The 57,671-nt window shown below is 63.7% G+C and carries 45 protein-coding genes and 1 other RNA gene (1 of these 46 running past the window's edge); 17 read left to right on the forward strand and 29 right to left on the reverse strand.

What is annotated here, in order from left to right; all coding sequences use genetic code 11:
* From KA354_14005 to kdpF, 7 genes are all read right to left on the reverse strand, one after another.
* Positions 1 to 1,804, reverse strand: a 1,804-nt coding sequence (locus tag KA354_14005) for a hypothetical protein (protein ID MBP7935757.1), incomplete at its 3' end; no start/stop codon positions are given.
* Between the two features lie 390 nt (positions 1,805 to 2,194).
* On the reverse strand, positions 2,195 to 2,884 hold the full coding sequence (locus KA354_14010) for a response regulator (protein ID MBP7935758.1): 690 nt from the start codon (positions 2,882 to 2,884) through the stop codon (positions 2,195 to 2,197).
* A 25-nt stretch (positions 2,885 to 2,909) separates the two neighbouring features.
* On the reverse strand, positions 2,910 to 5,543 hold the full coding sequence (locus KA354_14015; protein MBP7935759.1) for a sensor histidine kinase KdpD: 2,634 nt from the start codon (positions 5,541 to 5,543) through the stop codon (positions 2,910 to 2,912).
* A gap of 84 nt (positions 5,544 to 5,627) precedes the next feature.
* Positions 5,628 to 6,209, reverse strand: coding sequence for a potassium-transporting ATPase subunit KdpC (gene kdpC, locus KA354_14020; protein ID MBP7935760.1), 582 nt, complete (start codon positions 6,207 to 6,209; stop codon positions 5,628 to 5,630).
* 22 nt (positions 6,210 to 6,231) lie between these two features.
* Positions 6,232 to 8,340 (reverse strand): potassium-transporting ATPase subunit KdpB, encoded by a 2,109-nt coding sequence (kdpB, locus tag KA354_14025; GenBank protein MBP7935761.1) that lies wholly within the window; start codon positions 8,338 to 8,340, stop codon positions 6,232 to 6,234.
* Between the two features lie 32 nt (positions 8,341 to 8,372).
* Complete coding sequence (gene kdpA / locus KA354_14030; GenBank protein ID MBP7935762.1) at positions 8,373 to 10,100, reverse strand: potassium-transporting ATPase subunit KdpA; 1,728 nt, start codon at positions 10,098 to 10,100, stop codon at positions 8,373 to 8,375.
* Positions 10,101 to 10,117: 17 nt separating this feature from the next.
* Positions 10,118 to 10,207, reverse strand: a complete 90-nt coding sequence (gene kdpF / locus KA354_14035; GenBank protein MBP7935763.1) for a K(+)-transporting ATPase subunit F — start codon at positions 10,205 to 10,207, stop codon at positions 10,118 to 10,120.
* 469 nt (positions 10,208 to 10,676) lie between these two features.
* On the opposite strand from kdpF, the gene KA354_14040 reads away from it, so the two are divergent.
* Entirely contained in the window at positions 10,677 to 11,456 is a 780-nt protein-coding gene (locus tag KA354_14040; GenBank protein MBP7935764.1) for a class I SAM-dependent methyltransferase, read from the forward strand.
* A 264-nt stretch (positions 11,457 to 11,720) separates the two neighbouring features.
* Here the strand turns inward: KA354_14040 and KA354_14045 are convergent, their stop codons facing one another.
* From KA354_14045 to KA354_14110, 14 genes are all read right to left on the reverse strand, one after another.
* A complete protein-coding gene (locus KA354_14045) occupies positions 11,721 to 12,857 on the reverse strand; it encodes an SO_0444 family Cu/Zn efflux transporter (GenBank protein MBP7935765.1) in 1,137 nt (378 codons plus the stop codon).
* Between the two features lie 135 nt (positions 12,858 to 12,992).
* Entirely contained in the window at positions 12,993 to 16,514 is a 3,522-nt protein-coding gene (locus tag KA354_14050; protein MBP7935766.1) for an FtsX-like permease family protein, read from the reverse strand.
* Positions 16,515 to 16,549: 35 nt separating this feature from the next.
* On the reverse strand, positions 16,550 to 17,257 hold the full coding sequence (locus KA354_14055) for an ABC transporter ATP-binding protein (GenBank protein ID MBP7935767.1): 708 nt from the start codon (positions 17,255 to 17,257) through the stop codon (positions 16,550 to 16,552).
* Complete coding sequence (locus tag KA354_14060; GenBank protein MBP7935768.1) at positions 17,226 to 18,515, reverse strand: glycosyltransferase family 4 protein; 1,290 nt, start codon at positions 18,513 to 18,515, stop codon at positions 17,226 to 17,228. The genes KA354_14055 and KA354_14060 overlap by 32 nt, the downstream gene beginning before the upstream one ends.
* An 11-nt stretch (positions 18,516 to 18,526) precedes the next feature.
* Complete coding sequence (locus KA354_14065; GenBank protein ID MBP7935769.1) at positions 18,527 to 19,000, reverse strand: YbjN domain-containing protein; 474 nt, start codon at positions 18,998 to 19,000, stop codon at positions 18,527 to 18,529.
* An 822-nt stretch (positions 19,001 to 19,822) separates the two neighbouring features.
* Positions 19,823 to 21,505, reverse strand: a complete 1,683-nt coding sequence (locus KA354_14070) for a tetratricopeptide repeat protein (protein ID MBP7935770.1) — start codon at positions 21,503 to 21,505, stop codon at positions 19,823 to 19,825.
* Positions 21,506 to 21,515: 10 nt separating this feature from the next.
* On the reverse strand, positions 21,516 to 22,763 hold the full coding sequence (locus tag KA354_14075) for a tetratricopeptide repeat protein (protein MBP7935771.1): 1,248 nt from the start codon (positions 22,761 to 22,763) through the stop codon (positions 21,516 to 21,518).
* 162 nt (positions 22,764 to 22,925) lie between these two features.
* A complete protein-coding gene (locus KA354_14080; GenBank protein MBP7935772.1) occupies positions 22,926 to 23,861 on the reverse strand; it encodes a hypothetical protein in 936 nt (311 codons plus the stop codon).
* The gene (locus KA354_14085) at positions 23,840 to 24,721 is read right to left on the reverse strand and encodes a hypothetical protein (GenBank protein ID MBP7935773.1); all 882 of its coding nucleotides are present in this window, start codon (positions 24,719 to 24,721) and stop codon (positions 23,840 to 23,842) included. The genes KA354_14080 and KA354_14085 overlap by 22 nt, the downstream gene beginning before the upstream one ends.
* Positions 24,718 to 25,749: an SUMF1/EgtB/PvdO family nonheme iron enzyme gene (locus KA354_14090; GenBank protein ID MBP7935774.1), complete on the reverse strand. Its 1,032-nt coding sequence runs from the start codon at positions 25,747 to 25,749 to the stop codon at positions 24,718 to 24,720. The genes KA354_14085 and KA354_14090 overlap by 4 nt, the downstream gene beginning before the upstream one ends.
* 39 nt (positions 25,750 to 25,788) lie before the next feature.
* On the reverse strand, positions 25,789 to 26,736 hold the full coding sequence (locus KA354_14095; GenBank protein ID MBP7935775.1) for a hypothetical protein: 948 nt from the start codon (positions 26,734 to 26,736) through the stop codon (positions 25,789 to 25,791).
* A gap of 5 nt (positions 26,737 to 26,741) precedes the next feature.
* Positions 26,742 to 27,395: a hypothetical protein gene (locus KA354_14100; protein MBP7935776.1), complete on the reverse strand. Its 654-nt coding sequence runs from the start codon at positions 27,393 to 27,395 to the stop codon at positions 26,742 to 26,744.
* Between the two features lie 244 nt (positions 27,396 to 27,639).
* Complete coding sequence (locus KA354_14105) at positions 27,640 to 28,815, reverse strand: mandelate racemase/muconate lactonizing enzyme family protein (protein MBP7935777.1); 1,176 nt, start codon at positions 28,813 to 28,815, stop codon at positions 27,640 to 27,642.
* Positions 28,816 to 28,839: 24 nt separating this feature from the next.
* Positions 28,840 to 30,357: an asparagine--tRNA ligase gene (locus KA354_14110; protein ID MBP7935778.1), complete on the reverse strand. Its 1,518-nt coding sequence runs from the start codon at positions 30,355 to 30,357 to the stop codon at positions 28,840 to 28,842.
* 281 nt (positions 30,358 to 30,638) lie between these two features.
* Between KA354_14110 and KA354_14115 the strand changes: the two genes are divergently transcribed.
* The 3 genes from KA354_14115 (at position 30,639) to KA354_14125 (ending at position 33,248) form a co-directional block, all read left to right on the forward strand.
* A complete protein-coding gene (locus tag KA354_14115; protein ID MBP7935779.1) occupies positions 30,639 to 31,517 on the forward strand; it encodes a sulfide/dihydroorotate dehydrogenase-like FAD/NAD-binding protein in 879 nt (292 codons plus the stop codon).
* Positions 31,518 to 31,608: 91 nt separating this feature from the next.
* On the forward strand, positions 31,609 to 33,024 hold the full coding sequence (gltA, locus tag KA354_14120) for an NADPH-dependent glutamate synthase (protein ID MBP7935780.1): 1,416 nt from the start codon (positions 31,609 to 31,611) through the stop codon (positions 33,022 to 33,024).
* Positions 33,021 to 33,248 (forward strand): hypothetical protein, encoded by a 228-nt coding sequence (locus KA354_14125; GenBank protein ID MBP7935781.1) that lies wholly within the window; start codon positions 33,021 to 33,023, stop codon positions 33,246 to 33,248. Before gltA ends, KA354_14125 begins: the two co-directional genes overlap by 4 nt.
* Before the next feature lie 79 nt (positions 33,249 to 33,327).
* Here KA354_14125 and KA354_14130 read toward each other — a convergent pair whose 3' ends face one another.
* The 5 genes from KA354_14130 to KA354_14150 form a co-directional block, all read right to left on the reverse strand.
* Positions 33,328 to 33,810: a hypothetical protein gene (locus KA354_14130; GenBank protein ID MBP7935782.1), complete on the reverse strand. Its 483-nt coding sequence runs from the start codon at positions 33,808 to 33,810 to the stop codon at positions 33,328 to 33,330.
* 178 nt (positions 33,811 to 33,988) lie between these two features.
* On the reverse strand, positions 33,989 to 34,195 hold the full coding sequence (locus KA354_14135; protein MBP7935783.1) for a hypothetical protein: 207 nt from the start codon (positions 34,193 to 34,195) through the stop codon (positions 33,989 to 33,991).
* A 56-nt stretch (positions 34,196 to 34,251) separates the two neighbouring features.
* Positions 34,252 to 35,595 carry a carbohydrate porin gene (locus KA354_14140; GenBank protein MBP7935784.1) on the reverse strand — a complete coding sequence of 448 codons (1,344 nt, stop codon included), beginning with the start codon at positions 35,593 to 35,595 and terminating at the stop codon, positions 34,252 to 34,254.
* A gap of 256 nt (positions 35,596 to 35,851) precedes the next feature.
* Positions 35,852 to 36,333, reverse strand: an RNA gene (rnpB, locus tag KA354_14145) — RNase P RNA component class A.
* Positions 36,334 to 36,441: 108 nt separating this feature from the next.
* Positions 36,442 to 38,010 (reverse strand): GGDEF domain-containing protein, encoded by a 1,569-nt coding sequence (locus KA354_14150; protein ID MBP7935785.1) that lies wholly within the window; start codon positions 38,008 to 38,010, stop codon positions 36,442 to 36,444.
* A 326-nt stretch (positions 38,011 to 38,336) separates the two neighbouring features.
* Between KA354_14150 and KA354_14155 the strand changes: the two genes are divergently transcribed.
* From KA354_14155 to KA354_14165, 3 genes are all read left to right on the forward strand, one after another.
* On the forward strand, positions 38,337 to 38,684 hold the full coding sequence (locus KA354_14155; protein ID MBP7935786.1) for a response regulator: 348 nt from the start codon (positions 38,337 to 38,339) through the stop codon (positions 38,682 to 38,684).
* A gap of 279 nt (positions 38,685 to 38,963) precedes the next feature.
* Entirely contained in the window at positions 38,964 to 41,492 is a 2,529-nt protein-coding gene (locus KA354_14160) for an insulinase family protein (protein MBP7935787.1), read from the forward strand.
* The gene (locus KA354_14165; GenBank protein MBP7935788.1) at positions 41,489 to 42,091 is read left to right on the forward strand and encodes a cyclodeaminase/cyclohydrolase family protein; all 603 of its coding nucleotides are present in this window, start codon (positions 41,489 to 41,491) and stop codon (positions 42,089 to 42,091) included. The genes KA354_14160 and KA354_14165 overlap by 4 nt, the downstream gene beginning before the upstream one ends.
* Positions 42,092 to 42,098: 7 nt before the next feature.
* Here the strand turns inward: KA354_14165 and KA354_14170 are convergent, their stop codons facing one another.
* Together KA354_14170 and scpB are read right to left on the reverse strand one after the other, a co-directional pair.
* A complete protein-coding gene (locus KA354_14170) occupies positions 42,099 to 42,290 on the reverse strand; it encodes a hypothetical protein (protein MBP7935789.1) in 192 nt (63 codons plus the stop codon).
* A 173-nt stretch (positions 42,291 to 42,463) separates the two neighbouring features.
* Positions 42,464 to 43,414, reverse strand: coding sequence for an SMC-Scp complex subunit ScpB (gene scpB / locus KA354_14175; GenBank protein MBP7935790.1), 951 nt, complete (start codon positions 43,412 to 43,414; stop codon positions 42,464 to 42,466).
* An 84-nt stretch (positions 43,415 to 43,498) separates the two neighbouring features.
* On the opposite strand from scpB, the gene KA354_14180 reads away from it, so the two are divergent.
* Both KA354_14180 and proB read left to right on the forward strand, forming a co-directional pair.
* Positions 43,499 to 44,821, forward strand: coding sequence for a 3-deoxy-D-manno-octulosonic acid transferase (locus tag KA354_14180; GenBank protein MBP7935791.1), 1,323 nt, complete (start codon positions 43,499 to 43,501; stop codon positions 44,819 to 44,821).
* Complete coding sequence (gene proB, locus KA354_14185) at positions 44,799 to 45,938, forward strand: glutamate 5-kinase (GenBank protein MBP7935792.1); 1,140 nt, start codon at positions 44,799 to 44,801, stop codon at positions 45,936 to 45,938. Before KA354_14180 ends, proB begins: the two co-directional genes overlap by 23 nt.
* 121 nt (positions 45,939 to 46,059) lie before the next feature.
* Here the strand turns inward: proB and KA354_14190 are convergent, their stop codons facing one another.
* Positions 46,060 to 46,416 carry a hypothetical protein gene (locus KA354_14190; GenBank protein MBP7935793.1) on the reverse strand — a complete coding sequence of 119 codons (357 nt, stop codon included), beginning with the start codon at positions 46,414 to 46,416 and terminating at the stop codon, positions 46,060 to 46,062.
* A 756-nt stretch (positions 46,417 to 47,172) separates the two neighbouring features.
* Here KA354_14190 and KA354_14195 point away from each other — a divergent pair.
* The 8 genes from KA354_14195 to KA354_14230 all read left to right on the forward strand — a co-directional run.
* The gene (locus KA354_14195; GenBank protein MBP7935794.1) at positions 47,173 to 48,459 is read left to right on the forward strand and encodes a PQQ-like beta-propeller repeat protein; all 1,287 of its coding nucleotides are present in this window, start codon (positions 47,173 to 47,175) and stop codon (positions 48,457 to 48,459) included.
* A 31-nt stretch (positions 48,460 to 48,490) separates the two neighbouring features.
* Positions 48,491 to 49,912 (forward strand): hypothetical protein, encoded by a 1,422-nt coding sequence (locus KA354_14200; GenBank protein MBP7935795.1) that lies wholly within the window; start codon positions 48,491 to 48,493, stop codon positions 49,910 to 49,912.
* Between the two features lie 356 nt (positions 49,913 to 50,268).
* Positions 50,269 to 51,354: a PQQ-like beta-propeller repeat protein gene (locus tag KA354_14205; protein ID MBP7935796.1), complete on the forward strand. Its 1,086-nt coding sequence runs from the start codon at positions 50,269 to 50,271 to the stop codon at positions 51,352 to 51,354.
* A 69-nt stretch (positions 51,355 to 51,423) separates the two neighbouring features.
* On the forward strand, positions 51,424 to 52,299 hold the full coding sequence (locus KA354_14210) for an NHL repeat-containing protein (GenBank protein ID MBP7935797.1): 876 nt from the start codon (positions 51,424 to 51,426) through the stop codon (positions 52,297 to 52,299).
* Positions 52,296 to 52,883, forward strand: coding sequence for a 4Fe-4S binding protein (locus KA354_14215; GenBank protein ID MBP7935798.1), 588 nt, complete (start codon positions 52,296 to 52,298; stop codon positions 52,881 to 52,883). The genes KA354_14210 and KA354_14215 overlap by 4 nt, the downstream gene beginning before the upstream one ends.
* A 102-nt stretch (positions 52,884 to 52,985) precedes the next feature.
* Entirely contained in the window at positions 52,986 to 53,996 is a 1,011-nt protein-coding gene (locus KA354_14220; protein MBP7935799.1) for a 4Fe-4S binding protein, read from the forward strand.
* A 269-nt stretch (positions 53,997 to 54,265) separates the two neighbouring features.
* The gene (locus tag KA354_14225) at positions 54,266 to 56,872 is read left to right on the forward strand and encodes an NAD(P)H-dependent oxidoreductase subunit E (protein MBP7935800.1); all 2,607 of its coding nucleotides are present in this window, start codon (positions 54,266 to 54,268) and stop codon (positions 56,870 to 56,872) included.
* A protein-coding gene (locus tag KA354_14230) for a (2Fe-2S)-binding protein (protein MBP7935801.1) crosses the window boundary here: on the forward strand, positions 56,873 to 57,671 show its 5' portion. The gene runs 809 nt beyond the window's last position; only the first 799 of its 1,608 coding nucleotides appear in the window; its start codon is at positions 56,873 to 56,875; its stop codon lies off the right edge, out of view.

Raw genomic sequence — 57,671 nt, forward strand, 5'->3', positions numbered from 1 at the left:
CAAACTCCCGCATGGTCGCGTCGCGCCAGCCGTCGGCCCAGCGGACGAACCAGTCGCGGGCCTCGGGGTTGCCGCGCCAAGCCTCCCAGAGGAAATGCTTCATCGTACGCCCGTTATAGCCGCTGTCGCCGCCGCCCAGCGGCGTCCGATCAACCCGGCCCTCGCCATACCATGACGACTGGAAGCGGGGATAACCGCGGGCGTCGATGCCCATGAACTTCTCTTTGATCGTCTTGGATGTCCGGAGATTGCGTTCGACCCACAGCGGGTCGCCGTACCGAACGAATAGAAGACCCGGCAGCACGTCGGCCGACGGTTCGGATGAGTGTTCGACATCGCCCATCCCCGCGTAGCCGTCGTAGATCAACTCGTGATCCCAAATGCCACGGGCTAGATTCTGGATGCCCGTCCGAGCCGTTTCGGCCGCGCTCGAGATCGCGGATACCTGCATCCATGTGCGCATCATCTCGCAATCGTCGCCGTAACCGCCGCCGAAACCGCCCTCACGATCCTGCCGCTCGGTGATGAAATGACGCATGAACTCCACTTGCCGAGCGTAGGCCTCGCGCAGATAAGCCGCCCATGCCGGGTGTTTGGTGGTATCGGCGTTGTACTGCTCGCCCCAGGGGATCCTGTCACCCGTATACTGTCGCAAGATGACGTGGTCAGGCCACATCTGCTTGAGCTCTTCCATCCAGGACTTCGCCTCGGCCATGACGTTCCGATTTCCAGCTTCAGCACCGTCCCAGTAGCGATACCGGGCCTGATAGAGTCGCGATTTGTAGTAGAACGGGTTGTTCTTCGCGCCCAGCTTGCGGAGCCGGACGGCCGCCACCATCGCCGCGCCGCTGCGCTGCATGTGGAACGACGCAAACCACTTGGCAAGCAAGGCGTATTGGGCCAGCACCTCATCGCCGGGCTGTCTGGCCGAAGCCGCCTCAAAGGCCGTCGCCAGAACCTTGAATTCCGGATGCCTGTATTTCTCCATGTAAGCCAGATCACCCCGCACATAGGCTTGGCCAAGCAGCCCGACCAGCGTATCGCCCATGGCCCGGAACTGCATGAGGGCCTCATCCAACCGGCCTGTGTTGAATGTGGTCACGGCAGCGTCCACGGCCGGCGAGCCGGAACCGCGGCGGACGACGAGTTGGCGGCCTTCGCGGTACAACGGCCCGTCGGAGATTCCGACCAGTGTCTTGGGGGCGTCCGGGTGTGGCGTAGTACGCTCGTAAACCTCGACGTTGTCCACTTCCAGGCCTGTCCAGCCCAGCACGCCAGCCACGTCGAACCCTGGCCCTCCAAGCGGATCGTCGACCCGCACATCGAATAACTTGGTGCCGTTGACCGCGTAGGAAATCCGCCTGCCCTCCTTCTGAGCGATGCAGTGGTACTCTCTTCCTTGCTCAATCAGGAATGGCGGATGGTGATCTTCAAAGCGAACGCCCGGCCCGACCAGATGATTGGCCGCGTTGTTCTGGGCGCCGAAGCCGAGGAGATACCCGGTCCCCACCTCGCCGCCGCAGAAGGTCACCGACATGTCGCACGGCGGGATGCCCTCGATCGCCCAACCATCGAACTCCAGGCGGATGTCGGGCTTGAAGCTATGGTTGATCTGGGCGTTGACGACGCCGATCAGCCGCAGCCTGCCGCTGATGATGGACATGCCCGGGTTCGGCTTCCAGTCGGGCCCGACTTCCGTCCGGTCGAAATGATCCTGAAAGACCAGCTTCCATTGCGTCTCCTCGGCCGCGGAGAAGATCGACAACAGCAAGTGCAGACAACCGACAAGAGCGAACCGTCTCATCTTTCTGCCTCGTGCTTGGAGGCGTCCAACATGAAAGAACTCCACCGCGCCGATGCGTCCTGCCCCCGTCTACCTTCGTGGGAACACCCGGAGCGGCCGCGCAGCCGCTCGCCGAGGGCCGGGACGACCACCTGTTCGCAGTAGGAGGTCTCACGTCGAATTCCCGCGTGCCCGGCGTCGGCTGATGCTATGCTATCCGAATCGCGCGTTCAACCGGATTCCGGATCGAAATGGAGAACGATATCGAGAGTGGTCATGACACGGCGTTCCTGGCCATTTGGAGGGGCCTTCGGCGACGACGCCCAGCTCGAAAAAATGGCGTTCCTGAGAAGAGACGGGCACAGCTTCAGAAGGGGTGACTTCCGCCTGATTTGCCGTGTCGCAACCGTGTCAAGCGTTATCCGCGGTCTGCAGGCGATATCCAACACCAGGCTCCGTGATGATCAAGCACGGTTGGGCAGGGTCGGGCTCAATCTTCTGGCGGAGCTGGCCAACGTAGACGCGGACGTAATGGGTCTGGTCGACATCGGCCGGCCCCCAGACTTCGCGGAGCAGGTGCTGATGCGTCACGACCTTGCCGGCGTTGAGCACCAGCACGCGAAGCAGTTCGTACTCGTTTGGGGTCAGCTTGATTTCGCGACCATCGACGCGGACCTGCCGCCTCGCCAGATCCACACACAGCCCGCCGTTGCGGAACACGGGCTCGTCCACCTCATCGGCCAGGCGGTTTCGCAGAGCCGCGCGGATTCTGGCCAATAATTCGCCCATGCCGAACGGTTTGGTCACGTAGTCGTCGGCACCGGCGTCAAGGGCCGCGATCTTGTCGGATTCACGGCCACGCACCGACAAAACGATAATCGGCACCTGCGACCATTCGCGAACGCGACGAATCACCTCCATGCCGTCGATGTCGGGAAGGCCCAGGTCCAGGATCATCACCTCCGGCCGATCGTCCGTAGCTTTGAGCAGCGCTTCGTTCCCGTTCGCCGCCTCGGTGATGGTGTAGCCGTGCGCAATAAGGCTGGTCCGCAGAAACCGTCGTATCTGCGGTTCGTCATCCACTACCAGAACTCGTGCCACCACTTCCGCCATGACGCCTCTGACATTACTGCGGTGTTGCGGGCGGGTCTTCGCTCGGCAGCGAGATCGTGATCACAAGCCCCTGACAATCAGCACGCCCGCTGGCCATGATCGCACCGCCGTGAGCCTCCACAATACCTCGGCAGATCGACAAGCCCAGGCCCGTGCCGGCCACCTGCCGATCCATCGCTCTTACACGGTAGAACTTGTCGAAGATCTGTTCAAGCTGTTCGGCTGGGACTCCGGGGCCTTCGTCCATCACCTCGATCACGTGATGTCGGTCCTGTTGTTTCGCGCGGACATCAATCGTCGTGCCCGGCGGCGAGTACTTGGCGGCGTTATCCAGGAGATTCACCAATACCTGCTCGATCAGGACGAAGTCTACCCGCACCAGCGGCATGGCCGCGGCCACCTCTACCAGCACGCAGTGCTTCGCCAACTGGCGACGAAGCCGGGCGACGGCGGAGCCGATGATGTCGCCGAGCTCAACCCAGTCGCGATTCAGTTGGAGCTTGCCCGATTCCAGCCGGGTGATGTCGAGGAGATTGCCGACAAAACGGTTGAGCCGCTCCGCTTCTTCCTGGATGGTCGCCAGGAGGTCGGCACGTGTTGGCTCGTCGTAGTCGCGACCGTACTCGCTCAGGCTGCTGGCCGATCCGACGATGGATGCCAGTGGTGTGCGCAGGTCATGTGAGATGGAAGATAGCAGTGCGGCCCGGAGTTTCTCGGTCTCGCTGACGACCCGGGCCTGTGCCATCTCCTGCCGTAGCCGCGCCCGCTCGATACCGACGGCAGCCTGGTCCGCCAGCGATTCCATCAGCCGGCGGCGCCGCGGAGAGAACTCGCCGGACTCGGACGCGAACTGAACGCCCATCACACCGACGGCTGTCTGGCCTGTCGTCAGCGGCAGAAACGTCCACGCAACGCCGGGCAGAGTGTCCGAACCGCGCCCGGTGGGCTGGTTGTGCTGCCAGGACCAGGTTGCCGCCGCTCGCTCATGCTCGGTGAGAGTCGTGGTTTCGGGATCGCTCGCCGCGGGCGAGAGCTTCAACGAGGACGGCAGCAGCACAACGACGCGAGCTTGTAGAATCCCTGCAACCTGACGAACCACGGTGCGGGCAACGGCATCCGTGTCCGGGGCCGCGGCGATGGCACGGCTGAGTTCAAACAGAGCGTTGGCACGGTCTTCACGACGGCGGGCGGCTTCGGCCTGTTTATGCATTCGCGCGGCAATCTGGCTCGTGATGATGGCCACGATGAAATACACGATGAAGGCCAGCGCTTCCTGGGAACTGGCGATGGAGAACGTGTACAGCGGCCGGATGAAGAAGAAGTTGTAGATCAGGGCGCTGAGCCCACAGGCAAAGATCGACGGCCACAACCCAAGCCGCACGGCCACTGCGAGCACGCCGATCAGGAACACCATCGACAGATTGGGCAACGACAGGTGCTGCTGGAGAAACTTGGCCACAAACGCGCTCAGCACCACAATCACCGCAGCCCAGCCGAAATTCCGCACTCGGAACAAGGATTCCCGTGACGGCGTGTGCGAGGGTGTTTCAGGATGCTCGTCCTCGGCATGGATCACGTAGACGTCGATTGGGCCGCTGAGCCGAATCAAGTCGTTGACGAGAGCGCCGCGCCAGACCTCCTGCCACCACGAACGGCCGGACTTGCCAATGATGATCTCGGTGACGTTGCGCGAACGGGCGTAGCGGATCAGGTCTTCCGCCGGCCGGTTGCCGGGAAGATTGACTGCCTGCCCGCCTAATTGCTCCGCCATTCGCAGCGTCCTGGCGACCCGATCGCGATCGGCCTCTGAAGCACGTTGGTAAGCGGGGGTCTCCACGAAGACCGCCAGCCACTCGGCATTGCGACGGTCGGCTCTCCGTTTGGCGGCTCGTACCAGCCTGGCCGACGTTGGGCTGGCGCAGACGCAGACCATGATGCGGTCCTTGGCCGCCCATGGCCCCTCGATCGCCTGCGCCTTCATCCAATCCTGCATCTGCACGTCGACGCGGTCGGCCGTACGCCGCAAGGCCAGCTCGCGAAGCGCGTTCAGATTGCCGGGGCGGAAGTAGTTGTCGATCGCACGCGCGGCCTGCTCGGGAATGTAGACCTTGCCGTCCTTGAGGCGTTGAATGAGTTCCTCCGGCGGCAGGTCGATCAGCTGGATCTCGTCCGCCTCGTCGAGAATGCGATCCGGCAGCGTCTCTCGCACCTGCACGCCGGTGATGCGGACGACGGTGTCATTGAGACTCTCAAGGTGTTGGACGTTGACCGTGGTGTACACATCAATGCCGGCGGTGAGCAGTTCCTGAACATCCATGTATCGCTTGGGATGCCGGCTGCCGGGTGCGTTGGTGTGGGCCAGTTCATCGACCAGGACAAGCTGCGGCCGACGGGACAGAATCCCGTCGATGTCCATCTCGGTCAGTTGCGTACCGCGGTACTCGACGCTCGTGCGCGGAACGACCTCCAGCCCTTCGAGTAGGGCTTGGGTTTCGGCTCGACCGTGGGTCTCGACAATGCCGACCGCCACGTCGATACTCTCCCGCCGGCGTGCTCGCGCCGCCTGCAGCATCGCATAGGTCTTGCCGACTCCCGGAGCCGCGCCCAGGAACACCTTCAATCGGCCGCGCTGCGACCGCTGGGTCATCGCCAGCAAGGCATCGGCCGACGGGCGTCGTTCCTGATCTGTGTGAGAGTCGCCCACGTACGCACCTGGCTTTCCATAGCCATTTTACCTCGATTGGCCTGACGGTTGGAGCCTGTCAAGGGCCATGTTCAGTTCGAGTACGTTGATGCGAGGCTCGCCCAACAGGCCAAGCTGTCGGGGTTCCGTGTATTGCCGCACCAGAGCCTCCAATTGGTCTGTCGGCGTGGAACGGGCCCGGGCAACACGGGGAATCTGAAAAGCTGCCGCCGCCGGAGAGATGTGCGGGTCCAGCCCACTTCCTGAGGTGGTCACAAGCTCGACCGGCACCGATTGACCGGGGTTTTCGGCCCGCAGCCCCTCAGCGTATGCCCGCACCCGATCCACCAGAGCCTTGTTGGTCGGCCCTAGATTCGATCCGCCCGACACCATCGCGTCATAACCACTGCCGGCTGCCGATGGACGTGGGTGGAAGTACCGCGGAGAACTGAAAGCCTGGCCGATCAGCTCCGAACCGATGATGCGATCGCCGTCCTTGAGCAGGCTTCCGGTGGCCTGGTGGCGAAACACGGTCTGAGCGATGGCTGTGACCACGAGCGGATACAGGATGCCAGTGATGATGGTCATGATGACGAGCATCACCACTGCCGGTCTGATCTGATTGAACATGACGGCGCTCCAGCCAAACTGGCTATGCCAGGTGCATTGCGGTAATCACGAGGTCGATGATCTTGATGCCGACGAACGGCGCGATCACGCCTCCAAGTCCATAGATCAGCAGGTTGCGACGCAGCATGGCCGCCGCACTGAGCGGTCGATACGCCACGCCGCGGAGGGCTAGCGGGATCAGTGCTATGATGATCAGCGCGTTGAAGATCACCGCCGAGAGAAGCGCGCTTTGCGGCGCGGCCAGATGCATCAGATTCAGCCGGTTCAGCTCCGGGTACGTCGCAGCGAACATGGCCGGGATGATCGCGAAGTACTTGGCTACGTCGTTGGCGATGCTGAACGTGGTCAGCGACCCGCGCGTGATGAGCAACTGCTTGCCGATGGCAACGATCTCGATCAGCTTGGTCGGATTGCTGTCGAGGTCGACCATGTTGCCGGCCTCCTTGGCAGCCGACGTGCCGGTGTTCATCGCTACGGCCACGTCGGCTTGGGCTAACGCGGGGGCGTCGTTCGTTCCGTCGCCGCACATCGCGACCATCTTGCCCTTGGCCTGCTCCGCGCGGATCAAGGCCAGCTTGGCTTCAGGCGTGGCTTGGGCCAGGAAATCGTCCACGCCGGCCTCGGCCGCGATGGCGGCGGCGGTCAGCGGGTTATCGCCGGTGATCATCACGGTACGGATGCCCATGCGGCGCATTTCGGCAAAGCGTTCCTTCGTGCCGCCTTTGATGACGTCCTTCAGAAAGATGACACCCATCACTTGTGCGTTCGATGCCACCACCAGAGGTGTGCCACCCGCACGAGCAACATCATCGACGATCTGGCGCACCTCGGCGGGAAACACCCCGCCTCCGGCCTTCACCCACTCCTCGACCGCCTCGGCAGCCCCTTTTCGGATCTGGGCCAAGGGCATGTTGATTCCGCTCATCCGGGTCTGGGCGGTGAACGGGACGAATGCCCCCTGGAGTTCCCACAGATCGCGAGCACGAAGCCCGTATTGCTCTTTGGCATGCACGACGATACTACGGCCCTCCGGCGTCTCGTCAGCGAGTGAGGCGAGTTGAGCCACATCCGCGAGTTGATGGGCGGTGACGCCCGGGGCCGGAACGAACTCACTCGCCTGTCGGTTCCCCAGCGTGATCGTGCCCGTCTTGTCGAGCAGAAGCGTATCCACGTCGCCCGCGGCCTCGACCGCCCGGCCCGACATGGCAAGGACGTTATGCTGGACCAGCCGGTCCATGCCCGCGATGCCAATGGCCGAAAGCAATCCACCAATGGTCGTCGGAATGAGTGTTACCAGCAACGCGATCAGCACCGTGACCGAGACCGTACCACCCGCGTACTTCGCGAACGGCTCGATCGTGCTGGTGGTCATGAGGAACACGATGGTCAGGCCGACGAGCAGAATCCCCAGGGCGATCTCGTTGGGTGTCTTGGATCGCTTGGCGCCTTCGACCAGGGCGATCATGCGATCCAGAAACGTCTCTCCCGGTTGTGACGTGATCTTCACGCGAATCCAGTCGGAGAGGACCTTCGTGCCGCCGGTGACCGCGGAACGGTCGCCGCCGCTCTCGCGGATGACCGGGGCCGACTCACCGGTAATGGCAGATTCATCGACGAAGGCAATACCCTCGACCACGTCGCCATCACCGGGGATGATGTCCCCGGCCTCAACCAGAACGATGTCACCTCGGTCCAGTTGCGTGGCCGGTACCGGCTCGTAGAGATGACTACCGGCTCCATCGGGGTCGAGCAGCAGCTTGGCGAGTGTGTCGCCTTTGGTCTGCCGCAGCGAGTCGGCCTGCGCTTTGCCGCGGCCTTCCGCCATCGCCTCCGCGAAGTTGGCGAAGAGCACCGTGAACCAGAGCCACAGCGCAATCTGGAGCACGAACCTCCAACCCTGGCCGGTTGGGCACAGGATCTCGCGTACCAGCAGCGCGGTTGTTGCGAGGGCTACCACCTCGACCACGAACATGACCGGGCTACGGATCAACGTTCGCGGGTCGAGTTTCCGCAGCGACTCGGCCACTGCCGCTCGTATGATGCGAGGCTCAAACAGCGAATGCTCCTTCATGTGCAGTGTCCGTCCGATCGGGCAGCTATAGGCCGATACTCCAGGAAAGCATATGGACATGGGTACGGCCCAAACCTGTCAGCGTATCGTTTTCAGAATGCCTTTCCCGCCACCATCGCCAGGTGTTCGACAATCGGCCCGAGCGCAAGGGCCGGAAAGAACGTCAGCCCGCCCACGATGAGGATGACACCCGTGAGCAGGATCACGAACATCGGCCCGTGTGTGGGGAAAGTGCCGGTTGAGGCGGGAACTCTGTGCTTGGCGACCAGCGATCCTGCTACGGCTAACATAGGTACGATGTAGACGAACCGGCCGGCGAGCATCGCCAGGCCGACGGTCAGGTTGTAGAAGAGCGTGTTCGCGCTCAGCCCGGCAAACCCGCTACCGTTGTTGCCAGTGCCGGAGGAAAGCGCGTACAGGATCTCGCTGAATCCGTGCGGCCCGGCATTCAGTGGCCCCTTGAGGCCGGCCGGGTAAACACAGGCCAAAGCGGTCAGGCCGAGAATGGACAGCGGCAGCACCAGCATGGCCAGGATCGCCATCTTGATTTCCTTGGCTTCAAGCTTCTTGCCGATGTACTCGGGCGTGCGACCTACCATCAAACCGGCAATGAAAACGGTCAGCACGGCGAAGATCAGCATGCCGTACAGCCCCGAGCCCACGCCGCCGATGACGATCTCACCCAACAGGATGTTGACCAGCGGCACCATGCCGCCCAGCGGCGTGAAGCTGTCGTGCATACCGTTGACCGCACCGCACGACGCAGCCGTCGTGATCGTCGCGAATACGGCCGAGTTGGTGATGCCGAATCGCGCCTCCTTGCCCTCCATGTTGCCGCCCGCCTGCAGGTCGCCCGCGCCGACATCAACGCCCGCCGCCACAAACGCGGGATTGCCGGCGCTTTCGGCCCAGTACAACACTACGACGCCACCGAGGAACAGCAACACCATGCACGACAAGATAGCCCAGCCCTGCCGCTCGTCGCCGACCATCCGGCCGAACACGTTGGTCAGACCCGCGCCGATGCCAAAGATGGCAACCACGTTGAAGAAGTTGGCGAGCGGCGTCGGGTTCTCATACGGGTGAGCGCAGTTGGCGTTTAGGAAGCCGCCGCCATTCGTGCCAAGCTGTTTAATCGCTTCCTGCGAGGCCATCGGCCCCTGCGGGATCATCTGCGTCGCTCCTTCCAGCGTCGTCGCCGATACATAGGCGTTGAAGTTCTGCGGCACGCCCTGCCAGGCCAGCAGCAGGGCCACCACGAACGACAAGGGCAGCAGCACGTACAGCACGCACCGGGTCAGGTCCACCCAGAAGTTGCCGAGCGAGTTGGCGGAGTGGTGGGCGAAACCGCGAATCGAGGCCATGGCCAGGACGATGCCCGTGGCGGCCGAGACGAAGTTCTGTACCGTCAAGCCAACCATCTGCGTGAGATAGCTCATGGTCGCCTCACCGGGGTATGCCTGCCAGTTGGTGTTGGTTGTGAAGCTCACGGCCGTGTTGAACGCGAGATCAGGCGGCACGGCAGCCACATGTTGCGGGTTCAGCCAGAGCAGGCCTTGCAGGCGCAGGATTCCGTAGAGCATCAGGACGCCTGCGAGGTTGAACAACAACATGCCGATCGCGTAGGCGGTCCAGTGCTGCTCGCGACTCGCGTCCACGCCGCAGACGTGGTAGATGAGTCGTTCCATCGGGTGTAGCAGCCTACTCAGTGGCGTCAATTCTCCCTTAAACACGCAGGACATGTACCAGCCCAGCGGTTTGACCAGAACGAGTAGCAGGCCCGCGTACAGGCCGATCTGCAGCCATCCGTTGGTGGTCATGCAGCTTCTCCCTTTGTTCAAAACCGCTCTGGGCGGGCTAGGGCGTATGCCAGGTACACCAGCAGGCCAAGCGCCACGACAATCCCGATCAGGTAGTCGCAAAGCATCGCCACACCTCACCTACAAGCGTTCGCACAGGATCACGAGGCCGATGCACCCCGCGAAAAACGCAAGCACGACACCCAACAAGGCGATCTCGATCATGAGTGGCATCCCCTTCCAGCCGGGTCCTCGCCCGACGGGTGACACTGCAAATATGCAACAGCTCAGTTCAGGAGGGCATAAAAACCAGGCCAACCGGCGTAAGGAAGGTGTAAGGAGAGCCGGGTTTCACGCTCGACTCGGTGACCCACGTGACGAAAAGCCTTCGATCCTCGGCTAACCGCTGGTCTGTCTTGGCAATCCGTTCCGCGTTGGGCTTAAACTGCCTATCACGCAGAAGACATTGCAGTACAACAACTCCCTGCTAGAATGTGACTTGCGAAAAGTGTCTGCCTGCGTGTAAGGCTGCAGATCTGACGCCTGCGAGTTATTCGCAGACTTCCTATATACACAAGGCAACCGAGGGATCGATTCATGGATACGTGGAAGTTCTACGACATCACTCATCGTCGGCACGTGGTGTGCAATCCCACAAGCGAGGACAAGCTCGCACGCTTGGTGGACCTGGTGCAGCTGCCGACAACCGCACGGGTGGTTGACATCGCCTGCGGGAAGGGCGAATTCCTGATACGTCTGGTGGAGGCATACGGAGTGCGCGGCCTAGGCGTGGACCTCTCGCCCTTCTTCATCGCCGACGCAGAACGAAGGCTCAGAGCGCGTGTGCCACAGGCAGGAATCACCTTCACCCAAATGGATGGCGCTGATTTTAAACCCGATAAGCCAAACAGCCTCACTCTAGCTTCGTGCATTGGGGCGAGCTGGGTTTTCGGCGGACACGCGCGCACTCTGGACGCGCTCATCGGCATGGCCGAGCCCGACGGCTGGGTGATAGTGGGGGAGCCGTACTGGTTGCGGGAGCCGTCGGACCAGCACTTGCGGGCGTGTGGGCTGACCAGAGATGCCTTCGGAAGCCACGCGGAAAACGTTGAAGCAGGAGAACGGCGAGGGCTCGACCTCGTGCACACTCTGGTCAGCAGCAAGGACGACTGGGACCGATACGAAGGTCTTCAGTGGCATGCGATGGCGGACTACGCGCGCACCGACCGAGATGACGCTGATCTTCCAGAACTGCTTGAGCGCGTGGCGAAGGAGAAATCAGTCTACTTGAGGTGGGGTAGAGACGCCTTGGGCTGGGCGATCTACGTATTCAGATGTCCACCCGCTCGGAGTACCGAGGCGGTGTCGGGTGCCTGAATAGCGGTTGCAGCCGACTGTCCCATCAAAGGGCCGTATTCTGGGAACGTTCAGGGGACGTGTTGGCAACCATGCCCCCCAATGGTCTTGCCCGCCTCGATGACCTTGGTCTCTGCCCAGAACCTCGCGGCCACCTCGGCTGACACCAACCGCCGTGCCCGGGACATGCCAGCGCCGCAGGTATGAGGTGGCAAACCCACCGAAGCCTTCCAGCCCCGTCATTACGAGGCAATGGCGCACCACCCGGCCGCCGTGCCCCGAACTTCAATCGGCCCGCTGGGACGCAAGCGAGAGGGAGATCGTCACCGGCGGCCGCGGACGACGGGCGGTACTCCACTTGCCGACCCGCAAACGCAAGCCATTGATGATCAGGAGCAGCAGGGTGACGGCAAACGGCCAGGCAGCAAGGCCGGACTCGTGATGCGAGTGGCGGACAACCGGCGCCTCCGCCACCGGGGCCCAAGACAGCAGGGCATCGGTGCCCAGGCCGAAGAGAATCGCCACGACCGCAATGCTCGCAATGTAGATCGCCAGACTCCGCCGCCCGAGCTGCCGTGCGACGATGACCATGGTCGTCATGTTCGTGGCCGGCCCGACGAGAAGAAACACCAGCGCGGCACCCGGACTCAAGCCCTTCGCGATCAGGGCCGCGGCAATCGGCGTCGAAGAGGTCGCACAGACGTACATGGGCATACCGATAGCCAGCATGATGAGCATCGCGGCCCAACCGCCGCCGACGTACCGCTCCAGCGAGCCCGGCGGGACAACGGCCGACACCAACCCCGCCAGCACGAAACCAAGTACCAGCCAGTGAGCCAGATCCGCAAACATCTCCACCAAACCGTAGCGCACAGCAACCCCGGCTCTCCCGAGAAGCCCGACCCGCTTGCCGGCATCAACCGAGGCCTCGGTCGAACAGTGGTGGCAGCACGGTTTGGGGGCAGCACGACTCGGCGAAACCAGCCGGGCAGGGTCCTCACCCGATCGATGGCCTCTATCGATCAGCCAGCCTGCAAAAACCGCGGTCGCCAGTGCGGCAATTGGCCGGACAACGGCCATGAACGGGCCAAGCAAAGCATACGAGACCGCGATCGAATCGATACCCGTCTCCGGCGCACTGATCAGGAAACTGGCCGTGGCCCCGCGGCCAGCCCCTTGCCTGCGGATCGACGATGCAACCGGAATCACGCTGCATGAACACAGCGGCAGCGGTGCCCCAATCAGCGCCGCTTTGATCACGCCGCCCAGACCCGGCTTGCCCAGATGCCGCGTGACTTGACCAATGGGCACTAGGGCTTGAATCACCCCCGCAGCCAGAAAACCGAAAAACAGCCATGGCCCGGCTTGCAGAAACACCCCCCAGGTGGCAGTGGCCCATTCGACAACAAAAGCCATGCTCATGATTCCCTTCGTTCGCCTGGCACATTCTTTTGCCAACTCCGGGGATTGTAGGCAGCCCCGGCTCCCCCTGCCCAGCTTGACTCCAGGATGATGTCAAGCCGACTACGGCGGTGATCACGCACGCGTCGGCCGCCGCTACTCGCTCCTCAATGCCGCCAGTAGCTGCATTCGTAACGTGGGCACAACCGCGACGGCGCCTGCCATCATCCCAGCCGCCAGAACGCCGACCAGCGTCGAGGCCAGCGACAACCACGGAATCGTGGCCGGGCTCGCCACCGCATGGGGGGCAATCGCCAGCCCAGCCGCCACTGAGCCGGCCAGCAGACCGCAGACAAGCAGGACGGCGTTTTCCGCCAGTACCATGACCGCCAGCGTTCCTTGCCGAAACCCGACCGCCTGCAGCAGGGCCAGCTCTCGCCGCCGTTCCCACACGTTCCGAAGCATGACCGCGCCCAGTCCGACCGTGCCAAGCATCAGCCCCAAACCGCCCAGCGTCTGGAAGGTCGAAAGATACGTGTTCTCGACCGCCATGTAGTCAGCCAGTCGGCCGGTCGTGGAGACTGCGTCGAAGCCGTAGTCGCCCAGGTCCCGCTCCAGAGCCTGCTCGATCGCTCCAGCCCTCTCGACCGGAGCCTCGATCAAGAAGAAGCTATACCCTCCGATCGAGGGCCAAAGACGCACGAACTCCCGCTCCGCGATGATCAGACCGCCCTGCAGAACACTGCCCGAGAGCACACCGACGATGCGCAGTTTCGCCGGTCTGCCGCCCTCGTCCTCTACGGTTAATTCGCCGCCCAGCCCGATGTGCAGCATCCACGTAACGGTGCTCGCGTCGCCGATGGCGGGCACGGCGCTATCGCTGGCCCGGCTCGTCAGGAGCGTCCATGGATTCCCTGGGTCGAAATCGGCGTTACCCTCAAACGACTGGAACGAGAAGCCACCGCGCCGAACCATCGCATTCGTGGCCCCGAAGATCCGCGGAGAACGGCTGCCATAGAGGTTCAGGCAACTGGCGTCGTCGCCGGGACGAACACGAAAGGGAATAACCTCGCTGCCAGCCATCTGCTGCTGCGTCGGCGGCGTGATATTCAGCGCCGATCGGCCGGTGGGCGCATTGAGATCGGGCAGGAGGGGCATGGTCGACTCCGCCATCAGCGCGAACCCGCCTGTCCCGCCGTCCTTGGCCCGGTCCTGCGGGCCCGGCTTCCGGTGACTGGCTCCGACCGCCACGATGTTGAAGGCCGCCGCCGCGATTAACACGGTTGTCATCAGGCTGCGGCGACGATGACGGGTCGCGTTGCGGATGCCTAGCTTCAGCGCCGCTAGCGGACCGGGACCGATCACCCCACGCCTGCCGGCCCGGATCCATGCGTCCATGCCCACCATGCAGGCGGTCAGCATCACCACGCCGGCCACAAAGAACGCGATCGTGCGCGGCAGGACCACCACGGCTGCCAGGGTCACGATCAGACCAGCCGCTAACGCGACCAGCACCACCACAGAGAGCGATCGCTCAGACCCATGTCTCGCGGCCTGGGACCCCCACAACACATTGCCCGCCAGCAGCGAGCGAGCCGAGGCCCGGCTGAACCCTCGCAACGACCAGCGAATCGAAGCCCACGCCACTACCAGCCCCGCGATCAATCCGATCAGCAGGCTCAGACTCCCAACATGCAGCCGAAGGAACGGCGCATGAACCGCAGCCGACCACCACGAACGCAGCCCGGCCAGCATCAGCCCGGCATAGCCGACACCGGCCGCCAAACCGAACAGACAGCCGATGCCCGCCAGTGCCAGCCCTTCTCCGAGCAGGAGCTTCCGAACCGTCCGCGGCCGGAAACCCAAAGCCAGCAGCAGGCCAAGCTCACCACTCCGCCGATCGAGCCCCAGCCGGAACATCAGCGCGATCAGCAGGGCGGCCGAGAACATGATCAGAAAGCTGAGACTCAGGAACACCATGGCGAAGTCGGTGTTCCCCTGAGCGGCCGCCAGGGCGTTGGCCCGCACCGGCTCGAAGCGAAGACCGGCTGCGTCCAATACGCTGGGCAATTGCAGCTCCTTCTCCAACTCGCCGGCCGCGGCGTCGAGGCTTACACCCAACGGTGGATAGATGCGCAGCGACGTGGTAGTGCCAAATCGCTCGTATTCCTTGCCCCAAAGCCTTAGTCCGGCCATCATCGATAGGAATGCCTTCGGCGTCGGCCCGTGGTCCTCCCAGTACCTCTCGTCCACCGGCCGAATGCGCTTCAGATCGATCGGGAAGGGGGGGGTCCAGTCGGACAGACGCTTGGCGTCAGTCAAGCCTTCGTACACCGGCGTCAGCGTGCGACTGCCGGCCAGCCCCTGCATCGTGACGATGCCACGAAGCCGAAACCCCGCCGTCTCGGTCCGCAACTGCCCATACTCGCCGATCAGGTAGTAGCTGAGCACCATGCGGTCGCCGCATTGGACTCCGAGTTGATTCGCGGTCCATTCGTTCAAGACGATCTCGTCGTCTTTCAGCGTGTCGATGGTCTCGCCGGTCGTCAAAACGAACCGTCCGAACGGTCCGCCCAGTCCGACGGCCGCGATAGTTGAGTAGGGAACCTCGACCGGAGACGGAGCAGAGGCCGTCAACCAACCCGGCTGCGCCCAGGCCCGTCGCTCGACGGTGATCGTGTTGGCCAGGTAACTGAAAACCGGCAGGGCAGAACACTGGGTCCGGGCGCAGGCCTCCTGAAGCTCCTTCAACAACGTCGGAGACACCATCAGACCAGCGCTCTCCGCAACAACGGCCTGGCCCTCCTGATCCTGGCGGAGACTCAGTCCCAAATCCTGCAGGGTAGCGAAACGGGAGAGGGCGCACTGGTAGACGACTTGCAGAGCCCGTGTTCGCGCGGCACTGCGGGACGAATCGGAATAGAGGAGCCGGAGAGCCCCCAGCCACGGGGCGTTCTCCGCTCCACCCGGACGGCGGGAGACCAGAATGGTGTTGACCTGATCGGGACGCCTGAGCGCCCGCTGGAGCACCGATAGGGGAACGAAGGCGGTACGCGGATGATACTGCGTGGGATGAAGGCTAAACCCTCCCAAACCGTCGTCCGGGATGACCCCTCCAACGGCAAGACGCAGCGTGACCAGTCGGCTGTCTCGCCGCCCAAGAAGCGTCTCAACAGGTATGCCATCCTGCTTGGACACTCGGATCAGGACCTCGTCACCGATCTTCGCGCCTAGATCGCCCGCCAGCGATTCGTTGAGAACCACGGAGCGATCGGCCGAGGAGCCCCGGCCACTCGGCATCGGGTGCGTGGCCAGCGCCCAGAACCGATCGCCGATTCCCGCAATCTGCGTCTGGTTGACCCGAGCACCGGTGTCGGCGTGGGCCACGTTGCCTCTCAACAGAATCGCCTCGGCGACGGTGATCTCGCCGGGCCACATGTCCGGGTCCGCCCGGAGGGCATCCACGGTCCCGGTTCGCAGGAAGTACGGGCTGAACAACGCCATCTCCACCCGCCCCAGCCGCCCGACAGCCAGGTCCGCCAGGCTTCCACGCATCGAGTCGCCAACCAGCAGGGCGCCGGTGATCACCGCCGTGGCCGCCGCGCAGGCCAGAACCGTGGCCAGATGGGTACGCCAGTGATGCTTCAAAGATCGACGACGGAGAGTGGAGAAATTCAAGTCGGCACCTTCAGCGTTTTAACCAACGACGTCCTCTACACCTCCCGCAACACATGCTCCGACAACTCGTACCGCCGGCCGAACCGCTCGGCGAGAACAGGACTGTGCGTCACCACCACCAGCATGGCGCTCTCCTCCCTGTGCAACTCCTGCAACAAGGCGCCGACGGCGTCGGCCGAGCGATGATCCAGGTTGCCGGTCGGTTCGTCCGCCAGCAGCAACAGCGGGCGATTGATCATCGCTCGGGCGATCGCTACCCGCTGCCGCTCGCCGCCGGACAGCTCGGCCGGCAGATGATCCAGTCGCCCGGCGAGACCCAATCGGTCTAGCAGCTGCCGGGCCCGAACCGTGGCATCGTCCCAAGCCGCGCCGGCCAGGGTCGGTATCAACACGTTTTCCAGCACCGTGCATTGCGGCAGTAGGTGATGATCCTGAAAGATGAAGCCGACGCTCCGATTGCGAAACGCCGCTAACTCGTCGGCCGGCAGCGAGAACGGATCGCAGCCCGCCAGAGTCACTCGTCCGTTGCTCGGCGGCTCCAACGTACCCAGAATATTCAACAGCGTGCTCTTCCCTGAACCAGATGGCCCCATGATCGCGATGGACTCGCCTGCCCTGAGGCCGAGACTGACGTCGCGAAGGACGACCAGCGGCCCGCAACCACTTGCATAGACCTTGCCCAGCGACTCGGCGCACAGGCTCGGCACCACTTCAGCGACGCGATTCGGACTGAATGCGTTCATACAAAGCCCACGTCTCCTTGGCCATGATCTCGTCGGTGAACGACTGCAGCACAGCCGCACGTCCCTGCTCGCCCAGCCGACGACGCAGCCCCACGTCATCCATCAGCCCGGCTAGCCCTTCGGCAACGGCATGCGGATCGTTCGGTTCGACCAGCAGACCTCCACCGGTTCGCTCCACCAGTTCGGGAAACGCCCCGTGCCGAGGCAGAACCACAGGTACCCCCTCCGCGAGAGCTTCCAGCACGTAGATGCCCTTCGGCTCGCGATAAACGGCCGGAACGCAAAACGCATCACACCCGCGCAGCAGCCCTTGTTTGCCCATACGGTCCACTTCACCCAGATACGAGAACGCGCCGACTACTCCACCCGCCGTCAGATCACGACGGACTCGCTCCAGGTACGGCCGATCCCGCTCTCCAAGGTACCCCGCGGCGACCAGTCGAACATCCCGCCCGGCTCGAACGAGTTCGGCCATGGCCGCCGCCACAAGGTGCAGTCCCTTGTCTTCGCAAATGCGGGCCATGTAGCCAACCGTGAACGCCTCGCCTACCGGGTCCGAACGCGGGCCGTCACCGTCAACATGCACGCCTAAACGCACTACATGCATGCGATCGGCCGGAATACCGAACCGCTCCCGGCAGTATCCAGCATAGTAATCGCTGACCGACACAAAGCCGGCCACATGCCGGCCCTCGCGGCGAATCAACTCCACCGTCCGGCTTCGCCACGGCTCCGTCAGCCGGTCGATGAACAGGTCCTCACCAGTCAGTGTGCAGACCGTCGGTATCCCTAACGCTTCGCGAATCGGCCGCGCAACCTGAACAAACAGGGCGTTCGGGATATTCACAACGTCCGGTCGTACTTCACCCAGCCAGGCAATCAGCTTGCGGACTTCCCTGCCCGCGGGCCCATCCTCGCCCTCAAGACTCGACACCGTCAGCCGCCCCAGATCCTCCATCTCCCCGCGAGGCCCGCCTCGGGCTACCCTCTTCAGCAGCCACGGCGAATCAAGAAACCGATCGATAAACCGCGGCATGCGGCGAAAAACCGGCGAACGATGCTGCAGATAGACATTGACCGCCCCGTATAGCACGCACGACTCGCTCACGTCCGGCTCGTCCGTGCGAATCGGCGTGTACAACGGCACAAGCAGTATGTCGCGCCCCTCAGCCCGCAGGGCCGCCACCAGCGTGTTGTCACGCATGCAGCTGCCGCAGTACATCCCCGCAGCACCGGCGGTCAGGTACACGACTCTCATCAAAGGGGATTCTAACCGTCCGCCATCTCAATTTCAGCGATGACCTCGGCCGGAGATAGATCGTCACCAAACAAAAGTCGACAGAACGCCCGGTGATACTTGCCGGCCGTCGTGATCGATGCGCCCAGCAGATCCCGAAATTGACGGTGAGTGAGTGCACCGTCACTCAACGGCATCGCCACTCGAAAGTGCATGTCACCAGTGGACATGTCGAAGTCAAAACAACCCAGCGTCAGACCGTGGTTGGCTCTTGCTACGGCCTCCGCCATCTGGACCCGTCGAGGCTCCGGCGTGACCACCGGCACGCCCACCATGACCGCCAGAATGGCCGGATCCTGTCGAGCCGCAATGATGACCGGGAAAACACCACTCTCGCCACGGAAATTCGTGTCAATGGCCGGGGAATCGCTGCGAACGTGGCACCGCACGCCGTCCTCGTTCAAAAACACACAGACCTGATCGATGATCTCTCGCGCCTTCTCCATGGCCAAGCCCGCTCCGTCCACTCCTCGGGCACCACCCGTCTTCATACCCCGGGAACCGGCTCGCACAGGAGCCGCATGTCTCACAACGGTCCCGGACGCCGCCCGTGAGGCCGAAACCCGTCTCCCTTGCTCCCTGGCCGCCGAGCCACCTCGCTCCACACCCCTCCGACGCTGCCAAGCCCTCACCAATGCTACGCACCACCAGGAGACCAGCCCACCAAGGACGACAAGTACTGTGCTCATCAACAGTTATCATAACATAAACAGACCCCTGTGCCCACCCGGCACCCCACCGCCCGCGTTCGGATATCGGGACAGGTCCGTTTATTTCGAGCCCGGACAACGGTACACCGTTTATTTCGGCCCGGACTTGCTGATCGCACTGCTTCTCCGGGTCCGGGACGGGACAAGTGTTATGAGTATCGAGGACGATCCCTGCGGTCCGCCTCCCAGCTCTTTGAAATCCCGATAGCCTCCCCCGCCCGGGAGGGCACGCTCATGGTCGCTGACTGCTGTCCGCCGTCCGCCGACCCTTCAATTGCCTTCGTTTGGCGCTCTGATATCTTGACTGCCGACCGCCGACCGCTCAATTGGCTTCGTTTGGCGCTTGAGGTCTCTAGGAATCGAGAGCAGAAACCTCCCTGGCGGTGCCAAAAACGCGGTTCCTGCGTCCGGCCAATGGCTTCGTTTGGCTGGAGAACGTGCGCGATACTTGACCACCGGTCCGGCCCCGCAGACCCGTTCCCAGAGCGAACGACACTCTCCAACAAGCCCCCGCCGCCCGTCTCGGCTCGGACCAAACGCCAATCCTCAGGATAGAGATCAGTGTTGACTCAGGGCCGTTCGTGCTCGGGCTGCGTTCTCGCTTTCCGGAGCCTGCTCGCAGATGCGGTGCCACATCGCCTTCGCCCGGTCAATCATGCCCATGTTCTCCAGGGCGATGGCCAGGTTCTCGCGGAAATCGAGATTCTGCGGATTGCCGCTCACTGCGTGAGTGAAATGCTCCACCGCCAGATCGAATTGCTGACGGCCGGCAAACAGCGTCCCCAGCCGATAGTGCAGGTCCACATAACGCGGATTGAACTCCAGAGCCTGCTGCAGCGTCTCAATCGCATCATCGGTGCGACCGGTTTCGTGCAGGGCCAGGCCCAACTTGATCAGCGCCTTCGCATAGGACGGATTGATCTCCACCGCATGCTGGAAGTGGATGATGGCTTCGTCGATCCAGCCACGATGACGAAGCAACAGGCCCAGCCGGTAGTGCACGTCCGGGTGGTTGGGGTGGAGCTCCGCCACTTGACGGTGCCGTTCGATCTGCTGGTCGACCAGATCGTCCAGCCGATCGTCGGTGGCTCCGGCGACGTCGGGCGGTGCAGTCTCCAGGTGCCGGCTGGCTTCCTGCTGAACACCGCACTTGAGCTGGATCCGGGCAATCTCGGTGTAGAGCAGCGTGCTGTTCGGCTCAATGCTCGAGGCCAGATCAATGCTCGCCAGGGCTTCCGACTCACGCCCCGCCTCAAACTGGGCAACGCCCAAACCGACGTAAGCGGTGAGCAGCCGATCATTGATCTCAATGGCTCGCGCAAACCAGGTGGCCGACTCTACATACTGGCCGGCCCGCAGATAGTGCGTGCCGATCTTGACCATCGCCTCGAGATACCCCGGGTGAAGCTGGATCGCCTTCATGTAGTACTGCAGGGCCGCCTGATCATTGCCCACCCGCGTGTAAAGATCGCCCAGCTTCAGGTACTGGTCCGGCGCCTCCGGGTGCTTGTGAAGCTGCACGTGAAGCTGCTCGATGGCCTCGCGGAGCAGGCCGGCTTGCTCGTACGTGTCCGCCAGGTCGGTGCGGGCCTGCCAGTTGTCCGGCTCAATGGTCAGAGCGTTCTCGAAAGCCTGAATGGCGGCGTCGGGGTCTTGGTTCCGCAGGTACAGATTGGCCAACGTCAGGTGCAGATCGACGTCGCCGGGATCGTCGGTGAGAAGCTCCTCGTATTGATCGATGGCATCATCCATGCGATTCTGCCGCAAGTGGATGGCGGCCAGCCGCTCGCGCGCGTTCCGCAGGCCCGGGCAGGTTCTCAAAGATTCTCGATAGTAGCTCTCGGCCTGACCAGTGTGGCCCAGCCGCTCGGCACAATACCCAAGGGCGAACTGGATGGCCGGGTCCTTGTCGTCCAGGGCGACCGCGACGCCCAGCTGCTCGTAGGCCTCGGTCAGCAGCCCGATCGACTCGAGACAGCAGGCCGCCGCGATCCGGGCCAGCGTCGATGTGGGGTCCAGCCGGGCGGCCTCGAGAAACGCGTCCCGGGCTCGGCCCAGATCGCCCGTCTGCAGGTAGTGAAATCCTAGCTCGCGATGCAGGTCCGCTCGGCCCGGTTCCGCCGCCACCAGACGGTTCAGGGTCTCCAAATCCCGCACCTCGGTCTGCTGCATCTGTTCCTGGAAGGCGTCGGATAGGCGGCTGATCCAGCCCCGACCCAGAGTTTCCAGCAAGTAGGACATTCTTCCCCCTTTACGCAGGCAGCGAGGCAAGTGCTTCCTTGGCCGTTCGATAGTTCCGATTCAGACTCAACGCCCGCTCAAACGCCAGCCGGGCTCGCCCCGTCTGGCCGCCGGTCTGGTACAGCCGCCCGATCAGGCAATGGACGTCCGGATAGTCCGCTCCCTTCTCGATCGCCTGCTCGAGCCGCTCGATGCCCATCGCCCATTGGTCGGTCTGGCTGTAAAGCTCCGCCAGCTGAATGAGGGCGCTGACGTAGCCGGGATTGATCTCGACCGCCTGCTCGGTGTGCTGGATGGCGTCCACCCGGCGACCGAGCCGCCGGTACACCGCTCCACAGTGGAAATGGAGGTCAGCGTATTCCGGATGGTTCTCCAGGGCCCGCTCCAACGTCGCCGCCAACGTCGAAAAGACCTCCTCGTCAACCTCGCTCTCCGGCAGGGCCAGGAACGCGGAGACGAAGTCCGGCTCACTCGCCAGCAGCTCGCTCAGCCGATCAATCTCGCCTGGCTCCGCAGCCCCCGGATGGGCAGGCAGCCGCCAGGCGATCCGCTCTCGACGACCGCCGATCACCTCACCCTGCCCCAGCACGCTCAACTGGAAAGCAATGCGGGCATTCCACGGATCCAGCGCGTGAGCCTGCTCGAGGTACTCCAGGGCCCGGTCGGACCGACCAGTCACCGCACAGATCTGGGCCAGACGCTCGTACGCCCCGGCGTGGGTCGGCTCGCAGGCAATGGTCATCTCAAAGCACCGTTCGGCTTCCGCAAACTCGTCCTCCGCAGCAAGCATGATCCCGAGCTGGTACTGAAGCTCCGCATGGTCCGGCTGCCGGGCAATGCCCTCCCGAATCGTGCTCATGGCTCCGAGTGGACTGCCCTGCTTGTATTGGGCAAGGGCCAGCCGGATCCGCAACCCGGCATTCCCCCGATCCTGCCCCAGCATCGACTCGAGTTCACGAACCGCCATGTCGTAACGCCCGTCGGCGACGTAGCAGTTCACCAGGAACCTCGCGATCCCGCCGCCATTGGAGTTGACCCCTGCAGCATTCTGGAAGTGCTTGGTGGCATCCTGGTACTTCTGCGTCTCGAACAGACGCACGCCCAGGTGGTAGTGAGCCTGACCCAGGTAGAACCGCGACAACAGACCCTGGGGGCTGCTGTTCATCGTCACCAGCGGCGTCAACAGCTCAATGGCCTTCTCGTACCGGCCGGCATTGTACGCGGACATGCCCAGCCGATATTGTTCCCGCTTGCTCATGCGATCCTCGCTTCACCAGACCGGCCCTTCCGTGGACCGTCAACCCGGAGGCCCAAGTCGCCTTGCCCACGGCCATGGGTGAACACAGACGGTGACTCCATCGCTTCTATCGGTCAGTGGAAAGCACCTGATAAGGTCAGGACCAGGCCAGATGCCCGAGAATCACGTGGGACCGATAACCTCGCGCTGGGCATACCAGGCGCGCAGCAGGTTCACCCACGGCAGGAACTCCGGCCGGGGAGCCGGGGCCGGTTGGTCCACCCGGCGCAACTGAACGTCCTGCCCGGCAATCAGACGCTGGGTCTGGGCATCCTCCCTCGGGAGCAGGACAACCTGCATCCTTCGGCCAGGGGCATACTTGAGGCCGGCCGATACGTCGATCCCCCGGCGAACACCAGGCTTCAGACACAGGACCGCCCACTCGAGCAGACGCAACGGCTCCCGCACGCCCGCCAGAACCAGCCGCCGCCCGGACTGAAGAGCATCCGCCATGCTCCAGATCCACTCCGCCTCCGTCTGCGAGGCGGGCGGGCGGAAACCCCCGCAGCCTTTGCCCCAACTGGGCTTCATGACCGGAAGGACAAGTCGCTCCACGCGGGGAATCACCTTGAGGATCGGCCCGTGCCGGGAGATGAGCTCGGCCAGCAGGGCGTGAATACGCACCGGATTGTGCTGGAAAGCGGTCAAGTCCGCAGCCGTCAGCAGGACCATGTGGGTATAAACCCGCTGGCCACCCCGTCCCGTATGCTCCCGCCCGGCATGACTGCAGCAAGCCACGCAGTACCGCCCGCTGGCCATCGCGTAAGCCAGCATACCCACAGCGTGGGGACCGGAGTCGCAGAGACTGTCGTGGGAAGGCGATCGCTGGGTGATCTCGACCCTCTCGTCAGGCCGCAACCCCGGACTGATCGCGATCAGCCGGTATCCCTCACCCATCTGCGAGTGAACCGACGTGAACACCGCCTGATCGCACTCGATCACGTCCGGAAGCGACCGATCGGCGAGTCCGCCGGTCGGTGCCGGCTCGGCCTGGACCGCAAGGGTGACCGCGGGACCGGGCAGCGGCGGCTCAGCAACTACAACTGGTCGGTCACCCATTGAAACGGCTCCAGTACACCCTGAAGGGCAGTGTGCAACGGGATCGGCGTGACGTAGTCCTCGCCGGGAGCAGTCGCGTAACCCAGCGAACCGACCACGCTGGTGGCGAAGAACTCGACATTCGAGAACCGGTTCTCGCACAGGTTCCAGAGCCGATTCAGGTTGGCCTGGGCGAACCGCCTCGGGTGGTCAAAACACTCCGGACAGTGATCCGCCTTGCAGAGCACGATCGCCGTGGGGGTCTGCACCCGCTCATCGCGCTTGGCCTGGTGCATCGAGTCGATGTAGCTCAGCATCTTGACCGCGAAGAAGTCGGGCTGTGTCGAGCCGTTGGCAGCCATGGCCGCGTCCACCAGGAGGAGCGTGCCTGCCGACAGCTTGAGCAGGCTGCGGATGACCTTGAAGGTGTTGGGCGTCGAAACCTCGGCCGCCAGGGACTCGCCGGCCATGTCCGGCATCAGCAAGTCAATCCACTTGGGGGCCGGCTTCCGCTGATAGATCTGGTAGTACGCCCAATACCAGCTGTTGGCTTCCATCGCGGTCTTGGGCGGAAAGGTCCGCCGGGCCATGTGGCTGATGACATTCTGCTGCAGGTCCACGGAGTAGGCGCCTTTGGGAATGGCCTCGTAGTCCGCGGCCCGCTGGGTGAGCATGTCCAGGAGGAACCCAAGGTAGACCGTCTTGCCGACGTTGCTCTCGCCGAGAATGGTGACAATCTGCGGATCACGTTCCTGGGCGGCCACGTCGTGGACGATGGCCAGCGGAGCCTGGCAGTCACAGCACACCATGGCCCCCACGAGGTTTCGCGCCCCACAGATCAGGCAGCTGCTGTCCACCGCCGCTTCGGCGTAGGTCGTCATTGCGGGCTCCTTTCGGCGTCGGCGGCATCGCTCGGGGTGAGATCCAGCACGCAGCGGAAGCCGACGTTATGAGCTCGGGTCAGACTGGCCAGGCCGGTCCGGAAGGTGCTGGTGGCCTGGGCCGGGAAGTACGTGTCAAATGCTCCACCGCGAACCTCCTTGAGAAGCATGTCTCCGACCACTGTCCTGGCGAGTTCGTCGATCGCGGTGAAGTCGAAGGAGGTCCACTCCCACACGTTGCCGATGAGCTGGTGCACGCCGTTGGGGGCGGCGCCGGACTCGTATTCGGTCACCGGGACGGTGTGCCCGATGTTCGAGGCCCAGATGTTACATCGGCTGATGTCCAGGGCATCGCCCCACGGATACCGGCGAAGTACGTGAGCGGAACTGCGGATCCGCCAGCTGGCGGCCATCTGCCATTCTGCCCCTGTGGGCAGGCGGTAACCGGCCCATTTCGCGTAAGCCGCGGCCTCGTAGTAGGATACCCCCACGACGGGGTGATCGCTGATCAGCTTGTTGTGTCGGCCTTCCCGCCAGAAACGCGGACCCGTATGCCCGGTCTGGTCCTTCAGATCGATCAGGTGCGGCCAGATGTCCTGGGGCCACAGATCGAGATCCTCATACCCGCCGTTGTCCAGGAACTTCTGGAACTGCCCGTTCGTGACGCAAGTTCGAGCCAGGAGAAAGGCATCGGTCTCGATGTCCAGCTCGGGCAGACCCGGAGCATCTACGATCGTCTGGCTCAGGGATACAAAACCCTCCGGAACCAGGGCGAAGTGGGCATCGATCTCCTCGATCGCCGCCTGGAATGCCGACTCGATCAGCGGGTGGTCCACCCACTGCTGACGGTTACGCACAACGTGGCCGTAACGCTCCAGCTGGATGTGCCGCTGAAGCGGGTCCTTCTCCAGAACCAGCGGCTCGGCAGGTTCGTAGGGTTCGGGTCTCCGGGCCGCCTTCTTGGCGACAGTTCGTGCCCGCTGGGTGGCGGGGTCCGGCGGTCTACGGCTGAATAGTCTCAGGGCCATGGTCATTTCCCTCGGGTCAGTTCCCGGTTTTCCGCATCCTCACACCCCGATCGCCCGTCGCTTGGCATCCCTGCAGAGTTTCTGGAATCGCTCCAGGGCCGACTGGGCTTTCTGCTCCTCGGTCGGCACGCCCGGCAGGCCGTGATCGGCCTGCGCCGGAGCGCCTCCGCCTGTATCGGTCACGCCGTAGCGAGGCAGCAGATCGTTCTTCTGCTCGGTCACCTTGGACAACTCGCCCTGAAGGTCACGCTGCAGAGCCGCTAGGCTTTCCTGGGCAGCGTTGAGTTCCTGCATCCGGGTGTCCCAGTCCTTGCGGATCTGGCTCAGCTCCTCGTGCTGCTTGGAGAGGAACGCCTCGCGCTCGTTCAGCGTTGCAGTCAGCTCCTCGAGCGAGGCCTGCCGCTTACGCAGCGATTCCTCGTCCTGAGCCAGCGCCTTTCTCTGGGCTTCCAGCGAAGCCTGCAGGGCGGCCACTTCGCCACGCTCCTCCTCCAGTTGGGCTTCGCTGGCGGACAACGTCCCCTTCTTGGATTCCCACTCCGACCGCTCCGCTTCGAGCTGGCTGGCGGCCTTGGCGACGGCTTCCTGGTCGGTCTTGAGTCGAGTCCGCTCCTGCTCGACCGCGGCCAGTTCGCGCTCCAGCGTCTCGCGAGCGGCCTGCAACTCGGTCTCCTGCCTGGCCAGCGCCGCCTGACGGGCGGTCAGTTCCTGCTCGTTCAATTCGAGTTTCTGTTGCCGCGATTCGAACTGCTCGCAGAGGAGGGTTTCCTGCTGGCAGAGCGAGTCCCGTTCGGCTATGAGCTTCTCGCGATACTCCTCGAGTGCCGACCGGCAGGACTCCAGGGCATCCGCCCTGGCGCTCAGCAGTTCGCGCATCGACTGCATCGCCGAGACCACTTCCTGCCCAAGTGACTGGATGTGCTCGATATCCACTGTTGCGGCCGGCACTTCCTGGACTGACACGGATTCCGTCTTCTTCTGACTCATTTGCCTTACCTGCCCCTCGAGAACCACGATTTCCTCTCCTGTGCCGGTGCCTTGGTGCTTGCCTTGTTGGTCTGGTATTCGGCCAGCAACTCCTTCACGCTCTTCTTGCTGGGTGCGAGCCGCCGCATCACCTTGATCGCCTTAGCCGTTTCCGGATCCAGCGATGCCAGCAGTTGCTCATCTTCAGTGGGAGGCGGTGCTGGCGGCGGCGGTTTGACTTCCACGTTGACCGTGCCGGTGAACTTGACCGGCGCGACGTTCGGCTTGACGACTTCGGGGGACGCCAGCCGATGAATGGTGGATTCACCGGCTTGCGACTTAACGTCTGGCTGGTTGGCTGACGGCTCGACAGCGGCCAGTTTCGTGGCCGAAAGCCCCTCCGCGGGTGGTTTCGTCTCAGCGGGCACCTTGGCTTCGGTCCCGGGGCTGGCGGTGGTCGGCAGCTCGAGAGTCACCGGCTCTTCACCTGCGGGCTCATCCTCGGCAACGGTGGCCGGGGCGAGCACACGGGCCGTGAGCGAGGCCAGCAACCGCTGGGCGTCGAGCATCGCTTCCGTCCAGACGGCCAGCTTCGCGTCCACATCGGTGAGCGCACGCGTAATCTGACCATCGTCCACTGGCACGGAGATCACATGCATGTCCACTGTCGCCTCGGCCATCGCGTTCCACCTGACTCTGGCCTTTCAGTCCCCTCGGGTCGGCGGCGTCAATTCACCGCCGCTCCGTCCTTGCGGACCAGTCAACATGGGTAATATACGTTTCATCTTCGGCATTTGTCGGGACTTGGTGAGATTGCCTTTAAGGTCCGATAGAAGCCCGTGTTCTCACGCCACCAGGTCGGCATTCGCCCTCGATCGGCGGGACAGTGTCTTCCGGCGATCGGGTCAAGCCGGGATTGCCAGCCTATACTTCCGGGGTGCGATAGAGGACTTGACCCTTGGCTTTGATCTCGACATCCACCAGGTACCGGCGGATGGCCGCGGGGTCCGGGGCGATGCCCAGGCCGGGGCTTTGGGGAAGGTGAATCTGCCCATTGTGGTCCGGTAACAGGGCGGCGGCGGTGAGCTCGCGTGCCAGAGGCTTGGGCTCGACGGGGTACTCGCAGAGCTGATGTCTTTGGAGTCCGGCGAAAGGTTGCAGAGAAGCGGACAGGGCCAGATGGGTGGTGAAGGTGTGGTTCACGAACACCACGCCGCGGGCGTCGGCGTAGTCGGCCACCAGCTTGGCCGGGGTGATGCCACCGATCCGGCCGGTATCGATCTGGACGAAGCCCAGGCCGGCCAGGTCCAGCATGTTCTTAGCCATGTAGTCGTTGTGGGCTCCTTCGCCACCCGCGAGGCGCACAGGATCGCTCTGGCGGGCGAGGCGTGCATAGGCTCCCAGCGCCCCGCAGACAAAGGGTTCTTCGAGCCAGGTGGCCCGGCATTCACGCAGGGCCGGGAGCCGTAGCAGGGCCTCTTCGACTCGATCGATCCAGACCGTGCCTGCGTCCACCAGCAAGATGCGATCTGGTCCCAGCCCCTCCCTGGCCGCATGGAGTTGATCCTCGTCGTCCCTCAGGTTGCCGGTTCCGAACGGCCCCCAGCCGAACTTGACCGCAGCATAACCTCGGGCGGCGTACTCCCGGGCCTTGTTGAGCGTGGCCTGGGCGTTGTTGGCGAACAGAGCGGAGGCGTAAGGCGTTTTCGGATAGGCCCGAGGATAGCCCAGCAGCTCGTAGACCGGCCGGCCGGTCTTCTTGCCCAGCAGATCCCACATGGCGATATCGATGCCGGACAGGGTGTGGTCCGCCTGGAGCAGATCGAAGCTGTTTCGCCTGACTCGCTCGCCGATGCGCTGGATGTCGGCGGCGCTTTCCAGCCGCTGACCGAGCACTGAATCGCACACCGGCTTGCACGCGCTGTGCGACATGGGGCAGATCCAGCTGGCGATCGAGACCAGGGGTGCCGCCTCGCATTCTCCCCAGCCTTCGAAGCCCCCGGCCCGCAGTCGGACCAGCAGGGCGTCCTGGCTGCCGTCGCCGATGTCCAGGATCTCGGGCATGGACAGGTAGAACCAATCGACCGCTTCGATCTTCATCGGGAGATCCTCGCTGCGGCGCGGTCAGGGGTAGACTCGTCCCATGAGCCGCGGGAACGCGATCGTCTCGCGGATGTGCTTGAGACCGCAGATCCAGGCCACCGTGCGTTCAACGCCCAGGCCGAAGCCGCCGTGCGGCACGCTGCCATAGCGCCGTAAATCCAGATACCACTCGTAGGGTTCGGTGGCCATCTTCTCCTCGGCCATACGGGCGAGCAGGGCGTCCAGATCATCCTCGCGCTGGGAGCCGCCGATGATCTCGCCGTAGCCGTCCGGGGCGAGGAGGTCGAAGTTGCGCACCACGCGCGGATCGTCGTGGTCGCGCTTCATGTAGAACGCCTTGCACTCCCGTGGGTAGTGGGTCACGAACACCGGCCGGTCGTGCAGGCGGGAGATGATGGTCTCATCGCTGCCGCCCAGGTCCTTGCCCCACTCGAAGTTGGCTGCCAGTTCCATGTGATGCGGGATGTTCTTGACCTGCTCTTCCAGGTCGGCCAGCTCTTCCCGTTGCCCCAGGATCTCCTGGGCCAGCGTTTCCTGGCGGTGCTTCTTGATGCCGGGGCCGGCGCGTTCCTTCTCCTTGTCTTCGACGGACTTGTGCAGCTCGGTGATGCGGGCCTGACCGGCGGCGAGGTCCCCGTTAAGCAGCTCCCTGGCCTTGGGCCCGCGGAGGATGTCGGCCGCCTGGCTGTAGGTGAGGCGATAGAACGGCTTGACGATGTGCTCCAGGCCAGCGACATCGCGGCAGAGGAACTCCAGGTCCGGCCGGTTGTCGCGAAGCGTGCGTTGGACGACGGAGACAATGAAGTCCTCAGCCACATCGAGCAGCTCTTCGAGCCGGGCCCAGGCGATTTCCGGTTCGACCATCCAGAATTCGGTCAGGTGTCGGCGGGTCTTGGACTTCTCCGCCCGGAAGGTCGGTCCGAAGCAGTACACTTTGCCGTAGGCCAGGGCGGCGCTTTCCAGGTAGAGCTGGCCAGTCTGGGCGAGGTACATCGGCTCGCCGAAGTAGTCGACCTCGAAGAGTGTTTGGGCACCTTCACCGGCCGATGGCGCGAAGATGGGCGTGTCCACGAGCATGAAGCCGTGGTCGTTGAAGAATCGCCGTATGGCGTCGATGACAGTATGGCGTATTCTCATGATGGCTGTCGGCCGGCGCGAGCGGAACCACAGATGGCGGTGCTTGAACAGGAACTCGGGACCGTGCGCCTTGGGTGTGATCGGGTAGTCGACGGTGGCGTGGACGACCTCGATATCGGATACGTGGAGCTCGTAGCCGCCTGGGGCCCGTTCCTCGCGCTGGACTTGGCCGGTCACTCGCAGGCTCGACTCCTGGGTTAGGCGTGCGGCGCGGTCGAAGACTTCGGGCGGCGCGGCGTCCTTTCCGACGACGCACTGACAGAGTCCGCTCCCATCGCGAACGACGAGGAACACGACCTTGCTGGTTACCCGGGCGTTGTAGACCCAGCCTGCCAGGGTGGCGGTTCGGCCCTCATGCTTGCCCAATTCGTTGATTGTCGCGATGGGACTCGTTTGATTCATTTCTGTGACATCCTCGTGAGAAGCCGGATTTCCGTGCCGGGGATCATATTCGAGCGGGCGAGCGGGCGAAAGGCCGGCAGGCGGTGCTTGCGTCAGTGGCGCCGTCGGGCTAGAATGCGGGCTGTTTGTGGCCGGAAGGCGCCTCTCCGGGGCGCAGGGTCTTCAAGGCCATGGATAGCCCTTGCTTGGGTCAGCGGGGTATCTGCGGACGGGGTGTTGGGGTGCGCACTGAGGTGTCGCTGTCCGGCCGACTCACTGAACCTGCCCCGGTTGGCGTTTGGATGTTTCCCATTTGTGAAGCACGATGGCTTGCTCCCAGCGTACGTTGGCTGAAGGTGGAAGCTCCGCGAGTGGCGGCGCGTCATAGGCCGGGTCATTTTGTCATTGTCCGGGTGGTCGAGAACGGGGAGCGGATTCCGTTGACGATCGCCGACTCCGATCGCGGAGCGGGAACGATCACGCTCGTGGTTCAGGTGGTGGGTGCGACCACTGAACGGCTGTCTTCCTTGGAGGCCGGGGAGGCGGTCCTGGACGTCGTCGGACCGCTGGGACGGCCCACGGAGATCGAGCGTTTTGGCCATGTGGTTCTGGTCGGCGGGGGGGTGGGGACGGCGGTGATCTACCCGCAGGCCGCCGGTCTGAAAGCTCACGGCAATCGCGTATCTGCGGTGATCGGCGGGCGGAGCAAGCCCTACGTCATCATGGAAGATGGACTTCGGGCGATCTGTGATGCGGTCTATCCCTGTACGGACGATGGGAGCTACGGTTTCCACGGATTCGTGACCGTGAAGTTGAAAGAACTGATCGATGATCCGTCGGACCCGGTCGACGCGGTGTTGACCGCCGGCCCGGTCCCGATGATGAGGGCCGTCGCCAACGTCACCCGGGAGAAGAAGATCCGGACGATCGCATCGCTCAATCCTATCATGGTGGATGGGACGGGGATGTGCGGCGGGTGCCGGGTGATGGTCGGCGGGCAGATGAAGTTCGCCTGTGTCGACGGGCCCGAGTTCGACGCTCACCGGGTTGATTTCGGGGAGCTGGCTGACCGGCTGACCGCCTATCGAGGCCATGAGAAGGCCCTGTGGGAGCGGCTCCGAGCCGAGGCGAAAGACCACCCGTGTAATCTGGCCAAGGCGGAGAAGGCGTTGAAGTCCTGAGAGGGCTGATGGCGGACCATTTCACGAGCATCGCCCAGCGCGGCTGATCGCTCGCCATGTTCCCTTGTCGAGTGCTCCTTGCTTGAGGCTGATGACAACTACCATGACTCCTGCCGAACGAATGAAGATCCCCCGGCAGTCCATGCCGGAACAGCCCGCGGAAGTTCGAGCCCACAACTTCCAGGAGGTCAACTGTGGTCTGGCCCTTGAGGTGGCGCGTCTGGAGGCTGAGCGCTGCCTTCGCTGCAAGGACGCCAAATGCGTGACCGGATGCCCGGTGGGCGTGAACATCCCGGGTTTTCTTGACGCGGTGGGCGAGGGCGACCTGAACAAGGCGGCCGACATCCTCTACTCGGCCAACGTGCTTCCGGGCATCACCGGGCGGGTCTGTCCGCAGGAGCGGCAGTGCGAATCGCAGTGCATTCGGACTAGAAAAAGCACCTCCGCCGCGGTCGGTTACCTGGAGCGGTTTGTCGCCGACTGGGCTCGGGAGCACCGGCCGGACCAGTATGTGGCTCCTCCCCCGACGGGCAAGCGGGTGGCGGTGGTGGGCGGCGGGCCCGCAGGGCTGACCTGCGCGGGAGAGTTGGCCAAGAAGGGCCATGCGGTGACTGTTTTCGAGGCCCTGCACAAGCCGGGCGGGGTTTTGGTATACGGTATTCCCGAGTTCCGGTTGCCCAAGCGCATTGTCGAGATCGAGATCGACAAGCTCCGCAAGCTTGGTGTCGAGATCGTGTGCAACGTGGTCATCGGCCAGACGTACACGATTCGTGAACTGCTCGACGAGGAGGGCTTCGACGCGATCTTCATCGCCAACGGGGCGGGCTTGCCTGTGTTTCAGGGCATCGCCGGGGAGCATCTCAAGGGGGTCTACTCGGCCAACGAATACCTGACCCGAGTGAATCTCATGGGAGCGTTTCGTTTCCCCGAGAATGACACCCCGGTGGTTCGTTCGACCCAGGTTGTCGTGGTAGGCGGCGGCAACACCGCCATGGACGCGGTTCGCACCGCTCGGAGACTGGGTGCCGATCCGGCCACCCTGGTCTATCGTCGCTCGCGCGAGGAAATGCCGGCGCGGGGGGAGGAGGTCAAGCACGCGGAGGAGGAGGGCGTCAAGATTGACGTCCTGGTGAATCCCATCCAGATCCTGGGTACGGACGACGGCTGGGTGCGCGGAGTGCGTTGTGTTCGGATGGCCCTGGGCGAACCGGACTCCTCTGGACGCCGCACGCCGGTGGAGATCCCGGGCTCCGAATTCGAGATTCCCTGTCAAGTGTTTATCGAGGCGATCGGCACGCGGGCAAACCCGCTGCTGACCCAGACCACACCGGAACTGAAGGTCAACCGCAAGGGCTACCTCGAGACTGACGAGAACAGCATGACGAGCATTCCCGGCGTTTTTGCGGGGGGGGACATCGTCCGCGGTTCGGCGACCGTCATCCTGGCCATGGGCGACGGCAAGCGATCGGCGGCGGCCATCGATCGATATCTGCAGGCGGGCAAGTGATCGCGCTTGTCCGAAGCGAGGTTGACCGCGGCCGCGCGATTCACGACCCGGCTGGCGGTTTTGACAACCGCGTGGTCATCGCCCGGTCATGGGGACTGGCGGTTGGGTCAACGCGGAGAAGCGGATTCAGGTGCATTCGCCGCCGCGGAAGGAATCGCCTCGATCGTGTGACGCAATTCCTGGACAGCCCGGAGGGCGTGCTCATTGAAGGGGATGTCGCCTGAGTCGAGAGGGTGGATCTCGACTCAGGAACCCCAGGATACGTTGGGGTATAACCGCGAAGCGGACGTCAGGCGCGTGGCCTCACGGTCTTGGTTGTTGGGCTGACGAATCGACCACGTTCTGATAAGCCGCGATCGTGCGGGTGTACTCGTACCGAACCGCAGCCAGGTCTTCCTTCTGGGCCGCGGTTCGCAGCCCCTCAAGCGATTCGCGGAAGTCGCGGATGGCGGCGCGTCTTGGGTCTCTCTGGCTTTCGGCCACGGACATCAGCCGTGTGTCGCTGTCCCAGTTCCGGGTCTGCTCGGCCAGGTCGGCGGCTTTCTCCGCGAGCATGCGCAGGTGGCGGGCCTGATCCTCCTGGATCGGCTTGCGGACTGCGCGATAGCGTGGGGCGGTGGCCGCGTGGTAGAAATGGCTCAGTTCCGGCAGCGGGATCGCATTCCCCGCCTCGAAGGAGGTGGCCACGTTCTTGGTTCCCTGGTCGCCGGTTGACTGGCACCCCGCGAAGAGCGACCCCGCCCCGACGCCAAGGAGAACAACGATGCCCTGCGTCATCTTCCTCATTTCACGGTTCTCCGCCTGCCGAGCCCGATTATCGGTCGTGTCGAGCAGCCTGGGCAGCCATCGTTCCCTCAGGGTGAACGCTGGGTTCAGTCAATCGTAGGCCGGTCCCGCGCGCGAGTCAAAAACCGGCTTTGCACGATGATCCTCGGAAGGCGGCGTGTTTACGGCTTACGGGGTCTCATTCCCCGACCTGCGGGCTATTGAGGAGATCACCGATCCATGTGGGGAAGGGCATGGCCGTCTTCAGAGAATCGCCGACCGAGTAGCTGACGAAGTCCATCATTCCGATGGTCGCCGCGTCCTTGATGTCGGTCATGCAGGAACTCAAGGTCACCCCAGGTACCAGCATTGCCAGTAGAGGTAGCCACTTGCACCATCTTCGCATACGAACCTCCCGAGAGTCATCGCGATGAAGACGTGTCTTCATCAGCCATTTGCTGCTCAGAACGCTGCCTGGAACCGGACGCCCGCGACGAAAGCATCCCGGGCCTCGTGCCGGCCACCAGGATTGAGGATCCACTGGAAATCCGGAGAGATCGTGAGCCATCCGGTCACTTTGAGGGCGTAGTAGAGTTCCAGGGCCGTTTCTCGTCCTGGGTCGTCGCCCTGCAGTTTGAGACGATCGCTGAGAATGCCCTGGGCCACTCCGAATCCGACCACGTCCTCATCACGAGTGGGGATAAGGCCCAAATACTGGCTGCCGATGCTCCAGAAGTGGTTAAGCTCGTTGACGTCGCCAGGAGCGTAGCCGTACCGGAAGAACAGGCCAAGGCCCTGGTGATCGTCGTCTTCTCCAGGTTTCTCCTTGAACACCATTTGGTCGAGGCTGGTATAGAAGCCGGTATCGTCGCTCTTGTGGGGGACGGTCAGCCGCCGGCCGTCAAGATCATCGAAGAACTTTGCCTTGGGCTGAGGATCGTACCACAGACCGACGCGATAGCCTCCCGGGAGCACGCCCCAGGGGGTCTTAAAGGTCGGGGTGAAGCCGGCCTCGAAGAGGCTGGTGAAGTTGTCCTCCTCGTGAAAGGCAGTGTGTAAACCGGTCTCTCGCCAGTCTGCCTGGGCATCTGCGATTCCTGCCCCGAAGTAGAACCACTCACCGGGTGCCACTATGACTTGCGCGCCCAGGGAGCCGAGGGCCTCGCCCGGGAATGGGAGATTGAACGTGTTGATCAGTCCCCCGTTCAGGAACTGGCTCGTCTCGTCGTTGGCGTAGGCGTTGGTGTCGAAGTCGACGGAGAGGTTGATCTTGCCGACTCGGACGCGGACTTGCTTGTCCAGGAGCGACTGCTCGTACCACATCTCGAGCACGTCGATGGCTTCGTCGCCGGTGGCGTCGCCGTTGACCCCGAAGTAGTCTCCGGGATGACCGTGGCCGCTTACCCCGTCATCCCAGCTTCCCTGGGTGTAAATGTACAGCGTGCCGCCCTGGAGGAGTCTCATCGCCTCGAGGTCGAACGTGGTCTCGAGGTCGACACTGCCGCTGAAGCGGTCGGCGCCGCGGGTGCGAAGGCCGCCGTGGGCATTGCCCTGGTAGATTGAGGTCAGACCCAGGCTGAAAGTCAGCCCGCGTTCCTCCAGCCGCGTTCTGGCTCCGCCCCAGTTGCCAATCAGACGCTCGGCCGTCAGCAGACTGTACGGTTCATCCTCTCCGGAAGGCTGCGTTTCCGCTGGTTGGGTGGTTGCGGATGGCGTGATCCGCGTTGTCGGGGGGATTTCGGTTGTTTCCGCCGCTCCAGGTGTGGCCAGAAGCCAAGGTACCCACCAGTATGTTGACCATCTCACACTGCGTTCTCCCTGGCGAGTCGTGGATACCGCTCGCAGGCCGCGAAGCGTAAGCGTTCGCGGCCACACGATGGCCATGTCTACCATCGCTCACAGAGGATTATCGGAAGTTGACTCCTGGGCCCGCACAGAAGTTCGGGGGGGGCCGCTGATGCACGCCACTGACGCGTCGGCGGGGATGACGGTTTTACGTCCGAGACAGGTTTTCGCCTAGTCGTTCCCCGGTGTGGTCAGCTGTTGAGATTCATCGAAACACGGACGGAGCGGGCGAATAAGCCGAATTCTGTTGTCCAGCTGCGGTTGCCCGTGGCCGGACGGCGGTCATTCATCTTGGCGGCCTGTTGCCAGGTCGCTCTTGCGCCCTACCCGCAGCTCAGGCGAGGCGGGCCACCTCTTGCTGCTTATTTGGGCTTGCTGGCGGTGGGGTTTGCCCTGCCGTCACCGTCACCGGTGGCGCGGTGCGCTCTTACCGCACCATTTCACCCTTACCGTGGGCATGCCGCGTGGGGCTTTGGCTGGGGTCACCGCCCGAGGAGCCTGAATGGCCGAATGCATGATCAGGCGTTCCCATGCGTTCACCGAAGCCTTGCGCGGCATGCCGACGGCGGTGTCGTTTCTGTGGCACTATCCCGCGGATCGCTCCGGGTCGCCGTTAGCGACCACCGTGCCCTGCCCAGTTCGGACTTTCCTCCCGGTCGGCGTTTTGAACGTCGACCGAGCGACCGCCTCGCCCGCTCCGTCTGCTGAGGATTATATCCTCGTTGGGGGGGAAGCCCCATGTCTTCGATCGGGTTCGCCGTAGGGTTTGGGTTATCGCGGGAGCCGGGAGACTTGGGGGGGAAGCCGTCAAGCTGGTACGAGGGATCGGGTGGCCATGGTGGCCGCCTGTCGCGAGTCGAGGCAGACGACGCGGTTGCGGCCGTGGTTTTTGGCATCGTAGAGGCACTGGTCGGCCCGTTTCAGGATCTCGCGGGGGGTGAGGCCCGGGTCGTCCGGATTCATGTGGGCGACTCCCAGGCTGGCCGTGATGGGGACGAAATGTCCTTTGCAGGGAATGCGCAGCTTGGCGATGGTCAGGCGGAGATCTTCGGCCAAGGCTCGCAGTTGACGTGCCGAGAGTCCACGGACGATGAGTACGAACTCTTCGCCGCCGTACCGGCCGGGGTATTGCTGGTCCGTTGCCACCTGTCTGAGCACCCCGCCGATCATTGTGAGGGCCTCGTCGCCGGTCTGGTGGCCGAAGGTGTCGTTGAGCTTCTTGAATCGATCGAGATCGAGGATGATCACTCCGATCGATTCCCGAGCGGTACAGGCCCGCGTGCACTCCTCCTCCAGCCGTTCATCGAGTGCCGCTCGATTGGCGATCCCGGTGAGGACGTCGGTGGAGGCTTTTTCGACCAGCTGGCGGTTCTGAGCGTTGAGTTCCTTGACCTTTCTCTGGGCCTCCTGCTCGCGGTGGGCCGCTTGCACTCGTTCGAGTTCCGCGGCCATGGACAGTTGGGCCAGGCGGTTGAGTGCCGCCTTCTGGATCTCCTGGTAGCCTACGCTCCGCTCGATTTCGAGATCGAACAGCTGGGCGGTGGATCGTACGTGCTGGTCGATTTCGTCGAGGATGGCGTCGAGATCCGGAAGGCTCATCTCGATCCCGTCCGTGACCTGCCTCTTGGCAAGTCTGATCTGGTTGACCGGATTGCTGCTCAGCAGGGCGTCGGTGAGGATCGAAGCTGCTCGGAGCAGGCGGCTCGAACTGGGGCCACTGTTCGTTTCGGCGGCAGGAGCGTCGACCGGTGAATGGTGGCTGGATACGGCGATAGAGAGGCTTTCCGGCAGGCCCCACTGATTGAGCAGGGTGGTGGTCAGTTCCTCGTGCGAGACGCCTAGCACGGCCTTTTCGACATCGGGCAGTGACTGCCGGGTGTTGCGGTGTCTGCGATCCGCTTCGAGATACAGGTCCGCGGCGCAGTGCACGGCGGCGAGGATGCCGATGTCGGCGAGGAGCCCGCCCACGAGGCATTCTTCGGCCATGGAGCGGTCGGTCCGCTCGGCCAGGAGCCGGGCGAGGACAGCCATGGTAAGGGAACGTCGCCAGTAGGTCGCGTAGTCAAACGCCTCGCATCGTTCCCGTCTCCAGATGTCCACGAGGGAGAAGCTCAGCACGATGACCTTGACCGACCTCAGGCCCAGGATCACCATTGCTTGCTGGACAGAGGCGATCCTGCGAGACATTCCGAAGAGGGAGGAATTGACCACTCGGAGGAGTTTGCTGGTCAGGGCGGGGTCCTGTTGCACGATGCGGGCGAGATCCAGGATCGAGAAGTCGTCGTTTTGGGTCAACTGCAGGACCTGGAGGGCTACGGTCGGCAGGGAAGGCAGGTTGTCCGCCTGTTGTATTCGTTCTAAGAGGGTATCCGCCATCAGCAGACTGTTCCTACGCCGGTTCCTGTCAGGATGTTCCTTCACTCTGGAATCGGCAGGTCAAGGGCTCGGGTTCAGATGCATCTTCGCTGTATCTTTTGCCCGGCGCTGCGTTTTTTTTCGGGCCGGGCAGGTTATCGGTCGTATGGAGAGCGGCGGGAAGGCCGATATAATGGCCGCGGGCCGAGGCTCCGGCGGGGTTGCCGGGGTATGGCGGCCGTTGACCCGCGCTCTGGAGGACAGCCTTGAGCGAGCAGACCGAACCGACCCTGCCGCCCTCGAAGATTCTGGTTGTGGACGACAACGCCCAGAATCTCGAGTTGCTGATGGCGTATCTGGAAGGTCTTCCGAACGTGACCGTGATCCCAGCCTCGAATGGGATCGAGGCCATGATCAAGGTTGGCCGGGACCTGCCCGACCTGATCTTGCTGGATGTCATGATGCCGAAGATGTCGGGCTTTGAAGTCTGCCGGCAGATCAAGAGCGATCCGGCGACGCGTGACATGCCGGTGATCATGGTGACCGCCTTGAACGAGATGGGTGACCACGAGCGGGCCAGGGATTGCGGTACCGACGAGTTTCTGACCAAGCCGGTGGATCGGACCGAGCTGGTGGCCAGGGTTCGCAGCCTTCTGAGCGTGCGGCATTTGAAGCGGCAGATGGAAGGAGACTGAGGGCAAATCACCATGGATGAGCCCAGAAGGTTGACGTTGGCGCGTGGTGTGCACACTGGCGCGGGCGCGGGACTCATGGTCTTGATGTCCGTTTCTCTTGCGTTTGCCCAAGGCAGTCAGCCTGGTGTTGGGGCGTCACCCGCTTCCCGGGTGTCGGGCGATCCGGTCGCGGAAGCCAAGCGCCTCGTTGACCGGCCGGATGTCCGGGTCAGCGTTCTCGAGAACGGGCTCACCGTTATTCTGAGAATCCATCGTTGTGCCCCGGTGGTTTCCGTCCGCATGTGTTGCAGAACCGGCAGCCTTTACGAACAGGAATACCTGGGCAGCGGGATGAGTCATCTGTTTGAGCACCTGTTACACGGGGCGGCGACCGCCACTCGAGGCGAGGCGGACTGCGCCCGGATTCTCAACGAGATCGGCGGTAACAGCAACGCTTACACCAGCCTGCAGGAAACGGCCTACTTCATCAACGCCGGAAGGCAGCATCTGCCGGCGGCGATCGAGCTGCTGGCCGACTGGATTACCCGGCCGACCTTTCCACAGGCGTCGTTCGAGCGGGAGTGGGGTGTTGTCCAGCGAGAGCTGGATCGCGACACGGACGATGTCGAGACTCAGCTCCACTACATGACCATGGAGACACTCTACCCCGGGCATCCGGCCCGCTATCCGGTGATCGGGTATCGGCCGGTCGTTCGGTTGCTGAAGAAGGAGGACATCATCGGCTACTACCGCCGGATGTACGTTCCGGACCACATTGTGGTCTGTATCGCCGGCGATCTCGATCTGGACGTGGCTTTGGCGATAGTTCAGCGGCAGTTCGCCGACTTCGCTCGGAGGCGCGTGCCGAGCATCGTGCTCCCAGACGTACCCCCGATGACCTCGCCGAGGAGTGCCGCCAAGCGGATGAAGGTTCAGGCGGCCATGGTTCGGTTCGCGTGGCCTTCAATCTCGCTTCTTCAGCCTGATCTGCACGCCCTGGATGTGCTGAGCTTCGTGCTGGCCGAAGGGGAGAGCTCCCGGCTGTTGCGAGCGATTCGCGATCGCGGACTGGCCTACACCATCGAGAGCGACAGCTGGACGCCGAGCTGGGGCAGGGGGGTATTCGCGATAACTCTGCGCCTTGATCCGTCGAGGATCGAGGAAGCCAGCGCGGCTCTGATGGAGCAGCTCGAGGCGATTCGCCGCGACCTGATCACCCCGGACGAACTGAACCAGGCCAAGAGGCAGAAAGCCGCCGAGCATGTTCTGGGCAGCCAGACGGCTGAGGATGTTGGCGCCATGATAGCCCAGGACTACATGGCGACCGGCGACATTGACTTCAGCAGTTCCTACGTCATCCAGATCCAGAAGGTCACAGCCGAGGAGATTCGCGAGGTGGCCCGCAGGTACCTCGTGCCTCGGCGGCAGGCGACGATCAGCATTTTGCCGGAGGGTTTCCAGCCCAGGACGAAGGAGGTCGCCGCGGTCCCCGGTCCCGAGCCGGTTCGGAAGGTGATCCTGCCCAACGGCCTGCGTTGTCTGATCCGGCGTGATCCGACCACCCCCCTGGTGGCGATCCAGTCGTTTTCGCTGGGCGGCGTGCTCTTCGAGGACGCCAGCACCAACGGGCTGAGCCAGTTGGCCGCTCAGCTCGCTCTACGTGGCACGGAGAAGCGGACTGCCGAGGAGATTGCCCGGTTTTTCGACGCCCGGGGCGGTGCGATCGCCACCGTTTCGGGCAGCAACACGATTTCCTTCATGGCCCAGGTGCTCAAGCAGGATTTTCCGGAGGCGATCGAAGTGTTCGCGGATGTGGTCTGCCGCCCGAGCTACCCCGCCCAGGAGCTGGGGGTGCTGCGCCCTCGTCTGCTAGACCAGATTGCCCGGGTCAATGAAGACTGGCGATCGGAGCTGATGGCCTATTTCGACGGGCGGATGTTCAAGAACAGCCCGTATCGGCTCCATCCTTTGGGCTCGATGCCGGTGGTGACCAAGGTCACGCGGGAGGACGTGGCCGCCTTCCACCGCAGCCATGTGATCGGGCCGAACACGGTGGTGGCGGTTTTCGGCGACGTGGATGTTGGGCAGGCGGAGGCTCTTCTGCAGACGCATTTCGCCGGGCTGCCTTCGGGTCAGCAGCCGATCCCGGCGGTCCCCGAGGAACCGCGGCTGGACAAGCCCGCTCTGTACATCAAGCAGAAGCCGGCGACGCGTGATGCGGCCGGCATTCAGATCGGTTACCCGGGCGTGAGACTCACGGATGTCGACGATGCGGTATCGATGACGGTGCTGGACACCATTGTGAGCGGCTACAGCTTTCCGAGCGGGTGGTTGTTCGATTCGCTTCGCGGGGGGGACCGCAGCCTGGTGTACGAAGTGCATGCGATGAACCGGCCGGGTTTGCTGCCCGGCGTATTCCTGGTCTATGCGGCCTGTCAGCCGACGCGGGTCACTGAGGTGTACCGGATCGTCAGCCAGCAATTGGATCGCGCTCGGGCGGGCGAGTTCACCGCCGAGGAGCTCAGCCGGGCCAAGGCGGTCATGACCACGACCGAGATGATGGAGACTCAGACCAGCAGTGCCCGGGCGACGCAGGCGGCGCTGGATGAGTTGTACGGCCTGGGTTTCGACTATCACGACCACTTAGCCGAACGGCTCGGGAAGGTCACCCTGGACGACGTCAAGGCGGCGGCCCGGAATTACCTTTCCTCGCCGCCGGTGATCGTAGTCGTCACCCCGGCTCCGGAGGAGGTTCGCCTGGGCTTCGAGCCGCAGGCCGTCGATCGCGATCAGGCGGTGGAGCAGCCGGGCGGGAAGGGTGCCGAATGAGCAAGGACTACCAGGCGCTGCCGCTGGCCGAGTTCATCGCCGACACGGCGCTGAAGTCGCCGACGCCGGGGGGTGGCAGCGTTGCAGCCGTCGTGGGGGCGATGGCGGCCGCGCTGGGGCACATGGCCTTGGTTTACACGGCGGGGAAGCCCGCCTACGCCGCCCACGAGGAATGTCTTCGGCGGACCTTGGCCGAGCTCCACCGGTCGTCCGGGGATTTCATGCGGCTGATGCAGGAGGACATGGCGGCCTACGAGGAGTACGCTGCGGCGCGGAAGTCCGGCGACCCGGATCGGCAGAGAGTCGCGCTGGATCGAGCCACCGCCGTACCCATGGAGATGATCACTCTGGCCGACGCCGTGGGGGCCAACCTGGACGAGGTAAAGGCTTGTACGAACCCGCAGCTCTTCAGTGACCTTCAGGCCGCGGCCATCCTGATCGCGGCGGCGGCGCGGGCGGCGGCCACGAGTGCAGTGGTCAATCTGAAGATGCTCCCCGATCGCAAGGAGGCCGAGCGACTGGACGATCGGCTGAGCCTCATGCTCGCACGGCTGAGCCGGCATTGCGACGCGGTGACACACTATCAGGCCGCGCCCTAGCAGGCGATCACGTTGCCCGGAACATGCGCTGATTGATGCCGCCCGGTCCGATGCCGACCTCGACCGGCCGCAGGCATCTCGGGCAGCGACCTTCGTAGGCGGTGCCGTCGCGATTCCGGTAGATCCTCGCGTAGGTGCCGCAGCAGTCGAACTTGATGCCGATCCATCTGCGCGGGCTTGGCTCCGAACCCGCGTTCACGTCGACGGTGTGAGCCGAGGCCGGATCCTCGATTCCCGGGATATCCACGATGTAGTCCGGACCGTGCGGCATTTGCTCTATCATCGGCAGCGTGCGACGAGAAAATCAAACGAGATGGCGCGGGCCGGGTTGCAGGGACTGGAGGCGGGTGGTCACGCAACCGGTCTGGTGTCTCACTTTGGGGCTTGCAGCTCCTCGACGGCCGGGAGGTCCTCCAGGCTGGAGAGGCCGAAGACCTCGAGGAAGTGTTTGGTCGTGCCATAGAGCATAGGGCGGCCCACGTCCTCGGCCCGGCCGACGATCTTCACCAATCCCAGTTCACGCAGCCGGTTCAGCGTTTCACCTGCCGACACGCCACGGATGGACTCGACCTCTGCTCGGACGACCGGCTGCTTGTAGGCGACGACGGCCAGCGTCTCCATGGCCGCGGGAGACAGCTTGGAGTCCTGGCGGCTCTGCCGCAGTCGCCGGAGCCAGGTGTTGTATACCGGAATGGTCAGCATCTGGAAGCCGCCGGCGATCTCCTCGATGCGGAAGGAGTTGCCCGTCTTGTCATACTCCTTGTTGAGCTCTTGGATGATCTTGCGGACCTCGCGGGCCGAACCGGTGCCGATGATGGATACGATCTTGGCCAGGGTCAGCGGTGCATCGGACGTGAACAGGATGGCCTCGATTACGCGTTCGGTGCTCAGCTCGCCGAGACCGGCGCCGAAGTCCGGCGGGGCTTCGGTGAGGTTCTCGTCATCGAGTGGTTGATCGTCGGGCACGGTAAGGCGAAGCGGCTCGACGGGGGCGGGGGCGTCAGCCGCTTCATTGGGGAGCTCTCCCGGCAGTGCAGTGCCGGTCTCCGCTAATGGGGCGTCGATGTCTTCCAGCTCGGCATTGGCCTCGGCGGCAGCGAGATTGAGTGCCGCGGCTTCTCCCTCGCCACCTGTCGCGCCAAGGTCGGCGTCGCCCGCGCCGTCGACGATCGACAGGCCGACTTCGCGGTTGGCTGTGGCTGTGTCGCCCGTGGTTGCGCCGAGGCTGGCGCCGGTGTTGTGTGCCCGGGGCCGTGTTGCAGGGCTCTCCGGTTCAAGCGGTTCGGCCTGGCCGGCTCTGTTCTTCTGCTTCTTCTTGCTCATGGCAATCCTGGTACAACTGGTCAGAGCAGGTGGCATAGTATACCGAGTTGTGGGAGGATCGTCCATGAGGCTATGATACGCGCCATGCGTTGGCTGGTAGATGCGATTTACCTGTGTGCGGCGGTGGCCCTGGCTCCGCTGGTGGTCTACCGGGCGTATGCAACCGGGAAGTACCGCTGCGACTGGGATCAGAGGCGCGGGCATCTTCCCGATCTGCCGGCGGGCAGGACCAGGGTCTGGATCCATGCCGTTTCGGTGGGGGAGGTGAACGCGGTTCGCGGTCTGGTCCAGTCATGGCAGGCACGAAGTCCGGAAACGGAGATCATTCTCTCGACGACCACGGACACGGGGGTTGCCCGGGCTCGGCAGCTGTTCCCTGACCTGCTGGTGATTCGTTATCCGCTGGACCTGAGTTGGTGTGTGAGCCGGGCGTTGGACCGCGTCAAGCCGAGTCTGGTGGTGCTCGTGGAGCTGGAGGTATGGTACCAGTTTGCGACGTTGGCCGCCGGTCGGGGGATTCCGGTCTGCGTGGTGAATGGGCGGTTGAGCGAGCGGAGCTGCCGGCGTTTCGCGTGGGTCGGGCCGGTCGTTCGGCAGATGTTCGGATCGCTGGCCTGGGTGGGGGCCCAGGATGAGGTTTATGCTGCTCGATTTCGCCGCATGGGTGTGCCCAGCGATCGCGTGGCGGTGACCTCCTCGATGAAGTGGGACACGGCCGACCTGGCGGACACCATCGCGGGCAGTGAGGTCGCGGCCGCGGCCCTGGGGCTGGACCGTGGCCGGCCGATCTGGGTCTGCGGCAGTACGGGGCCCGGCGAGGAAGAGGTTGTTCTGGCGGCGCTGGAGCGACTCTGGGCCGCTCATCCGGGGCTTCAGGTGATCCTCGTGCCGCGTAAGCCGGAGCGCTTCGACGAAGTGGCGGACCTGATTGTCAAGAAGGGCTTTACTTGCGTTCGCAGGAGCGAATCGCCGGACGGAACCACTCGTTCGGCCGGCGAGGGAGCCGTGTTTCTGGGCGACACCATGGGCGAGCTCCGCAAGTTCTACAGTATCGCGGATGTCGTCTTTGTCGGGCGGACGCTGGCCAAGATGGGCGGGTCGGACATGATGGAGGTGGCGGCCCTGGCTCGGCCGGTTGTGGTGGGGCCGCACACCGAGAATTTCGCGGACACGATGCGGCAGTTCCAGGCTGGCGGAGGCGTGCGGGTGCTGCGTTCCGATCTGGAAGTCGGTGAACCGGCCCTGGAACTAGCGGGCGTGATCGATGCCTTGTTCGCGGATCCTGAGGCCGCGAAGGCTCTGGGTGCCGCTGGCCGCGAGGTGGTCAAGCGCAATCGCGGAGCGATTGACCGGACGTTGAATGCCCTGATGGAGAGGATGCCGCATGCCAAGCAGCACACTGCGTAAGCAGCTGATGAAGAACGTTCGCAGCCTGGTGGTTAAGGTAGGGACCGGGGTGCTGACCGGCAACACCGGTCAGCTGGACAAGCCGCTGATTGCCCGCCTGGGGCGGCAGCTGGCTCAGATCCAGGGTCGGGGCATCGCCGTCACTCTGGTGACCAGTGGGGCGGTGGGGGCGGGGATGGGGGTTGTGGGCCTGGCCAGTCGCCCGCGGACCCTGCCCGCCCTGCAGGCTGCCGCGGCCGTCGGGCAGCCGACCCTGATGGGCTTCTACGCCAAGGTTCTCGAGCGGTGCGGCCTGCACGCCGGTCAGCTTCTCCTGACCCGGGCCGACTTCGAGGATCGAGCCAGGTATGTCCACATTCGGAATACGATCGAGGCGCTGCAGCATCTGCGGGCCATCCCGATCATCAATGAGAACGACACCGTGGCGGTGGATGAGCTCGATCGCTTCGCCGACAATGACACCATCGCCGCGTTGCTCACCAACCTGCTCCGGGCTGACCTGCTGGTGATTCTGAGCGTAGTTGACGGCCTTCTGGATGCGGAAGGGCAACGTGTGGATCTCGTGCCTCGTGTGGACGAAGGGGCCTTGGGGCTCGTTCGTACCGATCGTTCCAAGCTAGGCAGCGGAGGCATGGGCGGGAAGCTCACGGCCGCACGGATGGTGACCGAGGCCGGAGAAGCCGTCGTGGTGGCAAGCGGTCGCGAGCGTGACGTGCTTGTGCGATTGCTGGACGGCGAGCGGCTGGGGACGATCTTCGCGCCCGCGAAACGCAAGATCTCTGCTCGGCACCGCTGGATCCGCAACGCGGTTCGGCCGGCGGGCAAGGTCGTGCTTGATGACGGAGCCGTCTTGGCGGTCGTCCGCAACGGCAAGAGTCTTCTCCCGCGCGGCATTACCCGGGTAACCGGTGCGTTTGACCGCGGGGCGATCATTGCCCTGGTGAACGCTCAGGGCGAGACCATCGCCCGCGGCAAGAGCAACTTCAGCAGCCAGGAGCTCGACAAGGTCAAGGGCCGGAAGTCCTCGGAGATCGCGGCCATCTTGGGCCACAAGACCTTCGACGAGGCCGTGCATCGGGATCATCTCGTCCTCATCGGGGCGAAGGGGGAACAGTAGGGGCGGGAGGCCAAGACGCGGAATGCCGGAAGCCGGGAGGTGCGGCACCGGGTTCTCAAGAAACCAAGGCGTCGAAATCCACCGATGGAAACGCTGAACGGCTCACGCGGCAGAACCTGAACTACCAACCTTCGTCATAGCAGTAGCCGTCGTAGCAGTAATCGTCGTAGTAGGCGTCCTCATAGTAGTAGTCGTCATAGTAGTAATAGTCGTCGTAGTAGTAGTCATCGTAGTAATAGTCATCGTAGTAGTACCACGCGTCGTCGTAGCCCGAGTCGTAGTAGCCGTCGAACCACACCTCATCGTAGTAGTACTCGTCGTCGTATTCGTAGTCGCCGTAGATCGGCACGACAGGAATGAAGCTGCCCTCGAAGTCGCATCCTCCCATGTTGAGGGCGGCCAGAGCAGTCAAAGTGAGAACTGGAAAGGCGAAGGTCATCGCACGATCGCACGCCGTCTGCATGGTTCGGGGACTCATAGCCATTCCTTTCCGCGGTCCGGTCAATCTCGTCCGGGCGTCGCAAGGCTTGCCGGCGGAGACAGCACAGGAAAGCGAAGTCTACACCCCAATAGACACGACCACAGGCACCAAGTTGGCTGGAAACGCCGAGGTCGCATCGTTCATGCCCCCGGGCTCGTTGACCGATGACCCTGACGGCGCGAGTTCGGCTTCAAAGGACCTGGCCCCACAGACCGGAAACCTCCTCTGCAATCAAGACAAGTCCTTGTTTTGTCAGGATTTGTGTCAGTCGTTCGGTTTGTCTTGGGGCAAGGTTGCCCAAGCCCGGGAGGCGGGTCCGGACCGGGTGCGAGCGAGTTGACGGCTTTGGAGCGTCAGGTGCTGGTGGCCGCTTGTCTGGCTCCCGGCGGATTCGGGCAGGCGACCGATGTCACCCGCCGTGCCACCCGTCTTCACAGTGACGCTGTCACAATTCACCGAGTGGGGCGTCATGTTATGCGGCATCAAGCCCTCTGCGGGAACGGGTCGCCCGGGCTCACTCGTTTTCCCCATCGTTGCACCGGTCTTTCCTTGGCTCGACGAGCGGTTTCCTCGCATCCGGTCATAGCGGTTGCCATTGAGGGCGGCTCAAGCCGGCGACACTCCAGGATTCCTGTGTCGTTCCTACAACCGGCTGGAAACGGGACGCGGGTTCCCCTATTGTTCTGTGTGACGGGCAGGGATGGCCGTCGGCCATTCGATGGGGTATCTTCGCAGTTCGATGGAGAACACAGCATGAGGCCTTTGTTTGCGATCGCCTTGGTTTTCGGAGTCCTCGCCCTTGTGTCCCTCGTATCTGCCGCGGACGCGGCCAAAGTCGTCAGGGACTGGCCGCAATGGCGAGGACCGTTACGGGATGGCAGGTCGATCGAGACCCGGCTGCTCAGGAAATGGCCAGAGGAGGGCCCGCCGCTGGCGTGGAAGGCGGAGGGGCTGGGCATGGGTTACTCGAGCGTGTCGATCGTCGGAAACAGGATCTTCACCATGGGCGACAAGGGCAAGGACCAACTCGTCATTGCCCTCGATCTTGCCACGCGCGAGCCAGTCTGGACGGCACGCGTGGGAGAGCCATGGGGCGACGGCGGGCCGAGAGGCACGCCGACGGTGGACGGCGAGCGGGTTTACGCGCTCGGTGCTCATGGGGATTTGGTCTGCTTGGCGATGGTCGATGGCAAGGAGATCTGGCGCAAAAGCCTGAAGAAGGACTTCGGCGGGAAGATGATGTCGGGGTGGGGCTACAGCGAGTCGCCGCTGGTGGATGGTGACAAGCTGGTGTGCACGCCCGGCGGTGACGATGCCGCGATCGCGGCCCTGGACAAGAAGACCGGCGAGACCATCTGGACGAGCAAGTTGCCGTCGCTGGGTCCCAAGGGCAACGACGGGGCGGGCTACTCTTCGCTGGTCGTTTCCCAGGGGGCCGGCGTCCGGCAATACGTGCAGCTCATGGGTCGTGGGGCGGTCAGTGTTGCGGCCGATGACGGGCGGTTCCTGTGGTGCTATAACCGCATCGCCAGCGACGTGGCCAACGTGCCGACCTGCATTGTGGATGGGGACTTCGTCTTCGCCACCGCCAGCTACGAGAACGGCAGCGGTCTGTTGAAGCTGAGTAGAGCTCCGAACAAAGGAGTCCAGGCGACCGAGGTATACTACCTCGGCCCGGACAAGTTCGAGAATCATCACGGGGGCGTCATACTGGTGAAGGGATTCGTCTACGGCGGCCACGGGCGCAACAACGGCTCGCCCACCTGCATCGATTTCAAGACCGGCAAGATCATGTGGCAGGCCAAGGGCATCGGACGGCGGTCTGCCGCGATCACCTACGCTGACGGCCATCTCTACTTTCGTTACGAGGATGGCCTCATGGCTCTGATCGAGGCCAATCCCAGGGAGCTGAGGGTTGCAGGCACGTTCAAGATTCCGACCCGCGGCGGCCCGAGCTGGCCTCATCCGGTCGTGGCGGACGGCAAGCTTTACATCCGGCATGAGGGCACTCTGCTCTGTTACGATATCAAGGCGAAGTGACCTGACGCGTAGGTCATGGTGGGATCCGCAGATGAATACACAAGCTGGTCTCGCTCTTCTGGTCGTGGTGTTCGCGGCCGGTTCTGCTCCGACTCGAGCCGAGGATTCTCCGGTGGTCTGGAGCCGGGGGCCTCATCTCCTGCTGGACGAGACGTTGATCGCCGAGGAAAAGGGCTTGCGACGTGAGGTTCAGCATCCGTCGCGATTGCCTGATCCTGTGGTGACCAGTTTCGAGGATGGCTGCTTTCAGCCTTGGGTGACGGTGGTTCGGGATCCCCAGACGAAGCGGTTCCGGATGTGGTACAACGTGCCCGCCAGCCCCGGAAACGCCATCGAATCGAGTTTGGCGTACATCGAGTCTGAGGATGGAATTCACTGGATCAGGCCGCATCGAATCCTGAAGACTCCGCCGATCCAGTTTGGCGTAAGTGTCATCGATGAAGGCTTGCGCTGCTCGGATCCGTCCCGCCGCTTCAAGCTCGCGTGGTGGAAAGGCGGCGGTTTGCGGGTTGCGGCGTCGCCGGACGGTATTGCCTGGGCGCCCCTAGCTGAAGGTGTGGTTCTGCCCACGAACCACGACATCACCGCCATCGACTGGGATCCGGTCCGTGGCCGCTACATGGCCCTCCTGTCGATCCAGCCGGACGGCGGTCCATTCAAAGGGCTCCGGATGCCGCATCAGAGCGTCAGCACCGACCTGGTGAACTGGCGGCGGCCGCCGTGGCAGATCGTGGCACCGGATGCGAAAGCGGCCATCGAGAAGGGGGAGACTCAGTTCTACGGGATGAGCGCGGTTGTGGCTCGCGGTGATTTGTTGGTCGGCATGGTCAAGGTGCTGCGCGATGACTTGAATTGCGAACCTGGCAAGAAGGCCGCCGAACTTCACGATCCGCAACGTCCCTTTGCCGGTTTGGGCTATACGGTCCTGGCGTGGAGCCGTGACGGTGAGCACTGGAAGCGGGAGACTGAGCCGTTTCTCGATCGCAATCCACAGCCCGGCACGTGGGACCGGGCCATGGCTTGGGGTGACGATCAGATCATCGTGGGTGATTTCACATACGTCTACTATGGCGGCTACCGGTGGGGCCACAAGGCGGAGCGGTTCACCGAGCGTCAAATCGGCTTCGCGCAAATGCCTCGTGACCGGTACGTCGGCTTCACCGCTGGGGAGAAAGCGGGTCGGCTGCGCACCCGAGCCGCGGCGCTGCAATCGTCGGAGATGACCGTCAACGCCCGAGTGAAGGCCGATTCCGGCGAATTGAAGGTTCGTGTCCTTGACCAGGCCGGCCGGCCGCTCGCTGGCTTCGACTGGGACGATTGCCTTCCGATCCGGGGCGATCGAGTTGACCACCCGGTTGTGTGGAAGAGCAGGGCTCGGCTTCCCGGGGACAAGCCCGTGCATGTCGACTTTGAGCTCAAAGAGGCGACGCTCTACAGCTTCGACCTCAAGTAACACGCCCGTCGGGATGTTGGAACCAGGCGATCATGCCCATCCTCGGTCAAGGGGATGTGCCGGGAGTCTCCGTGAATCCGGAGAAGCCGCCTGGAGCCGGTGGCCGGCCGGTGCTACAATCCCCTGGCTTGGATTGGAGCTGATACGAGACCGCGTCGCGGTTGTTCGGGGAGATCCTTGGAGCTGTGCGAGTTATCACTCTCAGCCTGATATCGGTATGGATGATGGTCTGGATTGCCGGCTCGACTTCGGCAGGAGACTGGCCCCAGTTCCGCGGGCCGGCACGGGACGGCATATCGACGGAGACCGGCCTTCTTCGTCAGTGGCCCGAGGGCGGGCCGAAGGTGCTCTGGAGCGTGGACGTGTGTCAGGGCTATGCGGGTCCCGCCATCGTCGGCGAGCGGGTGTTCTTCAACGATTACGACGAGAAGAGCAAGGAGTGGCTGGCCCGCTGCCTGGACTTCAAGACTGGCACAGAGATCTGGCGTCACAAGGAAGCCAAACTCATCCGCGCGAACCACGGTATCACCCGTACCGTGCCGGCGGCGGACGACAAGCATGTCTTCTCGTTCGATCCCAAGTGCGTGTTTCACTGTCTCGATGCGGAGGCCGGAAAGGAGATATGGCGTAAGGAACTGGTCCAGGAATACAAGGCCACCATTCCCGCGTGGTACAACGGCCAGTGCCCGTTGCTGGACGGCGATCGGGTGATCATCGCCACCGGTGGAACTGCGTTGTTGGTGGCCCTGGAGAAGGCCTCGGGCAAGGTGATCTGGGAGACGCCCAATCCCGACAAGATCCCGATGTCACATTCCTCGGTCATGCCCGCCGAGATCGAGGGTGTGAAGCAGTACCTGTACATGACCCTGGGGGGGTGTTTCGGCATTTCCGCCCAAGATGGCAGGCGACTCTGGTTCTTCCCGTGGAAGTTCAACATCGCGGTGCCCACCTCGGCGCTTCATGTCGGCGATGGGAAGATCTTCCTGACCAGCTGCTACGAGGCTGACGGGGCGATGATCCAGGTCAAGAGGGATGGTGACAAGTTCGCCGTCGAGCAGCTTTTCAAGATGGCCGCCAATGACTGGAACTCCGAGGTTCACACGCCGATTCTCTTCCAGAACCACATATTTGCGGTTGGCAAGAAGCAGCGAGGCCTGTTTACCTGCCTTGACATGGATGGCAAGCAGGTTTGGACCAGCGAGGCCAAAGCGAGCTTCGGGCTGGGCGGCTATCTGCTGGCGGACGGCATGTTCTTCGTCCTTGAAGGCGACACCGGCATGCTCCGTGTGCTGGAGGCCAATACCAAGGAATACAGGGAACTGGCCAAGATCCAGGTGCTCAGTGGGCATGATGTCTGGGCGCCGATGGCCCTGTCCGACGGCAAGCTGGTGCTCAGAGACATGGCTAAAATGGTGTGCATTGACGTGAAGGGGTCGAAGTGAGACCGGCGGGATGGCGTTGATCGCCATTTGGCGCGGCTCCGCTTCGACGGCTTGTGTTCGAGGAGCAGCATGACCTACCGGCAGGTTCGGATCATCGGCGGTCGCGGTCCGGGACCGGACCAGTTCGAGACGCTCCTGAGTGGTCTGGCCGTCGGACCGAAGGATGAGCTCCATGTCGCGGCCGATGGGCAGGTGAAGGTCTTTGACCCGGCCGGACGTCTGCTGCGACAATGGAAGACTGAGAAGCTCGGCTATTGCGTGGCGGTCCAATCGGACGGGACGGTATGGGTTGGGCAGGTGGGACAGATCGAGAAGTTCGACTCGAGCGGAAAGAGGATCGACACCTGGAAGGACGCGGCGCGTCTGGGGCTGGTGACGTCGATTGGGTTTATCGACCACTCCGTTCTGGTGGCCGACTGCGCCGACCGCTGCATTCGCTGCTACACGAGCGGGGGCGTGTGGCAGAATGACATTGGCAAGAAAAACAACACTCGCGGCTTCATCCTGCCCAACGGCCATCTCGACTTCGCGATTGACGCAAGCGGTGTGATTCATGCCTGTCATCCGGGCAAACACCGGGTTGAGCGCTACGCGCGGGATGGCCTGCTGCTGGGACATTTCGGTCGATTCGGGATGGCGAAGCCGGAGGATTTCCCGGGTTGCTGCAATCCTACCAACCTGGCGCTGTCGCCGCAGGGCGATGTCATTGTGACCGAGAAGGCGCCGCCGCGGATGAAAGTGTATAATGGCCGAGGTGAATTGCAGGCTTGGGTCGGGCCCGAGGGCTTCGATCCCAACGGCAAGAACAACGATGTGGTGGTGGACTCGAGCCGGAGGATTTACGTGGCGGACACGCCACGGTTGCGGGTGGTCATGTTTGAGCCGGAAGGGGCTGCACCGGCGGGCAACCGGCCGGCGACGACGCGGGAATCCGTTGGACGATGAGTGACAGACCTACAAGACGTGAACTGTTGGGTCACTGCGCACGGGGGGTCGGGCTGGTCGCGATCGGTGGGACGGGCGTCTATCTTGGCCGTCGTGCGGCCGCAGAGGGGCTCTGGCAGATTGACCCTGAGCGGTGCATCAATATCCGGCTCGGGGCCACCGGCATCGAAGCCTGCGACAAGTGTGCAACCACATGCGTGCTGGCCCTATCGGCCGTGCGGGCGGTGAACGAGTTTTCGCGGTGCGGGCGATGCTGCATCTGCCCGGCCTACTTTGATGTGACCAGCGAGGTTGGATCCGATGGCTTGCCCACGGGCAAGCTCTGTCCCCGGGATGCGATCGAGCGAAAGCCCATCGGTCTGGTCGACCCCAGCGATCCGCTGAACAACTTCTACGAGTATGTCATCGATGAGGCGAAATGCAACGGGTGCGGCAAGTGCGTGCTGGCCTGCAAGGAGCCGGCTGGTTTGGGTTCGATTCGCCTTGAAGTTCGGCATGATCTCTGCCTGAACTGTAACCGCTGCTCGATCGCCATGGCCTGTCCTGAGGAGGCCTTCGCCCAGCGTGAGATCCGGACCACGTGATGTGTTCTTACCTTGGGTCGTATCCCCCTTCGAGTCACGATGACTGACAGACCCGGTGACAGAACGACGCGGAGACCTGGGCCGAGGGGTGCGTCATGGCTGGTGACAGGCCTCACGTTCTGCGGCCTGATGGTGGTCGTGCTCACGGTCACATCGATGCTCCACGCGGCGCCCCTGGAATACCATCGCCCGGTGAACGCCGCTCCCAAGCCTGAGGACATTGGGGATGCCTACGTCATCCCCGTCGTCCAGCGGTCGGTGTCCAGGCCAGCGTGGTGGGGGGCGGTCGATGTGGCGATGCTGAGCGTGGCCCTGGCCGCGTCCGCTTGGCTGGCCCTGCGTCGTCGAAGCCGTCGCGGACTGGTGGTTCTGGCCATCGGATCGCTGGCATACTTTGGTTTCTATCGCGACGGGTGTGTGTGCCCGATCGGGGCGATCCAGAATGTGGCTGTCGCGCTGGTGGATCACAGCTACGCGGTTCCCCTGGTGGTGGTGATCTTCTTCTTTCTGCCACTGGTCGCGGCGCTGCTGTTCGGACGCGTGTTTTGCGGCGGGGTCTGTCCGCTGGGAGCGATCGCGGATCTGGTCGTGATCCGGCCGGTGGAGGTCCCCCGGCGGTTGGACAGGGTCCTGGGGGCCATCAAGTACCTGTATCTGCTTGTGGCCGTGTGGCTGGCAATTCGCCCGGCCGAGAGTCGGGATTTCGTCATCTGTCGGTTCGATCCGTTCGTCGGCTTCTTCCGTCTTACCGGCCCGGGGCACATGCTGATCATCGGTGGCATTCTGTTGCTGGTGGGCATGTTCATTGCCCGGCCGTACTGCCGATACCTGTGCCCCTATGGGGCGATCCTGGCAGTTCTCTCACGGTTCTCGTGGCGGGGTGTGACCATCACGCCAGACAGGGAACTGGACTGCGGTCTGTGCGTTGGCTCCTGCCCGTTCGGCGCGATCGAGAAGATGCGGGCTGTCCGAGCGTCCTGCCTGTCCTGCGGGCGATGCTACCGGGCCTGCCCGGTGGGCAATCCGCGGTCCGCTGACGAATCGAGCGTCGAGGTTGGTGCGAAGCTCGCGCTGCCTGTGGCCATGACCGGAGAGGGGGACGCCGCGACATGAGACCCATGCCTCTTCGCGTGAGACGTGGCCTGCTTTTGGTGGTCAGCATGCTGGCCGGTCTGGCCGCCGTGACCGCGATTGCCGTGCTTGTCGGCGGGTATGTGGCGACGGTGCGGACAGCCCCGGTGGACAAGCAGACGCTCGCGGTTTTGGAGAAGGCCGTCAAGACCGACGAGTCCCGGATGCCCGTCCTCATGGCCGAGCGTGATCGGCAGACCCGCGCGTCGCTCGAGCGCGAGGCTCACAAGCAGATCGCAGGTCACGGGCTCATGCTGGCCGCGGCCGCGTTCCTCCTCTCGTTCAAGGGCTTCCTCTCGCTTGGGGAGCGGCGGGTACCCACTGCCGACCAGATTGCCCTGGAACGTGCTGGCGGGCGACACCCCGGGCGGAAGGGCACGTCTGGGGGCGGCGAGGATGCCTGCGGCAAAAAAAGTGGCGAGGCCCGTTGTCAGGGCGAGGGGCGGTTCGAGGTCGACCCGGACTTCATCGATGAGGCGATTGCCAAGACTGGGCGCGGTCCGGAAGCCGCCATCCCGCTGCTGCAGGCCATCCAGGCTCGGTACCGCTACCTGCCCAGGGAAGCGCTGGAGCTCGTGTGCGAGCGGACGGCAATCACCCCCGCCCAGATTGAGGGCGTGGCTTCGTTTTACACCCAGTTCCGCCGGACCCCGGTCGGCGAGCACCTGGTCAAGGTTTGCCACGGGACCGCCTGTCATGTGGCCGGTGCCCAGGCGGTGAGCGACGAGATCCGCCGGCACCTCGGCATCAGGCCGGGTGAGGACACCGATGCGGCTCGGCGTTTCACGATCGAGCCGGTGGCCTGCATGGGCTGCTGCACGCTTGCTCCGGTCATTCAGGTGGATGATGTCGTGCACGGCCACGTGGGTTCCGACGATGCTCTGGGCTGGCTCGACGAGTGCCTGACCTCGTCGCCCGGCGGGAGGCGCCCTTCGAGACACGCGATGATCACCGCCGCGCCGCATTCCGGCCGCGATCGCGAACCGCGGGGCGAGGTTCGAGTCGGCCTGGGTTCCTGCTGCGTGGCAGGGGGGAGCGGCAAGGTGTACGAAGCCTTCGCTCGCGAGCTGGCGGAGACGGGTGTGACGGTGAGTGTGAAGCGCGTCGGTTGTGTCGGCATGTGCCATCGGACACCGCTGGTCGAGGCGATTCTGCCCGGTCGGGAGCCGGCCGTGTATGCCAACGTTCAGCATGAGGACGTTCGAACGATCGTGGAGCGACATTTCCGCCCGGCTGGCATGGCCCGCAAGGTGCGGCGTCTGGCCTCGTCGCTGGTTTCGCAGTGGCGGGGGAACGGCTCGGCGCGTTCGGCACGGGAGATGGCCATCAGTCTGCGCGACCCCCAGGTGGCCGCCTTTCTCGGGCGGCAAGTCCGAATCGCGACTGAGCACAATGGCCAGATCGACCCGACAGACCTGGACGAATACCGGCGGCACGACGGCTTCAGGGCTCTGGAGCGTTGCCTCAAGGAGCTCACTGTCCCGCAGATCATCGATGAGGTTACGCGCAGTGGGCTCCGCGGGCGGGGCGGGGCCGGCTTCCCCACGGGGCGCAAGTGGAACGCCGTCCGCAACGCCAGTGGTTGCGAGAAGTACGTGATCTGCAACGGGGACGAGGGCGATCCCGGTGCATTCATGGACCGGATGCTCATGGAGTCGTTCCCATTTCGGATCATCGAGGGCCTGGCCATTGCGGCGATCGCGGTTGGCGCGGAGCAGGGTTACTTCTATATCCGGGCCGAGTATCCCCTGGCTGTCCAGCGGATCCGCGAGGCGATCCGCCTCTGCGAGGGGCGGGGCCTTCTCGGCGACGACATCCTCGGCGGCGGCCATCGGCTTCACCTGCGAATCATGGAAGGGGCCGGGGCGTTCGTTTGCGGCGAGGAGACGGCCCTGATCGCCTCGATCGAGGGGCGCCGGGGCATGCCCAGTCTTCGCCCACCGTTTCCCGCGGAGAGCGGTCTGTGGGGCAAGCCGACGCTGGTCAGCAACGTTGAAACCTACGCGAACGTTCCGTGGATCATCCGTCACGGCGCCGACGAGTTCACGGTCATGGGCACCGCGACCAGCAAGGGTACCAAGGTGTTCGCCTTGGCCGGCAAGGTTAATCGCGGCGGACTGATCGAGGTGCCGATGGGCGTGACCATCCGGCAGATCGTCGAGGAAATCGGCGGGGGCATTCGTCACGGTCGGCGGTTCAAGGCGGTGCAGATCGGTGGTCCGTCCGGCGGGTGCATCCCCGCCGAACTGGCGGATACGCCTGTCGATTACGAGGCCCTTCGCGAAGTCGGGGCGATCATGGGTTCGGGCGGGCTCGTGGTCATGGATGAATCCGACTGCATGGTGGACATCGCCCGCTACTTCCTTGCGTTCACCCAGGATCAGTCGTGCGGCAAGTGCACGTTCTGCCGGGTTGGCACCCGGCGAATGCTCGACATTCTCGATCGGCTGTGTGCCGGGCAGGGAGTTGAAGCCGATCTTGACTCGCTGGAAGAACTCGCCCGCATGGTGTGTGCGGGCAGCCTCTGCGGCCTGGGCAAGACTGCGCCGAATCCGGTACTGACCACACTCCGCTACTTCCGCCGCGAGTATGAGGCTCATCTGGAGGGGCGCTGCCCGGCCGGCAAGTGCAAGGCGCTGATCCGGTATGCGGTGAGCGACGACTGTATCGGATGCACTCTTTGCGCCCAGGCCTGCCCGGTGGATGCGATTCCGTTTGCACCATACCGCAGGCACGAGATCAATGACTCGCGCTGTACGCGCTGCGATGCGTGCCGCCAGAAGTGCCCGGAGAATGCCATTGTGATCGAGACCGGTCCGCGCCCGAAGGCCGTGGCCATGAAAACGGGGGCCGCGTAAATGCCGCGCATCTCGATTGACGGCCGCGAGATCGAGGTGTCCCCCGGCACATCGATTCTGGCCGCAGCCCGCGAGTTGGGGATCGACATTCCGACGCTGTGCCATTTCGAGGGCTGCGCGGTTCAGACGACCTGTATGGTGTGCCTGGTCAAGCTGCAGCCCTCGGGCAGGGCGGTGCCCTCGTGCGCGACCGTGGTGCAGGACGGCATGCGGATCGACAGTGAGACGCCCGAGGTTCGGGCCCTCCGCCGGACCAGCCTGGAGCTGCTCCTGAGCCATCACCTCGGCGATTGTGCCGCTCCGTGCGAGTCGGCCAGTCCGGCCCACCTGGATATCCCGTTGATGCTTCGGCAGGTGACCGATGGGCGGCTCAGGGACGCGATCGCGACCATTCGGCGAGAGATGGCCCTGCCGGCGAGCTTGACGAGCATCTCGGCCGATGGTGGCGAGAAGGCCTGCCGCCGCGGTCTGATCGACGCCCCTGTCGGGATCAACGCGATTCTGCGGTTTGTGGCGGAGTCGGACCTGGCCTCAGATGATCCCTACGTGCCCACTTGCGGCCAGCAGACCGGCAAGAAGGTGGCCATCATCGGGGCGGGTGCTGCGGGCTTGACCGCCGCTTATCATCTGCTCCGCATGGGCCACGCTTGCACGCTGTTCGAAAGGCGGAGCATGCCCGGCGGTCTCTTGCGGGATGCGCTGGACGCGGCTTGCCCGCCTCGCGACTTCCTCGGCGCCGAAGTCGCCATCATCGTCCGCATGGGTGCAGCGATGGTGATGAACGCGACGATCGGAACGC

Source organism: Phycisphaerae bacterium (assembly GCA_018003015.1).
Lineage (GTDB): Bacteria > Planctomycetota > Phycisphaerae > UBA1845 > PWPN01 > JAGNEZ01.

Excerpts from the sequence above, each read along its gene's own strand:
- KA354_14015 (MBP7935759.1), bottom strand. The coding sequence starts at position 5,543 with ATGACCCAGCGGTCGCAGCGCGGCCGATTGAAGGTGTTCCTGGGCGCG.
- kdpC (MBP7935760.1), bottom strand. The coding sequence starts at position 6,209 with ATGTTCAATCAGATCAGACCGGCAGTGGTGATGCTCGTCATCATGACC.
- kdpB (MBP7935761.1), bottom strand. The coding sequence starts at position 8,340 with ATGTCCATATGCTTTCCTGGAGTATCGGCCTATAGCTGCCCGATCGGA.
- kdpA (MBP7935762.1), bottom strand. The coding sequence starts at position 10,100 with ATGACCACCAACGGATGGCTGCAGATCGGCCTGTACGCGGGCCTGCTA.
- kdpF (MBP7935763.1), bottom strand. The coding sequence starts at position 10,207 with ATGCTTTGCGACTACCTGATCGGGATTGTCGTGGCGCTTGGCCTGCTG.
- KA354_14040 (MBP7935764.1), top strand. The coding sequence starts at position 10,677 with ATGGATACGTGGAAGTTCTACGACATCACTCATCGTCGGCACGTGGTG.
- KA354_14045 (MBP7935765.1), bottom strand. The coding sequence starts at position 12,857 with ATGAGCATGGCTTTTGTTGTCGAATGGGCCACTGCCACCTGGGGGGTG.
- KA354_14055 (MBP7935767.1), bottom strand. The coding sequence starts at position 17,257 with ATGAACGCATTCAGTCCGAATCGCGTCGCTGAAGTGGTGCCGAGCCTG.
- KA354_14060 (MBP7935768.1), bottom strand. The coding sequence starts at position 18,515 with ATGAGAGTCGTGTACCTGACCGCCGGTGCTGCGGGGATGTACTGCGGC.
- KA354_14065 (MBP7935769.1), bottom strand. The coding sequence starts at position 19,000 with ATGGAGAAGGCGCGAGAGATCATCGATCAGGTCTGTGTGTTTTTGAAC.
- KA354_14070 (MBP7935770.1), bottom strand. The coding sequence starts at position 21,505 with ATGTCCTACTTGCTGGAAACTCTGGGTCGGGGCTGGATCAGCCGCCTA.
- KA354_14075 (MBP7935771.1), bottom strand. The coding sequence starts at position 22,763 with ATGAGCAAGCGGGAACAATATCGGCTGGGCATGTCCGCGTACAATGCC.
- KA354_14080 (MBP7935772.1), bottom strand. The coding sequence starts at position 23,861 with ATGGGTGACCGACCAGTTGTAGTTGCTGAGCCGCCGCTGCCCGGTCCC.
- KA354_14085 (MBP7935773.1), bottom strand. The coding sequence starts at position 24,721 with ATGACGACCTACGCCGAAGCGGCGGTGGACAGCAGCTGCCTGATCTGT.
- KA354_14090 (MBP7935774.1), bottom strand. The coding sequence starts at position 25,749 with ATGGCCCTGAGACTATTCAGCCGTAGACCGCCGGACCCCGCCACCCAG.
- KA354_14095 (MBP7935775.1), bottom strand. The coding sequence starts at position 26,736 with ATGAGTCAGAAGAAGACGGAATCCGTGTCAGTCCAGGAAGTGCCGGCC.
- KA354_14100 (MBP7935776.1), bottom strand. The coding sequence starts at position 27,395 with ATGGCCGAGGCGACAGTGGACATGCATGTGATCTCCGTGCCAGTGGAC.
- KA354_14105 (MBP7935777.1), bottom strand. The coding sequence starts at position 28,815 with ATGAAGATCGAAGCGGTCGATTGGTTCTACCTGTCCATGCCCGAGATC.
- KA354_14110 (MBP7935778.1), bottom strand. The coding sequence starts at position 30,357 with ATGAATCAAACGAGTCCCATCGCGACAATCAACGAATTGGGCAAGCAT.
- KA354_14115 (MBP7935779.1), top strand. The coding sequence starts at position 30,639 with ATGTTTCCCATTTGTGAAGCACGATGGCTTGCTCCCAGCGTACGTTGG.
- gltA (MBP7935780.1), top strand. The coding sequence starts at position 31,609 with ATGACAACTACCATGACTCCTGCCGAACGAATGAAGATCCCCCGGCAG.
- KA354_14130 (MBP7935782.1), bottom strand. The coding sequence starts at position 33,810 with ATGAGGAAGATGACGCAGGGCATCGTTGTTCTCCTTGGCGTCGGGGCG.
- KA354_14135 (MBP7935783.1), bottom strand. The coding sequence starts at position 34,195 with ATGCGAAGATGGTGCAAGTGGCTACCTCTACTGGCAATGCTGGTACCT.
- KA354_14150 (MBP7935785.1), bottom strand. The coding sequence starts at position 38,010 with ATGGCGGATACCCTCTTAGAACGAATACAACAGGCGGACAACCTGCCT.
- KA354_14155 (MBP7935786.1), top strand. The coding sequence starts at position 38,337 with ATGGCGTATCTGGAAGGTCTTCCGAACGTGACCGTGATCCCAGCCTCG.
- KA354_14160 (MBP7935787.1), top strand. The coding sequence starts at position 38,964 with ATGTGTTGCAGAACCGGCAGCCTTTACGAACAGGAATACCTGGGCAGC.
- KA354_14165 (MBP7935788.1), top strand. The coding sequence starts at position 41,489 with ATGAGCAAGGACTACCAGGCGCTGCCGCTGGCCGAGTTCATCGCCGAC.
- scpB (MBP7935790.1), bottom strand. The coding sequence starts at position 43,414 with ATGAGCAAGAAGAAGCAGAAGAACAGAGCCGGCCAGGCCGAACCGCTT.
- KA354_14180 (MBP7935791.1), top strand. The coding sequence starts at position 43,499 with ATGCGTTGGCTGGTAGATGCGATTTACCTGTGTGCGGCGGTGGCCCTG.
- proB (MBP7935792.1), top strand. The coding sequence starts at position 44,799 with ATGCCAAGCAGCACACTGCGTAAGCAGCTGATGAAGAACGTTCGCAGC.
- KA354_14190 (MBP7935793.1), bottom strand. The coding sequence starts at position 46,416 with ATGAGTCCCCGAACCATGCAGACGGCGTGCGATCGTGCGATGACCTTC.
- KA354_14195 (MBP7935794.1), top strand. The coding sequence starts at position 47,173 with ATGAGGCCTTTGTTTGCGATCGCCTTGGTTTTCGGAGTCCTCGCCCTT.
- KA354_14200 (MBP7935795.1), top strand. The coding sequence starts at position 48,491 with ATGAATACACAAGCTGGTCTCGCTCTTCTGGTCGTGGTGTTCGCGGCC.
- KA354_14210 (MBP7935797.1), top strand. The coding sequence starts at position 51,424 with ATGACCTACCGGCAGGTTCGGATCATCGGCGGTCGCGGTCCGGGACCG.
- KA354_14215 (MBP7935798.1), top strand. The coding sequence starts at position 52,296 with ATGAGTGACAGACCTACAAGACGTGAACTGTTGGGTCACTGCGCACGG.
- KA354_14225 (MBP7935800.1), top strand. The coding sequence starts at position 54,266 with ATGCTGGCCGCGGCCGCGTTCCTCCTCTCGTTCAAGGGCTTCCTCTCG.